Source organism: Paenibacillus sp. JJ-223 (assembly GCF_927798175.1).
Taxonomy (GTDB): domain Bacteria; phylum Bacillota; class Bacilli; order Paenibacillales; family Paenibacillaceae; genus Paenibacillus; species Paenibacillus hubeiensis.
Genome location: NZ_CAKMMP010000009.1, coordinates 230,687 through 272,402 on the forward strand (window position 1 = coordinate 230,687; position 41,716 = coordinate 272,402).

General features: G+C 49.1%; 36 protein-coding genes and 2 pseudogenes (1 of these 38 only partly in view). 26 read left to right on the forward strand and 12 right to left on the reverse strand.

The window, feature by feature from the left end; genetic code table 11:
• Positions 1–1,210 carry the 5' portion of a PLP-dependent aminotransferase family protein gene (locus L6H98_RS17395; protein WP_236416986.1) on the reverse strand. 197 nt of this gene lie to the left of the window's left edge, so only the first 1,210 of its 1,407 coding nucleotides appear in the window; it begins with the start codon at positions 1,208–1,210; its stop codon lies off the left edge, out of view.
• A 108-nt stretch (positions 1,211–1,318) separates the two neighbouring features.
• Between L6H98_RS17395 and azlC the strand changes: the two genes are divergently transcribed.
• The 9 genes from azlC to L6H98_RS17440 all read left to right on the forward strand — a co-directional run bounded on the left by azlC (position 1,319) and on the right by L6H98_RS17440 (position 10,225).
• Positions 1,319–2,038: an azaleucine resistance protein AzlC gene (gene azlC, locus L6H98_RS17400; protein WP_236416988.1), complete on the forward strand. Its 720-nt coding sequence runs from the start codon at positions 1,319–1,321 to the stop codon at positions 2,036–2,038.
• Positions 2,029–2,361: a branched-chain amino acid transporter permease gene (locus tag L6H98_RS17405; protein WP_236416990.1), complete on the forward strand. Its 333-nt coding sequence runs from the start codon at positions 2,029–2,031 to the stop codon at positions 2,359–2,361. Before azlC ends, L6H98_RS17405 begins: the two co-directional genes overlap by 10 nt.
• A 225-nt stretch (positions 2,362–2,586) precedes the next feature.
• Positions 2,587–3,465, forward strand: a complete 879-nt coding sequence (locus L6H98_RS17410; RefSeq protein ID WP_236416992.1) for an AraC family transcriptional regulator — start codon at positions 2,587–2,589, stop codon at positions 3,463–3,465.
• Positions 3,466–3,554: 89 nt separating this feature from the next.
• The gene (locus L6H98_RS17415) at positions 3,555–4,832 is read left to right on the forward strand and encodes an extracellular solute-binding protein (protein WP_236416993.1); all 1,278 of its coding nucleotides are present in this window, start codon (positions 3,555–3,557) and stop codon (positions 4,830–4,832) included.
• Between the two features lie 271 nt (positions 4,833–5,103).
• Entirely contained in the window at positions 5,104–5,994 is an 891-nt protein-coding gene (locus L6H98_RS17420) for a sugar ABC transporter permease (RefSeq protein WP_236416994.1), read from the forward strand.
• Between the two features lie 16 nt (positions 5,995–6,010).
• Positions 6,011–6,892, forward strand: a complete 882-nt coding sequence (locus L6H98_RS17425) for a carbohydrate ABC transporter permease (protein WP_236416995.1) — start codon at positions 6,011–6,013, stop codon at positions 6,890–6,892.
• 882 nt (positions 6,893–7,774) lie between these two features.
• Positions 7,775–9,148, forward strand: coding sequence for a S1 family peptidase (locus tag L6H98_RS17430; protein WP_236416996.1), 1,374 nt, complete (start codon positions 7,775–7,777; stop codon positions 9,146–9,148).
• Positions 9,149–9,269: 121 nt separating this feature from the next.
• Entirely contained in the window at positions 9,270–9,653 is a 384-nt protein-coding gene (locus tag L6H98_RS17435) for a DUF3221 domain-containing protein (RefSeq protein ID WP_236416997.1), read from the forward strand.
• A 359-nt stretch (positions 9,654–10,012) separates the two neighbouring features.
• Positions 10,013–10,225 (forward strand): hypothetical protein, encoded by a 213-nt coding sequence (locus L6H98_RS17440; protein WP_236416998.1) that lies wholly within the window; start codon positions 10,013–10,015, stop codon positions 10,223–10,225.
• Between the two features lie 196 nt (positions 10,226–10,421).
• On the opposite strand, the pseudogene L6H98_RS17445 reads toward L6H98_RS17440, so the two are convergent.
• A pseudogene (locus tag L6H98_RS17445) lies at positions 10,422–11,056 on the reverse strand (LysE family transporter).
• 246 nt (positions 11,057–11,302) lie between these two features.
• Here L6H98_RS17445 and L6H98_RS17450 point away from each other — a divergent pair.
• From L6H98_RS17450 to L6H98_RS17480, 7 genes are all read left to right on the forward strand, one after another.
• Positions 11,303–12,307 (forward strand): Gfo/Idh/MocA family oxidoreductase, encoded by a 1,005-nt coding sequence (locus L6H98_RS17450; protein ID WP_236416999.1) that lies wholly within the window; start codon positions 11,303–11,305, stop codon positions 12,305–12,307.
• A gap of 22 nt (positions 12,308–12,329) precedes the next feature.
• Positions 12,330–13,250 carry a helix-turn-helix domain-containing protein gene (locus tag L6H98_RS17455; RefSeq protein WP_236417000.1) on the forward strand — a complete coding sequence of 307 codons (921 nt, stop codon included), beginning with the start codon at positions 12,330–12,332 and terminating at the stop codon, positions 13,248–13,250.
• A 32-nt stretch (positions 13,251–13,282) separates the two neighbouring features.
• Positions 13,283–14,374: a Gfo/Idh/MocA family oxidoreductase gene (locus L6H98_RS17460; protein WP_236417002.1), complete on the forward strand. Its 1,092-nt coding sequence runs from the start codon at positions 13,283–13,285 to the stop codon at positions 14,372–14,374.
• Between the two features lie 250 nt (positions 14,375–14,624).
• The gene (locus L6H98_RS17465) at positions 14,625–18,698 is read left to right on the forward strand and encodes an S-layer homology domain-containing protein (RefSeq protein ID WP_236417004.1); all 4,074 of its coding nucleotides are present in this window, start codon (positions 14,625–14,627) and stop codon (positions 18,696–18,698) included.
• Positions 18,699–19,004: 306 nt separating this feature from the next.
• A complete protein-coding gene (locus L6H98_RS17470) occupies positions 19,005–19,490 on the forward strand; it encodes a DedA family protein (protein ID WP_236417006.1) in 486 nt (161 codons plus the stop codon).
• Positions 19,491–19,535: 45 nt separating this feature from the next.
• Positions 19,536–20,120: a sigma-70 family RNA polymerase sigma factor gene (locus tag L6H98_RS17475; RefSeq protein ID WP_236417008.1), complete on the forward strand. Its 585-nt coding sequence runs from the start codon at positions 19,536–19,538 to the stop codon at positions 20,118–20,120.
• Between the two features lie 34 nt (positions 20,121–20,154).
• Positions 20,155–21,930 (forward strand): HAMP domain-containing sensor histidine kinase, encoded by a 1,776-nt coding sequence (locus tag L6H98_RS17480; RefSeq protein ID WP_236417010.1) that lies wholly within the window; start codon positions 20,155–20,157, stop codon positions 21,928–21,930.
• 4 nt (positions 21,931–21,934) lie between these two features.
• On the opposite strand, the gene L6H98_RS17485 is transcribed toward L6H98_RS17480, so the two are convergent.
• Complete coding sequence (locus tag L6H98_RS17485) at positions 21,935–22,285, reverse strand: MmcQ/YjbR family DNA-binding protein (RefSeq protein ID WP_236417012.1); 351 nt, start codon at positions 22,283–22,285, stop codon at positions 21,935–21,937.
• A 143-nt stretch (positions 22,286–22,428) separates the two neighbouring features.
• Entirely contained in the window at positions 22,429–26,634 is a 4,206-nt protein-coding gene (locus L6H98_RS17490; protein WP_356723378.1) for a sulfite reductase subunit alpha, read from the reverse strand.
• Positions 26,635–27,128: 494 nt separating this feature from the next.
• Between L6H98_RS17490 and L6H98_RS17495 the strand changes: the two genes are divergently transcribed.
• On the forward strand, positions 27,129–27,527 hold the full coding sequence (locus L6H98_RS17495; protein WP_236417017.1) for a MarR family transcriptional regulator: 399 nt from the start codon (positions 27,129–27,131) through the stop codon (positions 27,525–27,527).
• 121 nt (positions 27,528–27,648) lie between these two features.
• Here L6H98_RS17495 and L6H98_RS17500 read toward each other — a convergent pair whose 3' ends face one another.
• Both L6H98_RS17500 and L6H98_RS17505 read right to left on the reverse strand, forming a co-directional pair.
• The gene (locus tag L6H98_RS17500) at positions 27,649–28,998 is read right to left on the reverse strand and encodes a HAMP domain-containing sensor histidine kinase (RefSeq protein WP_236417019.1); all 1,350 of its coding nucleotides are present in this window, start codon (positions 28,996–28,998) and stop codon (positions 27,649–27,651) included.
• Complete coding sequence (locus L6H98_RS17505) at positions 28,976–29,689, reverse strand: response regulator transcription factor (protein WP_236417021.1); 714 nt, start codon at positions 29,687–29,689, stop codon at positions 28,976–28,978. The genes L6H98_RS17500 and L6H98_RS17505 overlap by 23 nt, the downstream gene beginning before the upstream one ends.
• Positions 29,690–29,887: 198 nt before the next feature.
• On the opposite strand from L6H98_RS17505, the gene L6H98_RS17510 reads away from it, so the two are divergent.
• Entirely contained in the window at positions 29,888–30,907 is a 1,020-nt protein-coding gene (locus L6H98_RS17510) for a DJ-1/PfpI family protein (protein WP_236417023.1), read from the forward strand.
• 53 nt (positions 30,908–30,960) lie between these two features.
• Entirely contained in the window at positions 30,961–31,620 is a 660-nt protein-coding gene (locus L6H98_RS17515; RefSeq protein ID WP_236417025.1) for a DUF2306 domain-containing protein, read from the forward strand.
• A gap of 35 nt (positions 31,621–31,655) precedes the next feature.
• Here the strand turns inward: L6H98_RS17515 and L6H98_RS17520 are convergent, their stop codons facing one another.
• From L6H98_RS17520 to L6H98_RS17530, 3 genes are all read right to left on the reverse strand, one after another.
• Positions 31,656–32,549: an AraC family transcriptional regulator gene (locus L6H98_RS17520; protein WP_236417026.1), complete on the reverse strand. Its 894-nt coding sequence runs from the start codon at positions 32,547–32,549 to the stop codon at positions 31,656–31,658.
• A 172-nt stretch (positions 32,550–32,721) separates the two neighbouring features.
• Positions 32,722–33,606, reverse strand: a complete 885-nt coding sequence (locus L6H98_RS17525) for a DMT family transporter (RefSeq protein ID WP_236417027.1) — start codon at positions 33,604–33,606, stop codon at positions 32,722–32,724.
• A 233-nt stretch (positions 33,607–33,839) separates the two neighbouring features.
• Positions 33,840–34,712, reverse strand: coding sequence for an SDR family NAD(P)-dependent oxidoreductase (locus L6H98_RS17530; RefSeq protein ID WP_236417028.1), 873 nt, complete (start codon positions 34,710–34,712; stop codon positions 33,840–33,842).
• Between the two features lie 173 nt (positions 34,713–34,885).
• On the opposite strand from L6H98_RS17530, the gene L6H98_RS17535 reads away from it, so the two are divergent.
• From L6H98_RS17535 to L6H98_RS17550, 4 genes are all read left to right on the forward strand, one after another.
• Positions 34,886–35,377, forward strand: a complete 492-nt coding sequence (locus L6H98_RS17535; protein ID WP_236417029.1) for a MerR family transcriptional regulator — start codon at positions 34,886–34,888, stop codon at positions 35,375–35,377.
• A 73-nt stretch (positions 35,378–35,450) separates the two neighbouring features.
• Entirely contained in the window at positions 35,451–36,500 is a 1,050-nt protein-coding gene (locus tag L6H98_RS17540) for a DUF1835 domain-containing protein (RefSeq protein ID WP_236417030.1), read from the forward strand.
• A gap of 113 nt (positions 36,501–36,613) precedes the next feature.
• Entirely contained in the window at positions 36,614–36,931 is a 318-nt protein-coding gene (trxA, locus tag L6H98_RS17545) for a thioredoxin (RefSeq protein ID WP_236417031.1), read from the forward strand.
• Between the two features lie 6 nt (positions 36,932–36,937).
• Complete coding sequence (locus tag L6H98_RS17550; protein WP_236417032.1) at positions 36,938–37,267, forward strand: thioredoxin family protein; 330 nt, start codon at positions 36,938–36,940, stop codon at positions 37,265–37,267.
• 148 nt (positions 37,268–37,415) lie between these two features.
• Here the strand turns inward: L6H98_RS17550 and L6H98_RS17555 are convergent, their stop codons facing one another.
• A complete protein-coding gene (locus L6H98_RS17555; RefSeq protein ID WP_236417034.1) occupies positions 37,416–38,084 on the reverse strand; it encodes a metalloregulator ArsR/SmtB family transcription factor in 669 nt (222 codons plus the stop codon).
• Between the two features lie 216 nt (positions 38,085–38,300).
• Here L6H98_RS17555 and L6H98_RS17560 point away from each other — a divergent pair, with 216 nt between their 5' ends.
• Positions 38,301–38,642, forward strand: coding sequence for a thioredoxin family protein (locus tag L6H98_RS17560; RefSeq protein WP_236417036.1), 342 nt, complete (start codon positions 38,301–38,303; stop codon positions 38,640–38,642).
• 234 nt (positions 38,643–38,876) lie between these two features.
• Here L6H98_RS17560 and L6H98_RS17565 read toward each other — a convergent pair whose 3' ends face one another.
• Positions 38,877–39,254 carry a MerR family transcriptional regulator gene (locus L6H98_RS17565; protein WP_236417037.1) on the reverse strand — a complete coding sequence of 126 codons (378 nt, stop codon included), beginning with the start codon at positions 39,252–39,254 and terminating at the stop codon, positions 38,877–38,879.
• A 144-nt stretch (positions 39,255–39,398) separates the two neighbouring features.
• Here L6H98_RS17565 and L6H98_RS17570 point away from each other — a divergent pair, with 144 nt between their 5' ends.
• Both L6H98_RS17570 and L6H98_RS17575 read left to right on the forward strand, forming a co-directional pair.
• Complete coding sequence (locus L6H98_RS17570) at positions 39,399–40,370, forward strand: aldo/keto reductase family protein (protein WP_236417038.1); 972 nt, start codon at positions 39,399–39,401, stop codon at positions 40,368–40,370.
• Positions 40,371–40,755: 385 nt separating this feature from the next.
• Positions 40,756–41,172 (forward strand): hypothetical protein, encoded by a 417-nt coding sequence (locus L6H98_RS17575; RefSeq protein WP_236417039.1) that lies wholly within the window; start codon positions 40,756–40,758, stop codon positions 41,170–41,172.
• Between the two features lie 9 nt (positions 41,173–41,181).
• On the opposite strand, the pseudogene L6H98_RS17580 reads toward L6H98_RS17575, so the two are convergent.
• A pseudogene (locus L6H98_RS17580) lies at positions 41,182–41,716 on the reverse strand (IS4 family transposase); the annotation flags it as partial.

Consider the following 41,716-nt stretch of genomic DNA (forward strand, 5'->3'; position numbering starts at 1 on the left):
GACCGGGAGCGGGCAGCCAGCGGTAGAAGCTGAGCGGATGGCCCTGACTGAAAGCTTGGGGAAAATACGTATCAAACAACTGGTTGGCCTGCCGGGCCAGCCTTTTTTTGTGCTGAACGATGGCGCTCGCTTTCCCCGACAGAATCAGCTCGGTAATAATTTCGGCGTCCAGTGAGGACGTTTTGACGTTGACGTTGAAAATCGCTTTCATGATACGGTCCTTGTACATCTCGTGAAACACAAGATAGGCGACGCGCAGCCCCGAACAGATGGATTTGGTCGTACTGCATACATAGATCGTCCGTTCCGGAAGAAGCTGATACATCGGCTGACCGTAGTGTTCAATCACACCTGCAGACAGAAAAGCATGGATGTCATCTTCGATCAGGATCAATTGATGTTTGCGGATGACGCGGGCCAGTTCCTTTTTGCGTTCCTCCGGCATCATGATGGTCGTTGGGTTTGCACAAGAGGGCATCAGAAAAACGCCATGCACGTCGGCCTGACGGCAGTGCTCGTCCAGTGCTTCCGGTCGCATGCCGTGCAGGTCGCCCGGAATGGGGACAAGCCTGATGCGAAGCATGTTGGAAAATTCGATGAAATTCGAAAAGGTATACTGGTCCACGGCAATGCGATTCCCGGGTTCAAATAGAGCCAGCAGCGTGATGGCGAGCGCGTTTTGTGCGCCTGAAACGATGGCAACCTGCTCCGGATCGGCATGGATGCCCAGCGTGCTCATCCAATTCAGTGCAGCAAGCTTTTGATGGGGGATACCCGCAGGATCATTGTAATTCAACAGCTGCTCGAGATAGGTTTTTTGCATCACGTTTTTGGCAGCTTCGGCAACGAGGTCGTTGGTCTGCTCAAAGGATGCCACCAAACCCAATTCGATATAGGTGTTCATCCCCGGTTCCTTCGCGATGGCAATCGAGCGTGCTGCGTTGGCCGACACAAACGTGCCGCTGCCCGTTACGCCATAGATCAAACCTTTAAGCTCGCATTGTTTGTAAGCACGTGTAATCGTGGTGAAATTAACGTCCAGAAAATCGGCCAACTCACGCTGAGGTGGGAGCTTGGTTCCTGGCGCAAGCAATCCATGCGTGATGTCATGCTCCAGCATTTTGGCGAGCGACTGGTACAGCGGGCGTGACAATTTGTTTTTGTCCGGCTTCCATGACATGGGATATTCGTCGAACGAATTGAATGGCATACACTCACCTCACAACATTGTAATCCATACAATTATAACATTGATTGTATGGAAATGTGTTGCTACACTAACGTAGAACCGTATTATAGCAAGGAGATGCAGCAAACGATGACAGACAGAATGAAGCTTCAAACGGCTTTTCGGGCCGCCTTTCCGACCACGCTTCCGATTTTGGCCGGATTTTTATTTTTGGGGATTGCGTACGGCATTTTGATGAATGCCTCGGGTTTTGGAGCGAGTTATGCCATCCTGATGGCGCTGCTCGTTTTTGCCGGATCGATGGAGTTTGTGGCGGTAAACCTGCTGCTTGGCGCATTAAACCCGATCGGTGCGCTAATGATGACCTTAATGGTGAATGCGCGGCATTTATTTTACGGCATTTCAATGCTGGATAAGTATAGAGGAACCGGCTGGAAGAAGCCGTACCTGATCTTCGGATTATGCGATGAATCGTTTTCCATCAATTATACGGCCGACATTCCCGAAGAAGTGGATCGGGGATGGTACATGTTTTTCGTCACCTTGCTCAACCATAGCTATTGGGTCATTGGCGCTGCCATCGGAGGCTTCTTCGGATCACTCGTCAGCTTCAATCTGGAAGGGCTGGAATTCGTCATGACAGCGTTGTTCGTCGTCATTTTCATGGAGCAATGGAGCAAGGAACGGTCGCATCACAGCGCCTTGCTTGGCTTGGGCATTTCGATCCTGTGCCTCATCATCTTCAAAGGCGGCAGCTTTATCATTCCCTCCATGGCCGGACTGCTGATCGTGCTTACGCTGATCAGACCCAAACTGGATCAGAGAGCGGGGGAAACGACATGTCCATGACGGTAACCGAACAACTCATTACGATCGGCATGGTTGTGCTTGGCACGATGATGACGCGCTTTCTTCCATTTCTGTTGTTCCCGCCTGGTCGTACTACGCCTAAGTACGTGCAATATTTAGGGAGGGTTCTGCCGGCAGCGGCGATCGGCATGCTGGTGATCTATAGCGTCAAAGACATTCATCTGTTGTCCGGGAACCACGGCGTGCCTGAACTGGTGTCGATCCTGGCTGTTGTGCTGCTTCATTATTGGAAGAAAAACATGTTATTGTCCATTGCTGGCGGAACGCTGCTTTACATGGCCTTGGTGCAGTTCGTCTTTTAGCACCACGTTGGTGTGCGGCTGATGGATCTGGCCTATTTTAAACATCTCTCGGACGGAAGGCAAGCCTACCTTTGCTAACCGGTTGGGGGATTTTTTTGTGCCAGCATCAAGTGATTTGAAGGAGTGTTATGAATATGAACCCATATTTTGAAGATGACGGAAACTTCATGCATAATATGGATAGGAAAAGGATTCTTAATCGGGAACTGAGAAAGGGTGGATCAGATGGGAGCACCTACATTTCTGGAAACAGGTCACATGAAGGAAGGCTTTCCGATTCGGGTCATTCATACCGGTCCGCAGTTTAATTTTGCCGCACATTGGCATGAAGAAGTAGAGATGGTCGTTGTCAGGGGAACGCGGGCGCGAATTGGCCTCAACAGCCGGGTCGTAGAGTTGGGGCAGGGCGACATCATGGTGATCAAACCGGGGGACGTGCACTGTTTTCTGCCCGGTACCGAGCATCTGACGATCATTCTTTTCCGCTTGGAGCTGTTCACAGAGAGCTTGGTCGTCGACAAAGCCACCCAGCCGCTGCGGGAGTTATTCGGCAAATCGACGCATTTACCCGCGATGACGCTCAAAGAAATCGACATCAACCGCTATCTTGACGTCATTTCCAATGAAAACAGAAACGAGCAGATCGGTTATCAGTGGGTGATGATTGCCAGGTTTTACGATCTTGTCGTTCATCTGCTGCGCACGCAAAAGCCTGCCGCGGAGGAATGCAGTGGCGAATGGCCGTGTACCTTATCCAAAAAGTTCGAATTCGTCGAGTCGGTCTGCGAATACCTTGAAGCGCACTACGAAGAACCGATCAAGCTGGATCAGGTCGCGGAGCATATCAAATTCAGCAAATTTTACGTGTGCAAGCTGTTCAAGGAGATCAAAGGAATTACGCTCATGGAGTATTTGAATCACTTCAGGATCGTGAAGTCAGAGTGGGCGCTGCTGTTCAGCCAAGCGACCATTTTGGATATCGCGATCCATCATGGATTCAATAACCTGACTTCCTACAATCGGCTGTTCAAAAAATATAATGACTGCACGCCTTCCGAATTTCGGAAGCGGCATCGCACAAAGATCACAACATATGAAGGTTGATGAACAATATTTGTGGAGAAAGCCCTCCTCCGAAATCACTATACTCAAGTAAATTGAAAGCGTTTACTTTTCTCTGGAGGAGGGCCCTCATGAAGAGCTTTAAACGATATGCCGTTTCAATGATCGCATTATTAAGCGCAACGCTAATGTTGTCCGGCTGTCAAACCGGCATGGGAAACGCGTCCAAACAGCAGGAAATTACCGTCTGGAGCTTTACGGATGAAGCGGGTTATGCCGTCGAGAAATTCGAGGAAACGTATCCGGACATCAAAGTGAATTTCGTCAACATTCCAGGGAACTTTTATATGACCAAATTGAAGTCGGCTTTGCAGACCACGTCCAAGGCTCCCGACGTGTTCATGATCGAAAACGGCGGCATTCGGGAACTGATCGATGTTCCGTATCTCGAAAATCTGTCGGCCCCGCCGTATAACGCCGATGATTTGCTGCAAGAGCAGTATGCTTTTGTGCAGGCCAATGAAAAGGATAGCGAGGGCAGCGTCAAAGCGATTGGATACCAGGGTACGCCGGGTGGCATTTATTATCGGAGGGATCTGGCCAAAACGTATTTGGGGACGGACGACCCGGTGAAAGTCGGTGCGCAGATCGATACCTGGGACAAAATTTTCGAGATCGGGGAGCGGGTGCAGCGGGAGAGCGGCAATCAGGTTCATGCCCTGGCCAACTGGAATGCGATTTCCAACTCGTATGACGGCATTCCTTGGGTAGAGGACGGAAAGCTTGTGATCAACCCCGTCTACATGCAGATTCTGGACCTTGTCCGCGAAGCGCGCCAGCGTCATGTGCTGGCAGAGTTCGAAGAAGGCAGTGCCGGTTATGCCGCATCCATGCAAAAGGGGCAGGTCATGTTCTATCCCGGGGCAACTTGGGCGCTCCAGTACACGTTCAAAGCGAATGCGCCGGACACCTCCGGTTTGTGGGGACTGGCGGCAGGCCCGACCGATTTCAGTGCCGGCGGGACGTATATTGCGATGTACAGCAAAAGCGACAAAAAGGATCTCGCCTGGAAATTCATCGAGTTTTATAACTTTAACCATGATTTCTTGAAAGAGCTGGCGACCGAGCAGGATTATTTTACGAGCAATATGGTCGTGAACGACGAGCTTGCGCAAACGGCCACATCAGACTATCTCGGCGGACAGAAGCATTTCGAATTTTTTTCCGAGGCGGCCAAACGCGTTCCCGTGTATGAGAGAACCCGTTATGACACCACGATCAACAACGACATTTTCAAAAACGTGCTCCAGCTGTATCTCAACAACGACATTAACACCAAAGAGGAAGCCGTGGAGAGGATCAAGCGCGATGTTCGGTTAAGGTTCCCGGAACTATATGTACCGCACTAATCAACCACACAAGGCCACTGCGAGTGCAGTACCATCTTCCGATCGCCGTTATCCCCAGATTTTTTGATTCCCCTTCTACAAGGGGGAAATCCGGTGATAAATGCCTAGCGTATGCTTCCGATGGAGCTTTCTTGCAGAAAGCTTTTAGCTTCGCTTCTCCAGATTGGTTCTGCCTCTCCGTTAACGTGTGTATGTAATTTGCGGTTTATATAGAAGTCAACTAAGCATAGGCCTGAAAGACTCACGAATCCGATGACTGGAGGTTGGAACGATGTTTGCCAAGTCGCTGCGCAAAGACCATTACGGCTACTATTTCATTGCTCCTTTTTTCATCATTTTCACCATTTTTGGGTTGTATCCGATTCTTTACTCCCTATATATCAGCTTCACCAATTACGATGGCATCACTACGCCGGACTTCGTCGGAATCGGCAATTACGTGGCTGTTCTGCAGGACCCCCTGTTCTACAAAACGTTGTTCAACACGCTGTTCATTTGGGGCGTCTCCGTCATTCCGCAGCTTACGGTGTCGCTTGTGCTCGCCTTTATCCTTAATGACAAGCTGCTCAAAGGAAGAGATTTCTTCCGGGCCGTCTATTTTTTCCCGAATATCGTTACGGCAGCCTCGCTGGGTCTGTTGGTGAGTCTCATTTTCGACTGGCAGTCGGGAGGGTTAAACCATTTCCTTGTGCAGACCGGAATCATTAGTGACCCTATTAACTGGAAGAATGATCCTTGGTTTATGCGGCTTATCGTGTCATCGATTCTGTTCTTTCAATATTTCGGGTATTCCATGGTCATTTATTTGGCCGGTTTGCAAGGGATCGACCCCTCGCTGCAGGAAGCGGCCCAGATTGACGGCGCGGAGAAAAGGCATATCTTCATGCATATTATCGTACCGATGCTGCGCCCGATTATCCTGTTTCAGGTCATTACGTCCATCATCGGCGGAATCCAGATTTTTGATCAGCCGTTTACGTTGACCAATGGTAACGGCGGGCCTGACCGGGCTGCGATGACCAGCATCATGTACTTGTACAATGTCGCTTTCCAGAGTACGCGCTTTGGATACGGTGCGGCCATTGCATTCTGTTTGTTCATCATCATCATTTTGTTGTCCGTCGTTTCGTTCATCATGACGACCCGGAGAAGCCGTTCATAGGGAAGGAGGAGATTTCATGCAAACCGCGAAAACGCTGGAGCATTCCAGTGCTGCCGTCCAATCCTATGCCAGAGCCAGAAGGCTGACGGTAGGCAAGGTGTTGGTGTATCTGTTTCTCGTCATTCTTGCTTGCATCTGCATTATCCCGTTTTATTTGATGCTCATCTATTCCACGCATAACAATGCGACGATTGCATCGACGTTTACTTTCCTTCCCGGACCGTTTCTGCTCGACAATTATGTAAACATGGCGTCCAAAATCAATATTTGGCGCGGGTTCGCCAACAGCTTCTTCATTGCGGGCACATCGACCGTATTATCCTTGTATGTGGGAGCGCTTACGGCATACGGTTTTGCCAAGTTCAAATTCAAGGGCCGAACCTGGCTCTTCCTGTTCCTGCTTGCGACGATGATGGTGCCCGGGCAGCTTGCCCTGATCGGGATGTACCGGTTGTTTAGCACGCTGGGCATGCTGGACAGTTATGCGGCCATCATTTTGCCTGCGGCGGCGAATGCCTTCAATGTGTTCTTTATCAAACAGTTCATCGAGGCCAGCATTCCGGACGAAATTGTCGAATCTTCGCGCGTGGATGGCGCTGGCGAATTCCGCACATTCAACCAGATCGTGCTGCCCATCTTGGGACCGGCGGTCTCCGCACTCGGCATTTTTACCTTCATCGGCTCGTGGAACAACTTTTTGACGCCGCTGGTGCTGTTCTTCTCCCTGGATAAATATCCGCTTCCGGTGCTCGTTGCATTAGTACAGGGATATTATGGCATGGATTATGGGTTGCTCTACTTGGGCGTGGCCATTTCCATCGTTCCCATTATTATCGTGTTCGCGGTATTCTCCCGGCAGATCATTGGCAGCGTGGCATTGGGGGCCGTCAAAGGATAATCACTGAGGATGAGCATCTCAAATTCCATAATATCATTCGCTGAGCAGCTGTCCGCAATGGATGGCTGCTTTTTTTAGGATGGGGGTGCTTTGGTACGACGCAAACTGGTTCGAAATCTTAATTGTACCGGTACAATTGTGTTTTTCCGAGATACAATCATCCGCAGTTCACACCTATAATGAAGCGAGGGCCCGAATCCATGGCAGATCTGATCCTGGCCAACACGACATTGAGGTGATTTAACAAGAAGTTGTCAGAAGTCCTCCATTTCTAAAGTGGCGGGATAAATGACAATGGTGTTCCAACCAGCCTTAATCATGGTCATGACAAGTTGGGTCAACATTATTGCGCTCGGGGTCTAGGCCCACGGGGAGGTACGTTTACTCGGGATACCCTTCATCCTTGAAGTTAACTTGCAAAAAGGATCAACCAGAAAGAATTGGTTATTCTCACAATACGAACGGGCAGATAAGTGGAGCCGCCCCCCTTAAGGTAAGATAAAACAAGTCATCTTTTTTGAGCATCATAGGCTAAAATGTGCTGGCTGTCTAGGATAATGGGTTCGATGATTTTATCATCGTTATATTATACCAGGTATTAAAGAAAGAACTTGGCTCTTCCGAGTTGTTAGAAGAAGACAGTCATTTGAGATCGATCCAGTAATACATATTTAGAGAAATCAGCGTTTTCTTCTGACAATATGGAGAAATATATTATATATAATTGAAACATTTCCCTGTGAATTGTTGTTATTATTAGTATATATTTATAGATTTAACGAATCAGGAGGTGGACAAGGCGTTAATGCAAATTAAAGTACGATGTCTTAAAGGTGTCGTTTGAAAGGTTCTATCATTCATTAAAATTTGGAGGAGAAACTAATGAACAAAAAACTTTTTTCATTCATTATTGCAGTTATTCTTACATCCACCTTTTTAACAGGAGTAGTTTCCGCTAATTCTAGCAATATTCAGCAGTCATCGGTTAATGAAGATATTTTAATCCCTCAGAGTGTTTCGGCATTTGACAAAGCTCTAATAGATCAACGTAAAGTTTTTGGTTTTACAACAGAAAACTCTGTAGTGAGTCCCTTAATAACTAGTCGTAAAATATCAGAGAAATATGGTTTTTATTTATCAGCTAATGAAGAAAAAGCATTGGATGAAAGATTCAATAAACAAGATAAGTTCATTCCAATTCTCAAAGAAACAATACGCTCTCATCAAGAGTTAAAGGAGAACTTCCTTGGAATATATATTGATCAAAACCAGGGTGGGATCATAAACGTTGGATTTAAGAAAGATATTCCCTCAAAACAGCTAAATTTTATATCTAAGAGCCTAGACAACGAGTTACCAATAAGAATTTATACAGCAGAGTATACAGAAGAGGAGCTTGATAAAGCTACCAATCGCATTTCTGAAAGTGTCACAAAAATTAGAGAGAACGGAATTAATATAGAATATGTTAATTTGGATTTTATTAACCAGAAAATTACTGTAGGCATTCGCGACCATATTAGTGAGTCTGCCTTGGATATAATTAGTTCCGTTACAGATGTTGATGCAAGCATCATTAATTTAGAAGTAGTTGATCCAACCTATAAGACCTCCGAAGATGCCCGAACGGATACTCATACGTACATGCTAGGTGGATTAGTTATTGATGGTAAAGCTGGTGGTGGTGGGAATTGTTCAATCGGATTCTCCGCAATTGATCCCTCATCTAATCCGTACATTGTTACTGCAGAACATTGTTGGCCGAAGGCTTCGGGAACAGGTGTGTATCAAGGGAATAACTATATTGGATACACAAGCAGTAAAGTTAATTATGGAAACGAAGCTGATGCTGCAGCGATTAGACTAAATTCAAGCAACTCAATGAGTAGTAAAGTTTATTCTGAATCGATTAAATTTTCAAGTGTTCAAGTCGCTGGTAACGATGTGTTGGGCGAGAGGGTCTGTAAATCTGGAATGTGGGGGAACAGTTGCGGTACACTTCTTAGTAAAAATAGCAGCCGATATTGGACTAATCCGGTGTATGGAACAGTTTGGTTTAGTTCGATGCGGGTAGCGAATTATATATCAGATGGTGGAGACAGTGGTGGTACGATTTGGAACAACAACAATGGTGAATTAAAAGGTGTGCACAAAGGCGTCTACACAGAGAATGGAACAACCTACCGGGTATATAGCCATGTAACTCATATACAAAATCGACTTGGTATAACACCTGTTACGTGGTTAAATAATTAAATTAATCCTATCCTGCCGTCTGTAAAGGAATATTTTGAAATATTCACTTAAATTTGAAACAAAAACAACCTTGTTTACGTCTTATGGTTAGTCAATTATCAAATAACAAGGTGGGATTGTTGTGAAAACATATATTTCAATATTATTGATTCTGATCATTGTTGTCTTTACTGGTTGCAGTAGCAGTAACAATCACTTAACAAAAACATCCGCGCTAGAAAAATATCAGTATCAAGCAGGTGAAAGAATGGACTTTCAGGGGATTATTGTTGAAAAAAATAATTCAGGAGTTACTGTTATAGTTGGTTTATCCGAAAAAGAAGTAAAAGGTAAAACAACGAATGAAATCATCACTCAGTATGAACCAAAAGCTTATGATGTTTCAACACGTGATATAAAAGCAAATCTTGAAGTTGGCGACCATGTCAAAGTGTGGACAAATGGCATGTATGAAGATAGTAGAATTAGACGAACAACTGCTACAAAAATAGAAATTGTAAGGTAATCCATATACTAACTGTACACATCTGATTTGTTAAGACGACACGAACATACATGCTTAATAGCCGCGTAGCTGCGGCTTTTTTGGTGTTGACTTCAAGTGAGCTTGAAGTAATAGAATCGAAATGTCCATAAACGAAAAGACGATGATCATCAATCTATTTCCATCGTTGGTTTCGTAGCCGTATTCGCAACAAGTGCGAGGCGTGGTTCGAGTGAGCCAACATAGGAGAAATAGGCAACGATTCAGCACGAATGAGATAGAGCCCGAAACGCCAGTTGTAGGATAATCAATATATGGTTTTTCGGTATAGTTTCTTTGTTGCCGAACATTTGCTGTTGAATGGGAGAGAATGTATTATCATGTCTAAATTCATCCGATGGTTTGAAGGATGTATGATCCGTAGGCTGGGCGTGCTAATCGAATACGAGCATCATGCGGTTTTCAGAAGGATGTATGAGGATTATTTGCTGCATCTGTATCACAACCAGTGGAAGGTCGATCTGCGGCAAAACATTGTGCATCGTTTCAACGCGACTGCAAAGAAGGCGGATGGAGCTGAGCGCAGCTCATAACGATGCCTTATCTTACCCTTCATCCTAGACAGGAACAATGCTCAAGCCGGAAACGTGGCTTCACATCCTTCCAGGTGAGGTCCCAAGGTAATGCCGCCAATCATCAGCAGGGCAAGGGAGCAATAGCAGCAGCGATTAGAAAAAGGAGTTCGCCAGCAGCGACCTCCTTTTTTCTTGAGCTTAGATAAAGCAAATGCTATTTAATATAATTCCAGACTCCTACAACAAATTCATAAACGAAATAGATCGAGAATCCGATTAACATGATCCCTGCTATGATCGAAACCCATTGAATCATTCGGCGGCTCATAACCTTTCTGGTCACGGAAACGACCGATAGCAGGCCGATGTCATGAATCAGGATTCCGCTAAGTACGCCGCATGCCGCAAGTGCGAAACTTCCTGCATTGCTGGAACTGTAGGAATCGGACAGGACGGCGCCGAATACAGAGACCAAAAAATAAGATTGCCCGGCGATATCGCTACAAGCAATCCGTTTCTGTAGGTGCTCCAAAACGATTTTTGTGTTTTTTCGTCCGCAGGGGTAATGTCCTTGTCCGCATTTTTGATGGAATCATAACCCAAATAGGCCAGAAAAGCTGCACCTACGAGCCAAAGCGGCAGTTGAATATATGGCAGCGACAGGAGGGAGGCAAATCCTAAATACATCGCTATAATCAAGCTAAGATCAATGGTCATGCCCCCGAGGCCGACAGCCCAGCCATGAATAAATCCGTTTTTCAAACCTTGCTTCGTCATTTCTACGGTAATTGCCCCAACCGGCATGGCGATCGCAAGGCCAATCAGGAAGTACTTCAAGTATATTTCCATGCAATATCCCTTTCATCTTATGTAGAATTCATGCTGCTGGCGAAAAAACAGTAACATCCAGTGTAAACCGTAAAATCATCCAAAACAAGAACTTATTCTCTGTCGGGGTGGGTTCCGATCATATTGCCATTTAAAATGTGTCGTAATTTTATATATGAATTGTCGCAAGATTCGATTTAAATAAGATGAACTCTGTGATAATTTATAGTGGAATGTCAGAATATTATATATCGGAGGTACAACGTCGTGACCATTCGAATTGGCAAAATCAGCTTATGGCATGTGCATGCCTGGGACTACATCCGCCAAGCCGAGCAGCATGAAGAGACCGTGCTGGCTGCCGTGTGGGATGAAAACGCCGAGCGCGGCAAAGAGGCGGCTGAGCGCCTGGATGTACCTTTCTTCCCTGAGCTTGGAACCATGCTCGCGCAGGATGATCTGCAAGCGGTAATCGTGGATGCGCCAACCCGCCTTCACCGTGAAGTCATCGTGGCCGCCGCCAAGGCGGGCAAACATATTTTTACCGAGAAGGTTCTTGCTCCAACGCTGGCGGAAACGAACGAAATTTTGGCGGCCGTTCGGGAACATGGTGTTAAACTGACGGTTTCGCTGCCTCGCTTGAACGAGGGATATACGTTGAAAACACTGGACATCCTCCAGCAAGGTTTGCTGGGCAAGATCACACATGTCAGGGCCAGGTTATCGCATAATGGAGCGATTGGGGAATGGCTGCCAGAGCATTTCTACAGCCTTGAAGATTGCTTGGGAGGCGCGCTGATTGACCTCGGATGTCATCCGATGTACCTGGCCAAACTTTTCCTTGGGGAGGAAGTTACCGGAGTTCAAGCGAATTTCGGATACGTGACCGGTAAAGAAGTCGAAGATAACGCCGTCGTGACCTTGTTTACGGAATCAGGCGCCATCGGCGTGGTCGAGGCTGGATTCGTGAACAGCCATTCCCCATTCACGATCGAGATTCATGGCACGGAAGGATCGCTGCTATACGGTACGCCTGAAGCCAAGCTGCTTATTCGCACCAACAAAGGTCCCGAAGCTTATAGGGAGTGGACGGAAGTCCCATTGCCTGATCGTAAAGAAAGCGCATTCAATCAGTGGGTTTCCCACATTCTTGACGACACCCAGGCGGTGGATAATGTTGACATGGCCGTGGAGCTGACCCGTTTGATGGAGGCATCCAATATTTCAGCTAAAGAAGGGCGAAAAATTTCGCTTCACGAGCTGCAGGCGTAACTAGGGAAGGCGGGTGGAGCTTGTGAGCCGATATCCCTATGGAAAAATGCTTGAACGGCAGGATTTGCTGGAGAGACTGGATGTTTCGATCCTATGGGGGCATTACGAAATTCGGGTCCTCCGATTTCATTTGACTTCGTTTCCCGCAGGAAGGGTCATCGATTTCCACAATCATGCCGAATACGAGTTTCACTTTATCCCCCGCGGCAAAGGAATCGTAATTCTTGGGGAGCAGTCGCATTCCTTGTCTGAAGGCATGCTGTATTTGACCGGACCTGGCGTGGTCCATTATCAGGAAGCGGATGCCGAACAGGACATGGACGAATTATGCCTGCATGTGGACATCGTCCCGCGCCGGAGGGAAGATGTTGATCCTTGGGAAGCGGCCGAAGCGGAAGAAACGGTGCAAAAGCTCGGCGCGCTGCCGCTTGTTCCTGTCCAGGATTACCATCGGGCCATGAGCTGTTTTTTGGAAGCATACGAAGCATGTGATCATAAACGCGTCGGGTATTACACAACGATTAAACAGCTGGTCGTCAGCATTTTGCTGCGGACGGTTCAGGCTTACGACAACGGACCGTACCAAGCGGAAGCGCCCATACGGGACATGACCATGTACAGGTATGAATACGCGCTCCAATACATGGAGGCCAACCATCCCGCAGCCGTGACGCTGGAACATGTGGCAGAAAAGCTTCATATCAGCACAAGGCAATTGCAGCGGATATTTTACCAGGTTCAGCCGAACATGCCGTTTAGCCGTGTGCTAGAAGATATTCGCCTGCGCAACGTATGTCGCAATCTTGAGGAAAACAGCCTTTCCATTGAAGAGATCGCCGGCGCTTCCGGGTTTGCCAATGCCAATTATTTGCATGCCGTCTTTCGCAAGCGCATGGGTCTGACTCCGGCGGTTTATCGCAAAATGAAACAAAGTTCAAAATAAACATAAACTATTTCGGTGTGAGGAGAATGGATATGGAAAAAGTATACCGCGTAGGAATCATTGGATGTGGCGGCATTGCCAAAGGGAAGCATTTGCCCAGCTTGAGCAAGCTGGATCGGGTTGAGCTTGCAGCTTTCTGCGATATCGTCGAAGAACGTGCCGAAGAAGCGAAACAAAAGTATGGCAGTTCAGATGCCAAGGTATATGCGGATTACCGCGAGCTGCTTCAGGACGAAACGTTGGATATCGTGCATGTGCTCACCCCCAACAATTCGCATGCGGAGATTTCCATTGCGGCCCTGGAGGCAGGCAAACACGTCATGTGCGAAAAACCGATGGCCAAAACGGCTGCCGAGGCCAAACTCATGCTTGAAGCTGCGGAGCGTACCGGCAAAAAGCTGACGATCGGATACAACAACCGTTTCCGGGAAGACAGCCTTTACCTGAAACAGCTGTGCGATGCCGGGGAACTGGGTTCGATCTATTTTGCCAAAGCCCATGCCATTCGCCGGAGAGCCGTTCCGACTTGGGGCGTATTTCTCGATGAGGAAAAGCAAGGCGGCGGTCCGTTGATCGATATCGGCACCCATGCCCTGGACTTGACGCTTTGGATGATGAACAACTATAAGCCGAAAGTGGTCCTGGGTACGACCCATCACCAGCTTTCGCAAAGGGAAAATGCCGCAAACGCATGGGGACCGTGGGATCCCAAACAGTTTTCCGTCGAAGATTCCGCCTTTGGCATGATTGTCATGGAAAATGGCGCAACCATTATGCTGGAATCCAGCTGGGCGCTCAACTCGATGGATATCGATGAGGCCAAATGCAGCTTGAGCGGTACCGAGGCAGGCGCGGACATGAAGAACGGACTGCGGATCAACGGGGAAAAACTGGGCCGCCTCTATACCCAGGACGTGGAGTTAAGCGCCAATGGCGTCGCGTTCTATGAAGGAAAAAGCGAAAGCGCTCCGGACGTCGAGATGCGCAAATGGATCGAAGCGATCGACAAAGACGAAGATCCGGTCGTTACGCCAAGGCAGGCATTGGTCGTGTCGCAAATTTTGGAAGCGATCTATGAATCGGCACGTACCGGCAAGGCCGTGTATTTGAACGAATCCAACTAATCAAGCCATGTGAATTGCAGCTTAGCGGAATCGAAAATGACCCCCGTTCTAAACGAATGCGGCAGTTGAGAGAGGTGTGTACACTCTTGGCTGTCGTATTTTTGATGAGAAGTCCAATGTGACTTCATATAAAATGTAAAGCTTTACATATTGTTTACGTTCGGATAACGATCACATGATCTCTCCCTGATATGCTTTATCTGTTTGAGGTTACATAAAAAAACAAATGTTGACGCAAAAGGAGAGAATCATGAAATTTCAAATGTTCCGAAAATTAGCACTCATGTTGTTGTGCATTCCCCTCATGTTTGGATGGTCTGCGGGCTTTAATGGGGCACATGCCGCTGAAGATGCGTCGGATTCACTGCCGAATTTCCTGCTGGATCGCAACGCACAGTGGAAGTTCAACGATCGCGGCGACGATCTATCGTCCGTTTGGCGAGTTACATATGATGACACTTCCTGGAGTTCAGGGAACGCACCGTTTGGTTTCAAGGCCGATGGAAGCGGCATAAGCACGAGCTACTTTGGCCCACTCAAAACCGAGGTAAGCTACGGCGAAGATCCTGAAATGAAGCACCCCACGACCTATTTCCGCACAAATCTGCCGATTTCCGAAGGTGAATTGGAGGGATATGGTCAGATTCTGGGCACTTTCGGCATTGATGACGGTGCGGTACTCTACGTAAACGGAGAGGAAATCCGCAGATTTGGCATGCCTGAAGGTGAAATTGAGTACTCCACGAAGGCGATCTCCGGCAATGATTTGCCTGTCATGTATGAGGATGTGGACCTGACAGAATCGTTGAAAGCCCAACTGCACGAAGGCAACAATGAAATTGCCGTCGAGGTGCATCAGCAGAGCGATCGCAGTTCCGATCTCTATTTTGATATGGAGCTTAAGGCATTCAAGGATGCTCCCCCGATCGATATCAGCAAAGTCACGGTCACTTTTTATGGTGATGCGACAAGTACAAAAGGATTTACCTGGTATACGCCGCTGGCTTCCGCACAAAGCGATGTGCAAGTTGTCGAGAATACAGGCAGCGGCCCCGACTTTGAACAGGCTGCGCATTATGTTGGACAAGCCTCAACAGCTGCCAACTCGCCTGGTGAAATGGTGCATAAGGCCGTAGCGAGCAATTTGAAGCCGAATACTTCTTATTATTTCCGGGTTGGGGACGCAAGTCTTGGCATTTGGAGCAAAGTGGGCTCGTTCAAGACCGCTCCCGTAGATGGAGCATTTACCTTTATCGACTTGTCGGATACGCAAGCCAAAGATGAGGAAGAGGCGCTGCTCTCCGCTTCAACGTTATCCAAAGCACTGCAAACGGTTCCGAATGCGGAATTCGTAGTGCATAACGGTGATGTCGTTGAGCATGGAACGACGGAACAAGAGTGGAACTGGCTGCTTGGACATTCTCAGGAAAGTTTGCTGCACACAACTATCGTGCCTTCCGCCGGCAATCATGAAAACAAAAATTACGCCTTCTACGAGCATTTCAACGTAAATACGCCCGAAACAGCGGATACGCAAACAGGTGCGTATTATTCCTACGACTATAGCAATGCACATTTTATCGTACTCAATTCCAATGAAAACTCTGCAGAGTATGCCGATTTCTCGAATGAACAGGTGGAATGGATGAAGCAGGATGCCGCTCAGGCCCGGGCAAACGGGGCGGACTGGTTGATCGTGAACATTCATAAAGGTCCTTACACTACCGCCAATCATGCTACCGATAGCGATATCATCGGTGCGAACGGGGTAAGAAACAAAATCGCTCCGCTCATGAACGAGCTGGGCATTGATTTGGTACTGCAAGGACATGATCATATTTATGCACGCACCAAGCCGATCAAGCAGGATGGAACGGCGGAAGAAGCGTCCAAAATTACGGAAAGCTTCAATGGCGAGACCATTGAATATACGGTTGAACCGGATGGCACGATCTATTTGATTCCAGCCACGGCAGGTGCCAAAGTATATTTCAAAAATCAAAAACCTGCTCTGGGGGAAGCGTACTTCAGCTTGTTCGAGCGGGCCGAAGAGAACCATGCCCGTGAAGAGGGCGACACAACGAGTACCGCGAGAGGAAAGGTTCAAAACTTTGTGTCGTTTACGGTGGACGGGAACAAACTTTCCGCATTGACGTATGAAATTAATCAAAATAGCAATAACGCTCTGCCGACGATCATCGATCGATTCGGAATCATCAAAGAGGCGGAGCCAGCTCCTGCGGAGCAGGTCAGCAAAGTCACGGTTACGTTCCATGGCGACCCTACTGCGAGCAAAGGGTTTGCATGGTATACTTCCGATGCCGTGACGGGAACGGATCTTCAAGTGGTGGAGAAAACGTCCGCTGCACCTGATTTTTCAAAAGGAACATCTTACCAAGGGAATCATGACAAGGCTGTCAATTCTCCTTCGGAGCTGGTCCATAAAGCGGTGGCGACAGGTCTGAAACCGGACACAAGCTACTATTTCCGTGTCGGAGATGCCGCGCAAGGAGTTTGGAGCGAGACAGGCACGTTTGTGACGGCGCCGAAACAGGGCGCGTTTACGTTCATTGATTTGGCGGATACACAGGCGAAAGATGAAGAAGAAGCCATCCTGTCCTCGGAAACGCTTCGTAAGGCACTTGCGACTGTTCCTCATGCAAAGTTCGTTGTACACAATGGCGACATCGTTGACAAAGGCGTGAAAGAAGAACAATGGAACTGGCTGCTCGGCCATTCGCAAGAAAGCTTGCTGAACACAACGCTGGTTCCTTCCGCAGGAAATCACGAAGACGAAAATTATGCATTTATCGATCATTTCAATCTGGATGTACCGGACAATGCTGCCACCGAAACGGGAGCGTATTATTCTTATGATTACAGCAATGCACATTTCGTGGTGCTCAATTCCAATGAAGATTCCGAACAATATGACAATTTCACGCCTGAACAGGTGGAGTGGATGAAGAAAGACGTTGAGGCAGCCCGCAAAAACGGAGCGGAATGGATTATCGTCAATATTCACAAAGGTCCATATACGACCTCGAATCATGCTACGGATTCCGACATCATGGGTCCAAACGGTGTGCGGACGAAGATCGCACCGCTGATGGCAGAACTGGACATCGACTTGGTACTGCAGGGTCACGATCACATTTATGCAAGAACCAAACCGATCCGTGCAGACGGGAAAGCAGGGAAAGCCGAAATCATTTCCGAAATCCGGAATGGCGAAAAGACAGAATACGCCTTGAATCCGGACGGGACGATTTACCTGATTCCGGCCACCGCGGGACCGAAGGTGTATTACAAAAATCCGAGCACTGACTTGGGTGAAGCTTACTACAGTCTCTTTGATCGCGAGGAAGAGAACCATGCGGCCAAGTATGGTCCGGATCCTAAAGACAACCGTCGACCAATGCGCAGCCAGGTTCAGAATTTCGTTGGCATTACGATTGAAGGAAACAAACTGACGGCAGTGACCTATGAGATCGACCAAAACCTGCATGACGCTGCGCCGTTTGTCATTGACCAATTTGGTATCGTAAAGAAATCCGCTGTAACGAATCCTAGCAATCCGGGGAATTCGGGTTCGAATCCGGGAACGGGTTCCGGATCGGGCGGAAACGGTGCAACTACCGGATCTGGTGGAAACGGTACAACCACTCAACCAGGCAGCAGCACGGACAAAGATCAAGATAAAACGAGCACTACGCCGGGCAGTGGAACGAACCAAGGGTCCCAACCTGGGACAGGTTCGAGTTCCGGAGGAAGTTCGGCAAATGCGCCGGCGCTTAAGGATATTTCGAGCCATTGGGCAAAAGCAGCCATCGATAAAGCGGTCAGTGCAGGGTTCGTAAACGGGTACGGCGACGGTACATTCCGTCCGGATCAGCAGGTCACCCGTGCCGAATTTATGGCGATGCTCAGCCGGGCTCTGGGACTCAAAGAGGCAAGCGCAAGCGGCAGCTACGCGGATGCGTCACGGATTCCTGCATGGGCCAAAGCTTATATCGACAGTGCCGTGGAGGCCGGGATCATCCAAGGTTACCCGGATGGGTCCTTTGGTCCGCACAAACCGCTGAGCCGTGCGGAACTCGTGACAATCATCGCGCGCGCAGCGAACTTAAAAGCGGATGGTTCGAAGCAGCTTGCATTCAGGGATGCAAACGAAATTCCTGCATGGGCGCTGCCGTATGTGGAGGCCGCCGTTGAATCCGGATTGGTGAACGGTGTAGGCAATAACCGGTTTGCTCCAGGGAAAATCGCGACCCGTGCCGAAGCGGTAACGATTTTGACCCATTTACTTGATCTTCAAAAATAAAAGATCGCGAGCAATAATAATTAGTGAGGGAAGACACCATACGTGGTGTCTTTCTTTGTGTAATAGAGCTAATATTCCGTTTTCTGGCGATTTGGACACACAAACGACAAACGGAATCAATAAAATAGGTTCATCTACCGTGAAAGTTGAAAGGCGGTCCTGGGGATACTGAAAGGAAAGCGCGTTTATACAGGTTGAACTGCACATTTTATATATTCTAACAGAACGAACATTCAGTATACGACGAAACCTTCAGCACCAGCACGATAACTCGATCATGAAATGCACCATGAAGAGGGGGATCACATGAACTGGGTCATGGAAACCGTTAGCCAATACGGATACGCCGCCATATACATATTGCTCGCTGTAGGTATCGTGGGACTGCCCATTCCTGATGAAATTTTGATGACGACGGTAGGTTACCTGGCTTCGATTCAAACGCTGGATTACATGCCTTCTATTGCGATCAGCTTCTTGGGAGCCATGACCGGCATGATGCTGAGTTACTGGCTTGGCAGAACGTTTGGACATCCATTGTTGGTTCGATATGGAAAATATGTCTTTCTGACACCTGACAAGCTGGATAGGGTTGCCCATTGGTTCAAACGTTACGGGGGATGGACGATTCTGATCGGCTACTTCATTCCGGGATTACGCCACCTGACTTGTTATTTTTCGGGCATTAGCGGCATGCGGTTCAGAAATTACTTCTTCATCGCCAGCCTTGGCGCTTTGCTCTGGTGTTCCATCTTCATCACTATGGGCCACGCGCTTGGCCGAATGACTTAAATGATCATCATCGTTCGATTCGGGAGAGAAATGGGGTTTGACACAATGAGTCGTTTGTTGACATGGCATGCGGGGACCAACGAAGACCTGTTCACCACGCTCATGGAGCGATACCGGAACATGGTTTTTCGTTTGGCTTCCAAATACTTCAAAGAACGTCAGGATTGCGATGACATCGTACAGGAAACGTTTTTGCGGGTTTATAAAAATATGGACAGCATGGACGAGAAAAAAAATATCACGGCATGGATTTATCGAATCGGCAAGAACGTCTGCCTGGACACATTGAAATACCGAAAGGTTCGAAAAACGGTCAGTTCACTTGGCTCGGACCAGTCGGATGTTCTCGAATGGATTCACATCATCCCCTCCGATGAGCAAACGCCGGAAGAGAAATTGGTGCACAAGGAAGAAGCAGGCAAGATCCGTGCGATGATTCAGAATATTCCCTCGAAATGGAGACCCTACATTTATCAGCGTTATGTGCTCGGCATGTCATTGAAAGAAATCAGCGCTGTAAACCAAGTTCCGGAAAATACGGCCAAAACCTATTTGTTCCGGGCACGCAATGATTTGAAGAAACGTTTGGTCATGGAGGCGCCCGTCAACGGCATTCATACCTTTTCATAACTGATTGCAAAGCATCGTAAAGTAAGGAGAATGCATGAAAAATTGGGGAATCACGCGCAAATTATTTTTGGTGACGGCATTGTTTTTTGTTTGCTTTTACGGGATCGTTATTTTTTCCCAGCTGTTTTTCTTTGAACGCTTTTATGAAAATCACAAGCTCGGCAAGGTTGAACAAAATCTGGCTAGACTGGCCGAATATTATAAGGATACGCCGGGTGACAACAAGAGGTTTTCCAACCAGATGCTGCAGTTCATGAATCGAAACAAAAGCCAGGTCACGGTTGTGGATATGAAGGGAAACTTGGTATGGGAGGACCCCTACCACATGATTATAACGGAGGATGACGGTCAAAAAACAAACGTGTCTCTTTCGCTGTTCATGAATCTGTACGGGGAAGAGTTCAAACGTTTGGACATTAAGGTGGGGGATCGTCTAACCGTTTGGAGCGATGAAGACATCGAAGCGATGGAGAGCGCGAATCCCGATCACGTGATGTATCCCGGCCAAATATCCAAGAAAGGCCTGCCGCTCATCGGCGAACAAGGGGATTCGTCCAAAACGGTCACGGGCACCGTAACGGAGCTTACCCTGCCCAAAGTCTGGAACAACCGGCACGGGCTTCTGATGGAGGCGATCTATGAGCAATTCCCGTTGCCTGATACCCTGATCGAAGACCTCCGCAGCATGAAAAGCGTTGAACAGGAATGGGAGGAACCGTGGAGCGGTACCCGCAACATCATTACGATTCAACCTGTACAGCGACCCGATCAGGAGCTGGTGTTGCTGTTTTCGCTCACATCGCTGCAGGAAGTAAGCGACACGAACGAGGCATTCCAATGGTTTTCGATCTATTGGGGAATCGGAGGAGGTGTGCTCATTTTGTTTTTGTCGCTCTTTTTCTCCAAAGTCGTTACCCGCCCGCTCATTACGTTAAATCAGATGGCCAAACGAATGGTCAAGCTTGATTTCAGCATGGAACCGCCGCCTTTGCCGCAGCGTGATGAAATGGGAAGCCTGGCTCAAAGCATGTATACGATGTCCGTCAATCTCGACGCGGCATTGCATGAGGTGACCAAGGCGAACGAGAAGCTGCAAAGGGACATGGAGCAGAAGCAAAAGCTCGAAAAGATGCAGCAAAGTTTTTTCTCAGGAGCATCGCATGAGCTGAAGACACCGTTAAGCATCATTAAAAGCTTTGCCGAAGGATTGCATGACGCCGTGAGCGTGCAAAAGCAGGACCACTATGTATCCGTCATTATCGAAGAGACGGAAAAGATGGAGAAGTTGATCAAAGACATGCTTGACTTGGCCCGGTTTGATTCGGGATCGATTGCGCTTCGAAAGACGACCTTTTTGCTCAGCGAACTGACGGAGCGGGTGGCCAGCAAGCTCATTCATGCCTTGGACGGCAAACGGTTGGCCATCGACGTCGTTCCGGTAAATGAGCTTCCCATCGTGGCCGATCCGGACTGGATCGAGCAAGTGATCCGGAATTTGCTCGTAAACGCGGTTCGGCATGCGGATGAACATAGCATCATTACCGTGGAGATTCGAAGCAGGGCCCTTTCGACGAGGTTGACGGTAGAAAATAAGGGCCAGCCCATACCTCAATCCCAATTGGACCTGATCTGGGAAAGATTTCACCGGATCGATGCATCGCGAAGTGGTTATAACAGCGGCAACGGGTTAGGTTTGTCCATCGTCAAACAAATTTTGGACATGCATGGCAGCGCATATGGCGCAACGAATTTGGCCGATGGGGTTCGATTTTTCGTTGAATTTCCCACGGGCGAGGGAGAAGAGAGCTAATCCCCTAATCCAGCTTTCTCTTCCTGGGCATTTTGGGTCTCGTCAGTTCGAAACTGTGCCGGACCAACTCTTGTATATCGTCATCCGGCAATTCGCCGTCCAGATAGACCGTGTTCCAATGCGCCTTGTTCATGTGATATCCCGGCGTAACGTCCTTGAACATGCCGCGCAGGAAATCCGCGCGTTCAGGTTCGCATTTCAGATTGACGCATGGACGACCGCCCAGCTCCATAATGAGCGCAAACATTTTTTTGTTCCCGGCGTGGCGCATCGTAGTGGATTCAGGGCCAAAAGGATGGTCTTCGTAAGAGCCGAGAAAGGTCAGGCAATATTCGACGAGTTCGTCTTTTGTCATGGGTGATCGCCTCCATATGTATAAGGATGATTGATCATCATTATATCAGAATGCGTGTTCGGTTTGCAGTGAATCAATGACGTTGGAATAAGAAGAGGGAGGGTTTGCGTCGTTCGCAATCCTCCCTTTTTACATATCACGCTCTAATAGACATCTTTGGCGTATCGTTTGGAACGAAGCATGTCTTTGACGTAGGATTCTGCCTCGTCCCTGCTCATTCCACCATGCTTCTGAATAATATTATGCAGCGTGGCATCGACTTCCTTGGCCATTCTGGAAGCATCCCCGCAAACGTAGAAGTGGGCGCCTTCCTCAAGCCATTTCCATAATTCCGCTCCATGCTCCAGCATGCGGTCCTGAACGTAGATTTTTTCCTCCTGATCCCGGGAAAACGCCGTATCCAAACGGTGGAGGTACCCGCTGCGCTTCATCGATTCCAGCTCATCCTCGTAGTAGAAATCGGCCGCTGCCCGCTGCTCGCCAAAGATCAGCCAGTTCCTGCCCGTGGCTTCCTGGGCTTGCCGTTCCTGCAAAAATCCGCGGAACGGACCGATGCCGGTGCCTGGACCGACCATGATCATCGGAGCTTCCGGATTTGCCGGCGGCCTGAAGTGGGTGGATTTTTGCACGAATATGCGAACCTCGCCGCCTTGCTCGGCCCGATCGGCCAAATATGCCGAACATACGCCGTGCCTTCGTGCTTCGTTGCATTCGTAACGAACCGTGGATACCGTAATATGCACCGTATCAGGATCGGCGAGATAACTCGACGAAATAGAGTAGAAACGGGGCTGGAGAGGCTTCAGAATGGATAACAGCTCTTCCGTGTTTAGCCGGATCGGAAATTGCTGTAAGACATCGGCAATCTGGCGGCCCCATAGCCACTGCCTCAATGGTTCCTTGTCATCATCCTGGATAAGGCGCTTCAAGGTCTCATCTCCGGAGCGCTCTTGCACGAATTGCAAAAATCCGGGGGTGATGCGCGCAATTTCAAGATGTTTGAGCAGCGCCTCCGATAGCGGGATTTCCCGATCTTTAATATTCACCAGAGTTGTGGAATCAAGCCCGGTCGCCTGCAAAATTTCTTCGACCAGCGAAGGGCAGTTGACGGGCCAGACGCCGAGCGCATCGCCTGCTTCATAATGAAAGCCCGTGTCGGAAATATCGAATGCATAATGGCGGGTTTCTTTCTCGGAGCCTTCGCCGCTTAACAACCGGTTCGAAACAATGCGTGTATGCAAAGGGTGATTGCGATCGTACGTTTTCAAGGCGCCTTCGTGCAAAGGAGCTTCCTTCACCTTGATTTCGATCTGTCCAATCCATGGTGCGATCTGCTGTTCGAAATCGGTATCGCAATCGACCCGGTCCGTCAGCCTTGAAGCGCCGAGCTGCTCCAGCCTCGCATCCAGGTTCCGGGCGAACCCGCAGAATTCATCGTAGCTGGAGTCGCCCAAGCCCAGGACGGCATAGCGTAAACCGTGTAAACGCGGAGCGTTATCCGACTTCAGCGCATGCCAGAAGGCTTCGCCGTTATCCGGCGGGTCGCCGGCTCCAAAGGTGCTTGAAATGAACACCGCGTTTTGTTCGGAGGCCAAGTCTGCAATCGCGTATTCGTTCATGCATACAAGCCGGGTATCCAGCCCTGCTGCTCGGAATTTGCGGCTGCACTCGTTCGCCACGTCTTCCGCATTGCCGGTTTGGGAAGCCCATAACAGGGTCAATTTGGGTTTAGCGGAATCCGTCTCGCCCGTTTGCTGGGGCATTGTGGCAGTTGCGGAGGCTTCGGCATAAGGACTCATTAAAGGAAGCAGGTTCGTTTCCGGAAGCTGGGTGCGCGAGAACATGCCGGCCAGCAGTCCGTCCAGCCATAACTTTTTGGAAGGCTCGACAGGGGCGGTATGGGGCAATACCGGCACGCCGGAGGGAGCTATGGCTTCATCCGCGCGCAAACTGGCAATGAAACCGGCGAGATAGATTTTCTCATGACCATCCAAGGTCATCTCCGGCGAGGCGGGGATGCCTAATAGATCGGCAAGCGTATCGACCTTAGCCATATACTTTTCCTCCTTTTGCAAATGGTTCATGGTGTCGGCGGCATCGCGAGAGAATTCCCTGCCTCGGGGCGAATCAGGATGACTCGTTGTTTGATCCGCAACAACCGTAAGGGAAACCGCGCTGTATTTGAATTCGGGTTGGAGAGACACCGGATCGATGGCATCGCTCGTCACCGCGTTAATGGCGAGATGTTCGCCGAATGCATCATTCCAATGAAACGGCGCGAAACAGCTGCCGGGCATGACGCGATCCGTAATGACGGCAGGCAGGATCGCATGCCCGCGGCGCGATTGGATGTGGACGCGATCCGATTCGCGGACGCCTAACGCTGCTGCATCTTCGGGATGGATTTCGATGAAAGGGCCGGGATTCAGCTTGTTCAGCTTTGCGATCTTCCCGGTTTTGGTCATGGTGTGCCATTGGTGCTGCAATCGTCCCGTATTTAAGACAAATGGAAATTCGCTGTCCGGCAGCTCTGCGGGCGGGGCATATGGCCGGGCCCAAAACACGGCTTTGCCGCTGTCGGTGGCGAACGAGAGGGAGGGGAGGCTCCCGTCCTCGTTTTCCCGCAGCTTCTGGCTGATTCCATCGTTCAGATACCGTATCGGGTTACGCGTCTGATCCGATTGGGGGGCGCTGGGCCACTGTACGGGCGCCTCGCGCAATCGCTCGTATGAAGCGCCGCGGATATCGTAACCGGTTTTGGGGTTCCAGGCTTGCTGGATTTCGCGGTAAACATCGGCCGAACTTGCATAGGTGAACGCATCCGAAAATCCCATCTCGCACGCGACCTCGGCAATGATCTTCCAATCGGGAAGCGCCTCGCCGGGAGGATCGACCGCTTTCCTCATCAGCGTCACATTGCGCTCGGAATTGATCATCACGCCTTCGGCTTCGGCCCACAGCGCGCCGGGAAGCATAATATCCGCGTACGCGTTGGTTTCGTTGTTCAGGAACGCATCCTGCGTGATGACCAATTCGGCTGCCTGAAGGGCTGCAATGACATTGCTGCGGTTTGCGACCGTGGCGACCGGGTTCGTGCAAATGATCCAGCATGCTTTGATATCGCCCGTTTGCATGCTCTGGAACATGGAAATCGTGCCTGTACCCACTTCCGTACGGATCGTGCCGCGGGGGATGTTCCACAGGTCTTCCATGAAATGGCGTTCTGCTTCAACAAGCACGGATCGCTGGCCTGGAAGACCCGGACCCATGTATCCCATTTCGCGGCCTCCCATGGCATTCGGTTGCCCGGTGAGGGAGAAAGGGCCGCTTCCGGGACGGCATATTTTGCCTGTAGCCAGATGTAAGTTGCATATCGCATTGGTATGCCACGTACCGTGCGTGCTCTGGTTAAGGCCCATCGTCCAACAGCTCATCCATTCGGGGGATTCGCCGATCCATTGGGCTGCCAGGCGAATATCCGCTTCGGGAATGCCGGTGATTGCGGCCACTTTGTCCGGCGTGTAATCGTCAAGGAAATCGGGCATGCTCTCCCAGCCCGCCGTGAATCGGGAGATGAAATCCTGATCGGTGTGCCCGTTGTGCACGAGCAGATACAAGATTCCGTTAAGCAGGGCGAGATCCGTTCCCGGCTTAATTTGCATGTAGAGGTCTGCCTTGTCGGCGGTCGCGTTGCGGCGTGGATCGACGACGATCAGTTTGGCGCCGGCTTTGACGCGATCCATGACTCTCAGAAACAAGATGGGATGGCAGTCGGCCATGTTGGCTCCGATGACGAAAAACAGATTCGTGCGGTCCATATCTTCATAAGAACCCGGAGGACCGTCCGCGCCGAGCGAAAGCTTGTATCCGCTGCCGGCGCTGGCCATGCAAAGACGGGAATTGGACTCGATGTGGTTGGTGCGAATGAAACCTTTGGAAAGTTTGTTGACCAGGTACTGGGCTTCCAGCGACATTTGGCCCGACACGTAGAACGAAATGGCGTCAGGACCATGTTCGTCAAGAATAGCGCGCAACCGTCGCGCCGTTTCTTTAATGGTTTCTTTCACGTCGGCCTGAACGGGAGCTTGCCCGCGGGCAGGGCGTTGGTACGCAAACTCCATTCTGCCCGATTCAACCAAGGCCTCGGCACATGAGTTCCCTTTGGTGCACAAGCGGCCGTAATTGGCGGGATGCTCCTTGTCGCCGGTAACTTTAATGACGCGATTGCCGGATACTTCCATAACGATTCCACAACCTACGCCGCAATAAGGGCAGACACTTTTTATTTTTTCAGTCATCATCGAAATCACCATACTTGACGTGTATATGACACGGATTTTTTGTGGCATGAATGTTGTTTGATTGAAAATCCAATGTATTCGGAACTGTTTAGCTAAAATATATATCGCTTCACGATATAAGTCAATAAATTAATGTTATGTTACATGACATGGTAAATTGTGATTTTTAAAAATGAATGTTTAGAGAGGGTGGATAGGCGGTGTGTAGGTGGAATGACATATCATTATATGTTATGTATAAGTTATGTTTGAGTTGTGTCACTGAAGAAAATGAAATAAACTCTATATAGGTTGAACTAGACATTTACACGATAACGGAGAGGGCAGAAAGAATCTGAAGAAGCGAAGCGGTCTAAAAGCTTTCTGAAAGAAAGCTGCATCGGAAGCATAAGCTTCACCGGATTTTGCCTTTGAAAAAAGGAGATCAAAAAAAATCTGGGGATAACAGTGATCGGAAGATGGTTCTGACCACGTAGTGACTCCGTGTAAAAATCATCGGTTCAACTTATATAGATAATGATCTCGGTTGAAGGAGTTTTTCGATGTCCATGAATCCATTGCCCAAACATATTTATGAGCAGCTTGCCATGTTCCGCTACCGCATTCGCAAGTTCATTCGGTTCAGCGAGGAGGCCGCACGAAGCAAAGGGCTTACCCCGCAGTATCATCAATTAATGCTCTCGATTATGGGATTTCCTGATCGCGAGCATGCTACGCCGACAGAACTGGCCGAACGGCTTCAAATTACGCCGCACGCTTGCGTCGAGTTGGTCAAACGATGCGAGGAACTTGGCCTGGTAAGCCGATTCCCTAACGAACAGGACAAACGCAGCACATTCATTCGGCTGACGGAACACGGAATGGAATTGTTGGCCGAATTGTCGGAGATTCATATGGAAGAGCTGAAACGGGCTGGTTTGCTGGAATTTCAAGGGCTTTAGGCGGTTTCGGTCGCGCGGCTTGAGGCTGGACGGAGAACGAAGAAAAGATGAGGGAGGGACAAGTCGCGGCGCGAATGCCGACCGTTCATGTGTCAGGAGATAAAAAGGGAGCCACTGAATGCTAACGTTCAGTGGCTTTTTCGGCATGCTGCACGGATGGAAGCCGGCCCGATAACAGCGCTCCGCCGCTCGGGTCGTTGCCTGCCGCAAGCTCGCCTCCGTGCCGCCGGATGATGCGCTCGGAAATGGTCATGCCCAGGCCGCTGCCTCCGGTAGCCCGGTTCCGGGACATTTCGCCCCGAAACAAAGGCTCGAAGAGCCGACCTAGTTCCTCCGGGGCAAACCCCGGTCCGGTATCCCGGATCGTAAACCAGACCTGATCGTTCGCGGAGCCGCACTCCACGCTGACCTTTCCATGATCAGGCGTGTATCTCACGGCATTATCCAGCAAATTGCTTATCGCACGTTCCAGCAGATGAGCGTCGCCGCGAACGATGCACGCTTCCGCGGAACGTACCGCGAGCGTTACGTTCTTTTGCCGGGCGAACGGCTCCACGCTATCCGCCGATTGCTGCAGGACCGTGCGCAGGTTGACGATTTCCTTGACAATCGCGCCTTCGCCGTAATCCATTTTGGCAAACGTAAACAAATCCTCGACCAAACGGTGCAGCTGGGACGCTTTTTCCTTGCAGACGGCTATGTACTTCGCCGTTTTCTCGGGCGACTGGGCAATGCCGAGCTGCAGTCCGTCAAGGTACCCGCGCAGCGCGAAGAGGGGGGTTCTAAGATCATGCGCCACGGCGGCAATGACGAACCTGCGCTCTTCTTCCAGCTTCGTTTGCTGGAGATTGGACTTCTTCAGTCCTTGCACCATCTCATCGAAGGCATCCCTGACATCGGCGATTTCTTTAATGCGGGAAGCAGGCATCGGCACGTTCCACTCCCCGCCGGCAAGCAGCCGCACGGATGCGCTAAGCTTCTCAAGGGGTTTGATCAAATAACGCCGCATTTCCATGCCGATCACGAACAATGCCAGCAAAAACCCCGTGAAGATGGACCACACTTGAAGCTGGTTTGTTTTGGGGAGATACAGTTCGACCCTCCCCTTCAATCGGCCGTCTTCCATCAGCGTATACCGTTCAACGGAAGCATATCTTTTGGTTTGGTTGACATCGGAACGATAGATCTCCTGGCCGGATGCCGAGAACAGGGAAACATTCATGTTTGCGTGATCCAACAGGCCTTTCAGCTGGGCTTGCCAATCGGATGCACTCCACCGTTCCGTATTTCTTTCGATCTGTTCAACGATTTCGTTCTGCTGCCTTTGCTGCTCTTCATTCGGCAGCGGAGCGACGGAAAATCTGAACGTCCCGGATTCGATGTAATGGGCGGTCACAAACAGGAGCCAGGGCAGCAGCAGGATGAACAACAGAAAAAGCAGCATGAGTTTACGAATCCGAAGCGTTCTCACGAGATCCTCCTTCAAAGCGATATCCCACGCCCCATACGTTGACCAGAAGCTGCGGATTCGCGGGATCTGCCTCGATTTTCTCGCGCAAACGGCTTAAATGCACCCGTACCGTGTGCCTGTCGCCGATGCCGCCCCAAAACTTGTCCAGCAGTTGATCATACGTAAATACTTGCTTCGGATGCTGAGCGAACAGGAGCAGCAAATCATATTCCTTTGGCGTGAACATGACTTTGCTGCCCTCCACGAATACTTCTCTGGATGCAAGATTCAATTGCAAACGATCATATTCCAGCATAGGTTCGGCCGCGGATGGAGGAGGGGAGAAGGTACGCCTTAATACGGCCTTCACCCTGGCGACGATTTCGCCAGGCGAAGCCGTCTTCACGATATAGTCGTCGCCGCCCAGCGTGAGCCCTCTGATTTTATCCACGTCATCGCTTCTGGCACTAAGGAACAAAATCGGCACACTGCTTTCTTTGCGGATGCGGCGGCACAGATCGAAGCCGTTCTGCCCAGGCATCATGATGTCCAGAACGATGCATTGGATCGCATGCTGCCGGAGCGCGTCCCAGGCTTCGGCAGCGTTGCAAGCGGTGATGACGCGGAATTGTTCATTTTCCAAAAAGTCCTTTAACAATTCGACAATGCTAAGGTCATCGTCGACAACAAGCACGGTGCTTGAATCAGTCATGAATATCCCACCTTCAAAACCTAGTGTAGCATGATCGCAGCGAAAACCGGTGGAAGTTTATCATTTTGTGATGATTCGTTGATGGTTTTGAGGCGGGTTTGCGTCTTCTTTCGAGAGATATCGCTGGTATGATCTTCAAAGGCACAGGGGATCTTGCCCTGCATGACAAATCGAGATATAACAGGGAGGACGTTACTGATGTTACATGTTCAAATCGTGCTGTTCGATGGCTTTGATCTCTTGGATGCCATTGCGCCTTATGAAGTTTTTGCAGCGGCATCCATGTATGCCGAAGATGCGCTGCAAGTCGAGTTGGTTACTGCCGAAGGGCCCAGGCACGTCGCGAGCGGCACACAAGGGTTAAAGATCGAGGCGACCGCGAAACTGGAGCCTGAACGCGGCGGCATCATCCTCGTGCCGGGTGCGTCCGGCAAAGTTTCCGGGGATGGGCCGGATTCCATTCCCGTCATTCTGCATCATGCTGCGAGCACGGATATTTCTGTCCGAATCAGACAAGCATTGGAACGAGAAGACGTCTTGGTTGCCACCGTATGCGGCGGTTCGCTTTTGCTTGCCATGGCAGGTTTGCTTGAAGGCAGACATGCAGTGACACATCATATGGGCATGAAGGTTCTGGAAGCTGCCGGAGCGGTTCCTGTTCAGGCGCGCATCGTGGATGACGGCAACCTGGTGAGTGCGGGCGGTGTGACTTCCGGGCTTGACGTTGCTTTATATTTGGTGGAACGTGCGCTCGGTCCGCGCATCGCGCATGCCGTGGAACAGTTATTTGAATTCGAACGGCGGGGAACGGTATGGAGGATGGAAGGCATGGTGCCAACGGAGGATGTGGACGCGTCCGGGAAAGAAGAGGAAGGAGCGTTCGCGCCAGTTTCTGCCGAGAGCATACTAGACACCTCATCCGCCTATGAAGGAAATTGGGATGTAACCATCGCGACCCCGATCGGGAAACTGGAATCCAGACTTGCGATTCATACGGACAACGGCCGCATTCGGGGGACGGCTGCGCAGGACGGCGAGACTGTGGAGCTCATCGATCCTCGCGCTCGGGAGGGCAAATTGGTATGGGGCCTTCGGGTAAACAAACCGATGAAGCTGCAGCTTCATTTCGAGGTAACTGTGCAGGGGGATGTGATGAGCGGAACCGCCAAGGCCGGTTTTTTGCCGGCATCCAAACTGACAGGCCATCGCTTGGTTTGAGTTGAGCTTCAATAGGGCCATTAGACGATAACTAGAAACGGAAAGGTTCATATATGAAAAAAACAAACATGGCTTACCGCCTTTTGGCCGGTGTCAGCATCACTTTCATTTTGTATTCGTTGGCTAGGCATTATGTGTTCGATCCGGAAGCCACCGCGTTTCTCAGTCACAAAATGGGGCTGGGGCGCGAGTTGAACCTCCCGGCATGGCTAAAAGTCATGTACATTCACGTCGCCTTTGCCTGTTTGGCGATGGCGGCAGGGCTGATCAATTTTTCGCGCCGCATGCTGGAGAAACAGCGGAAGTTTCACCGGATCAACGGGTACATCTATGTCGTTTCCGTGCTGATGGTCGTGCTGACGTCCGGGTACATGGCACCGTATTCCACTGGAGGCAGAATCAACAGCATCGCATTTAATATCATTAATCTGATTTGGCCCATCATGACGGTTACGGCCGTCGTGCAGATCAAAAAGAAACGAATCGTAAAGCACCGGAATTGGATGATCCGCAGTTATGCCTTCTGTTTTACGAACATGCTGATTCACCTGATCACGTGGCTGTTCAATGAAGGCCTCGGCATGGCTTATGCGAGCAGTTATACATACGGTGTGTATGGCAGCCTCGTTCTGTTATTGATCATTCCGGAAACGATCATCCGGATTCTGGATAAGACCGGCAGCGACAAAACCATCGGAACCTACGAATCGTAGGCTTCGATGGTTTTTGTTGTTGAACTCTAGCTGCATCACTTGTCATTGCGATATTGCAGCGGTGATGCCCCCGTCCAGCGCTTGAATTGGCGGCTGAAGTGGGACGCGTTTTTGTAGCCCAGCCGCTTGCTGATCATCTGGATCGACATTTGCGTATCTTTGATGAGCGCCTTGGCTTCTTTCAGCTTTAATTGGGATAAATACTCGCGCGGCGAAATGCCATATACATTTTTGAACACCTCATATCCATAACCGGAACTAAGTCCAATGGAGTGCATCACCTTTTCAATGCGCAGTGTTTCGCTAAGCTCGTAGTATTCGGGTTGAAGGCTCTGTTTTTTGAACGCGGATTTGATCCGTTCGGCAATTTCCTTGGCGTAGAGCGATGCGTTTACATTGGCGCCCGATGCTGCTTCATTGGTTCGGTTCGTGATCGAGTGAAGCATGAGCAGCAGCTCCGAAAGCACGATCTGGATTTGCATTTTGGTGTAAAATCCAGTCTTGCTGCTGCCGGCATCAATGATGCCGATCCACTTCAGCACAATGTCCTGCAACCCTCGATTTTCCGGGGAACCGTTCTTGTAATGGATTTCGCAGTGCTGAATCATGTCCCTGACGAATTCGGGATCGTCAATTTTGAAGTGGGCGCAAAAGTATGTCATGCCATTCTCGTCATCACACGAAATTTCGTGGACGAAGCCTGGAGGAATGATGAGCACGTCGCCAGTCTGCACATGGTACATATCATGATCGAAGGTCGTATATTGACTGCCTGCCAAAACGTAAATGATCTCGAAAGCGGCATGGGAGTCGGGGGGCACGTGCCATCCGGGATCGACCTGTTGGGAGTGGGCGCCAAAAAAATTGAGGTTCCAGTCGAGCACCGGAAGCCGATGGGCCTGCGCCAAAAAATGCTTCGTATTTGACATGTCATCACCTTTGATTGGGGTAAATGTTCCTTTTGGCACTCATAACTTGAAAACATTATACCGTTGATAATGCACAATGTCAGCAGAGCGCTTACATGCGCATGCAGCAAAGCAGCCTCCCAGGAGGCTGCTTTGTGGCCGATGGATGCCGGAATGTTTCCCGCGCAATCGGTTATTTCGTTTTCCTGGTTTCTGTAATGACGAGCAGAGCACCGAACAGGATCAGGACAGCTCCGATCCAGAACATAACACCGATCGTTTCTCCCAATAGAAGCCACCCGAGCAGCGTTCCGACAAGAGGCTGGAAGAAGAAAAACAGGCCTCCGCCCGAAACGTTCAACAACTGTAATCCCCGATTCCAAAGCAGGAATCCGCCTGCGGTCGAAACAATCCCCAAGTACAATATGCCGCCCCATATGGTCGGATGGGCCATTTGGGATACATCCAGCTCATGCAATCGTGGAATGACAAACGGAGTCAGAATAATAATGGCCACCAGTATGGCGTAGGTAATCACCACGATCTGGGAATAATCCGTCGGAACACGTTTCACCAATACGGACATAAGCGCCCAAGTCACAGCCGCAGCGAGCAGGAAAATTCCGCCGAGTTGGCTGGAATACTCCAATGCGCCTACCCCGATAATCAGTATGACTCCAACGGTCGCAAGCAAAATGGACAACCCTTGTCGCAAAGACATGCGTTCTTTCAGGATGAGCCAAGCGAAAATAACCATAAATGCCGGCGTTGATGAGGTGATGATGGCGCCCATTTGGGCCGATGACAGCATTGTGCCGGCTTCTTGAGTCACAATCGAAATGGCATGTCCAATGACTCCAATGGCCATAATGGGCAGGAAATCACGCGGATGAATCCGCCAGTTCTGTTTGGTGGCCACGCCGGCAATGATAAGCGCAACGATTGCTACCAAGTACCGCAGCCAAACCAGTTCAAGCGGTGGCACAACGGATACGACCACTTTGACCACAACGTACATGCCGCCCCAGATGCTGGCAGCCAAAGCCAAATAAATAGAACCCCATAAGGTTTTGTTCATTTCAATTTTCCCTCCGTATGATTAAGGTCTATGAAGGCCTTAACGGAGAGGAGGATCACCTTCGCTCCATTAAGGACGGAAGGATCCTGCAGGCACGTCATTCTCGAACAAAGGAGCTAGAAACATTCGCTTTCACCTCTGGATATAAAATAGTGTGACATCTATAGTAGCAAAGATCACTGCTAATGAACAGCAGCGACGTTAGCATTGCGCGACAAGATCTCTCTGGTACCTTATGCCGTGGGCACACCGAGGTACTCCGTTTCGTAGATTTCCTGCACCCGGTCCAAAACGCTCTGTGCTTGATCTTCGAATTTTAAGTCGGCAATGCGTCCTTTAAGCAAAAATACGCCGCTCTCACCGCGATGTTGGCCCATCGCGCCGTCATAGAGCAAGCCGGCCCCATGGCTTGGCGGCGAGAAAAAGAGCTTCATCAGCGGTTTAACCAATAAAGGCAATCCGGAATCTTTATCTTTTCGGAGCGTGTTGTTGCTTCCGGGATCGACGCTGCGAATGGAAATGCCTTCTTTCGCCAGCTGCGGCGCAATATTTTTGGTCCAAAGGGAAAGAGCCAACTTGGATGCTGCGTATGGACCGAGCAATTTTTTGAACGTTTGCGGCCGCTCCAGAATGTCGACATGGATCGCCTTCACGTATTTTAAGGCGGAAGACGACGTATTGATCACCGTTTTTAAATCCCCGTTCGCCAAAAGCGCTTTGAGCTCCATCATGATGATATACGGAACGACGGTCATTAGCTCATAGTGTTTTTCCCGTCCTTGCGGAGAATATGCCAGTTCGGGGAAGGAGCCGCCTGCATTGTTGAACAGTACATCGATTCGTTCTTCTTTGGTCTTGATCTCGTTCAACGTCGTTCTTAAGCTGCGATAATCGGACAGATCGGCGGTTTTGTAGATGCGCAGCGATCCGTTTGCGATGGCCTTGTGAAGCTCAGTTTCTTTTAGAGGGATGTTTGAACGGTTTATGGCAATGACTTGCCATTGGTCGGAAATCAGTTTGCGTGCCAACTCCAATCCAATTCCGGCACTTGCGCCGGTAATCAAGGCAATATGTTGTCGGTCTTTAGCGTTTGTCGTTTGTTTCATGTATGTTTCCTCCTAGTGTAGGGATTGCTCCCTCTGATAGCGCCGATTGTATAAGTTGGTGTCGACTCCAAGTCAAGCGTGTGGCAAATTATTTTTTAAAAGGGTTCAATACTTGACTTGGAGTCAGCTCCAAGATATATAATGCACTCAGGCAAGGATTGGGAGGTAACGGAATGATAACGAGAGAGACCTATACGATCAAACAAACGGCGGAGCTAACGGGTATCACGCAAGATACGATCCGATATTATGAAAAAATCGGGCTGCTTCCCCGCGCGGAACGCAAAGAAAACGGGCACCGCGAATACCGGCAGGAGGCCATAAGCACCATCCAGCTTATATCCTGCCTCAAAAAAACAGGCATGCCGCTCGAAGAAATGAAGCCGTTTTTGACGGTGAACGCCGACGCCGATCCGGCGGACTATCCTGAACTCGTGGAGCGGCTGGTCCAGCACAGGGAAAATATCGTCAGCCAAATGGCTGCGCTGCAGCAGGTCGTCGATTTTATCGACATGAAGCTTGACCAGGGAAAGATGCGGAAGGACTGCACCGCGGTTCAAGGGGATGGCTTTACCGGGGAGTCGGGGGGAGAGAGCGCCGGACCCAAGGTCTCGCCCACTGAGATGCGTTATTTTACGGGAACGGCCGGGATACCCAAAGTTTAAGCGGATGATATGATGTTTTGGATACGAGATAATTTTGCTGCAAAAAACATTCAATATCCGGGGAGGTTTTTCCGTGGACGAGCTCTACCAAAAAACAAGAAAGTTTAACGTTTCCGACTATCGTTCTCTGTTGCATCGACTGGTGGATGAGGCGCAGCAGCATGTGGAACAAGGCAGTTCGGAACATAAAGTATTTGGTGAGAAACTATATCGATGCATCGAAGCACAAGTGAATGCGATTGAACAAGAACGACTTCAAGCCGAACAGCTGCAAACGACGGTTCACATCATTTTCAGCCTCTCGGATGCCGGTTCTTTGAAAGTGACGCTGAGCAAGCTGGGAAAACGGCTGGAAAACCGCGTGCTCGCATTCAATGACATGTTTTCCGTTGGCCCCATCAAGGATTTGCATACCCTAAGAGGGCAGCAGGCTCGGCAAGCCTGGATCACGGAGAATGATCCGGAGCATCTTTTCTCGGTCCGACATAATGCCGCTAACGAAATCGGGGCGATGATGGATACGTTGCGAAATATTCCCGAAAGCAAGAAGGTAATCATTTGGTGCGCGGATAACGCCCATGATCAGACCGGACTCCGTTTTGCATTGTATGTGCTTAGGGAGCGCAAAAACGTAATCCATATCGCGAATGTGACACATGCTTGCAAGGAAATGGGAACGAATTGGGGTGAGGAAGCAGCTCCCTATGCGGCAGCACATATCGAACGTGATACATATGTTGAAATGGTGAAAAATTATGGGGAGGGGTACGCTCTGAACCGTGCCGAAAGGATCGCATTGGAAGCGGAGTGGGAAGAATTGGCCGGTCAGGATCATATCCTGCGTTTATGGAAAAATGGGTCGATCATAGGTTGCGAGGAAGAAGACCTTGATGATGTTATTGTATCTTCCATGGTTGAACTGCAGCGCCACCAGGAAAATTCGGGCGCATTTGTTGAGGCTGCTGATCTGGTCATTCATGTTTTGAATTCGATCCGGCAAAGGGTAACCCTTACGTTCATAACCCATCGAATTTGGAAATTAGTCAGCGAGGGCGTGTTTGTTTTCCGGGGAATGCCAGGACAGCTGCATCAATTTTCATTACGTTTAATGGGAGAGAAGTGAGGAGGGGATACAATAGACACAATATAAGAGGAGATGTTGACAGAAGTTGCTCTTAATTCTATAATTCAATTAATCAATTGAATATATAATGATGGTTAAGGGGGATTTATTTTATGGGAGCAACAGCGCTGAATAAAGATACATTTGAACCAACGATCCAGAGCGGGGTAACCCTGGTCGATTTTTGGGCACCTTGGTGCGGACCATGCCAGGTTCAACTGCCGATCGTGCATGAACTGGCTGACGAATTGGCCGAGCAAGCGACGATGGCTACGGTGAACATTGACGAGGAATTGGATCTGGCCTCCAAATACGGCGTTCGAAGCATTCCCACCTTGCTGTTGTTCAAGGATGGCAAGCTGATGAAAACGATGGTAGGCATTACTTCCAAACAGGTGCTCAAAGACCGAATTAAAGAATTGGGAGCATAATTCAGTATGGGCCATGTTCTGGAACTGGGCTCCATTGGTGAAGTGCATGAATTCGTTCAAAACCACCGTTTGAGCATATTATATGTGACCCAGGAAGATTGCTCGGTGTGCCATGCCATTTACCCGAAACTGTTGAAATTGACCGATGAATTTCCCGAAGCCAAGCTGGGGCGGGTCGATGCTGGCAAAGTAAAGGAGGTTGCGGGGGGATTTTTGATTTTCTCGGCGCCTGCCATATTGGTATTTCTTGATGGGAAAGAGTATATTCGTGAAGGACGTTTTGTTCAATTCGATGGTTTGGCAAGCCGGCTGGAGCTGCTATCCCGCACCGAATAACACGCTTTAGCCGGATGATACACAAAAAGACTTCAAGCTATTCACTGGGATAGTCTTGAAGTCTTTTTATGCTGCGATCGATGAAATTCCCCGGTTTGTTCGTCTGCGCCGCTTGGTTGTAATCTGTTCCCGGGTTAACGTTTCATTTTCAATGTACTTCAAAATGCTCCTGCCATTCATTGAATCCTTCTTCCATACGAAAAGCTCTGAAGCCTTCGGATTGCAATTTTTGCGCCGCTAACGCAGAATACACGCACAAAGGTCCGCGGCAATAGGCAACGATCTCCGTATGTTTGGGCAATTCGTTCATTAGAACGTCCAAATTCTCCATAGGCATGGAGATGGCCCCTTGAATATGTCCCATGTCGTACTCTTCTTGAGGACGCAGGTCAACCAGTACAATATCCTCGGATCGCAGTTTCTCCATGACTTCGTCCATCGTCAACGTATGAATGTCGTCGAGATTGTTCAGGAAATCCTCTTTCATCTTCCCGATATCAGGCAGCTGTTTTTCGCTGATTTTCCATAATGAACCGAGAAAATCGATAATTTCGGGATCGGCCAAAGAATAAATGGCGTAGGTTCCTTTTTTCGTGAACTTAACCAGCTTGGCATCAAGCAATATCTGAAGGTGACGGGAAACGTTCGCCATGTTCATGTCCGTGCAGCCAGCCAATTTTTCGACGGTTTTGGGTCCTTGGGACAATACGTTTAACATTTCCAGCCGCTTGTCGCTGGATAAAGCTTTTCCGATTCTGGCCAATTGTTTATAGAGGTCTTCTTTGAAAAGTCGCGCGCATTTCAGCATGTCTTCCATATGATCAGCCTCGATTCTTATCGTATCGTGAACTATGGGGGATGTCCCATAAGTTGATCAATCCATTGATTATTAGAATTTTAAACATGAAACGGAAGAGAGTCAAGCAAAGCGGGGGAGATGCGGATTGACGAATGGTCATTCACATGGTAATATTCAATTATATAATTGAATATTTGATAGATGACGATCACACGAAAACAGGGAGGCATTCCTATGAAAAAAATAAGTTCGAAAACCGAATTCGATACAGCGATCCAGTCGTCCAAACTTACGGTTGCGGTTTTTAAAGCAGACTGGTGCAGTGATTGCAAATTTATCGATCCGTTTATGCCGGAAGTGGAGCAAAAATTCGCCGATGCGCTGAATTTGATCGAGGTGGATGTGGATCAGGTTGGTTCAGTGAGCGAAGAGCAGCGCATTATGGGCATTCCCAGCTTTGTTGCCTATGCAGACGGTGCCGAGTTGAACCGGTTCGTCAACAAATTGCGCAAATCGCGGGAGGAAATCGAGACGTTTTTGCAAAGCGCGGTGGAGGCAGGGCAAGCTCGTTCCTGAGACAAAGGGGACGGCTCGGCTCGCGGCCTAATTTAATATATCTTGACATGCTTAAACGACCGTTTCTTCGATATAAGGAAACGGTCGTTTCTATATGATGCATTCCATGTAATCCACAAAAAACATCCACACGTTAACGGAGAGATAGAGCCAATCTGGGGATAACGGCGATCGGAAGATGGTACTGCGCTCGCAGTGCCCTGATGGGATTTATTATTACGGTTTATATATGTACTAATTTGTATCGATATGAAAAATGCCAATCTCATTGTAATGCTCCAGCTTATATTCGATCGTGCCAAGACTGCAGTTCAGCATGTCCATTTGCTTCAAAATGTGCAGCCGATGCTGCTCCAGCATCTCCTTTCGCTGTTCGCTGGTGGAGGAACCCTCCAGGCATAACAGCATGAATGCTTTGATGTCCTCCAGAGACATGCCGCTGTCCTTCAGGCAGCGGACCAATTCCAGCCAGCATATATCCATCTCGGAATATTTGCGGGTGCCGTATTCCGTCTTTTTCAATAAAGGCATCAATCCTGCCCGGTCGTAGAAGCGCAATGTGGAAGGCGGCAGTTGGGTGCGTTCCGCGGCTTGTTTGATCGTATATTCCACGCAAATCTTCCTTTCGAAATAAATCGGTTGAATGGGCTTGACTTAAACATAAGTTTAACCACTATCCTAAGATTGTTCAATAGAGCGTTTTCACCAGAAAGAGGCTCTGGACTAACCAAACCATTCAATAGAGGAGTGATTCTGTTGAAATACAGAAGACTGGGCAGAAGCGGACTGAAAGTGAGCGAAATCGGATTGGGGAGCTGGCTGACCTATGGTTCGGCCACATCGGAGGAAGCGGCGCGCGCCTGTATGCATAAGGCATATGAGCTGGGCATCAACTTTTTCGACACATCCAATTCCTATCCGGGAGCCGAGGCGGTTATGGGCAGCACCCTGAAGGAGTATCCGCGCAGCAGTTACGTGTTGGCGACGAAGTTGTTTTTTCCGCAAGGTCCGGGGCCGAACGATCGCGGGTTATCCCGCAAACACATCATGGAGCAGTGCGAGGCGAGCTTAAAGCGACTGGGCACGGATTACATCGATTTGTATCAATGCCATCGTTTTGATGCGGAGACTCCCGTTGACGAGACGCTTCGGGCACTGGATGACCTGCAGGCGCAAGGCAAAATTTTGTATGCAGGCGTCAGCGAATGGACGGCAGCACAGATCGCGGAAGCTTCCGGCATCGGCAGACGCCTGAATCTGCGGCCGCTTATTTCCAATCAGCCCATTTACAACATGTTTGAGCGGTACATCGAAAGAGAGGGTGTTGTTGAACGATGCGAGCAGGAAGGGCTGGGGCTGATCGTGTTTTCTCCGCTGGCGCAAGGCGTGTTGACCGGCAAATACAAACCTGGACAGCAGATTCCCGAGGGCACGCGGGCCGCGAATGATCAAACGAATGGCGTAATCAACAGCTATTTGCGCGACGACGTGCTCCAGTGCACCGCACAGCTTTCCGAACTGGCTGAAGAAATCGGGGCGTCGTTGTCCCAATTCGCTTTGGCATGGATTCTGCGTCAGCCTGCCGTGAGTTCGGCCATCATTGGCTCCAGCAGACCCGCGCAAATCGAAGAGAACATCAAAGCGACGGAGCTGGAGCTAACGCCGGATATCATTTCGCGTACGGAGGAAATTTTGTCCCAAGTCAGTCATTTCGCACCAATGAGATAAGAGAAGTCGATCACAGGTGCCAGCGAGCTTAAGGCTGAAATGTTTCCCCTCAGAAAATTGAGAATTTTGAATTTTTCCACAAGAACCGAAGGGTTGGGCTACCAGCACTTCGGTTTTTGGCATGTAAAGAGAATATTGTTGGCAACAACATTCCCTTCCTATAACTTATGGAGGCCAACATAGTGGATTAGTCGTCTTCCTTCTAATTACGGATTCAATCGTATATTTTGAAATTAGTTTTGGATATTTTCAAACAAATGGAAAGAATGAGGTATACTGAATTAAAGGGAATATCAGTAAAATGATATGGACATATCAAATTTATATTTAAGGATGTTAATTCTATGATAATGATACTAAGTGATTAAATGAATAATGGAGGAGAATGATGAAAAATAATAAGGTGTTATGGATGTTTATATCAACTATTATTTTAATAGTCGCCATGTCTCTTACTGGTTGTTCAAAATTGCAAACAAGGATTATTCTCATGGGAGAGAGCGAACATTGGAGAGGCGAGTTCGATACTACAGTAACAAGTGGAAGAGAAGAAAATGGAGAGTATACTATATTATACACAAAGGATAATTGGGGAGATATTAGAGGATATAAAATTGATATAAATGAAGGGAGAAATAAAAGACAGGAAGAAGGCGGTTTAGCTTCAAATGTTATAAAGTTCCCTATAACGCGAACAAAAGGTTCCCAAGTCAGTAGTAATGAAGACCAAACTATTGTCATCGAGTGGAAAGATCTCAATGGTAACAACTTTGAAGAAAAACTGACTTTAAAAGAAAAATAACTTATTATCTCAACTTTCGCAGCTCAAATCTCCAAACAAACCCTTGATATAGCTGGGTAAACCAGAGATCCATTCTTGTCGTTGACAAAAAATGTCCGTTTTGTTCTGTTTTGTTTTTGCTTGAGACATGTCGAGAAATAAACTCATCAGTTGCAGAAGCGCCGTCTGGAAGTCCAGATCACGAACCTCATCGGCGAAGAGAAAAAAGAGTCCTCCCAGTGTGCGGTCATCACTGGTTTCGCGCCGTTCATATTCCATCGCCAAATAACGGCTGAATACCACCGTCGTGTGGCTAATCAGTTGGTCAAAGGAGCGTCCTTGAAATTCGGTTCCCAGTTTCAAATAGCTCTTCGTAACTTAAAAAAGGTCTCAATACTCCAACGCATCCCATAGATTCGTACAATTTCAGCGGCGTCCAGCGTAACATCTGTACTCAAAATGGTAAAGCCATTCTCGTCTCTTATTTCGGTTGCGCACAAATACAAGCTTCACGGGCAGACCACACGAAGTATGCACAACCACAGAACCTTTGATGTCGTTTGTA

What these genes read in the sequence shown, in the direction of transcription:
- azlC (WP_236416988.1), top strand. Translation starts at nt 1,319, where the DNA reads ATGACAGACAGAATGAAGCTTCAAACGGCTTTTCGGGCCGCCTTTCCG.
- L6H98_RS17405 (WP_236416990.1), top strand. Translation starts at nt 2,029, where the DNA reads ATGTCCATGACGGTAACCGAACAACTCATTACGATCGGCATGGTTGTG.
- L6H98_RS17410 (WP_236416992.1), top strand. Translation starts at nt 2,587, where the DNA reads ATGGGAGCACCTACATTTCTGGAAACAGGTCACATGAAGGAAGGCTTT.
- L6H98_RS17415 (WP_236416993.1), top strand. Translation starts at nt 3,555, where the DNA reads ATGAAGAGCTTTAAACGATATGCCGTTTCAATGATCGCATTATTAAGC.
- L6H98_RS17420 (WP_236416994.1), top strand. Translation starts at nt 5,104, where the DNA reads ATGTTTGCCAAGTCGCTGCGCAAAGACCATTACGGCTACTATTTCATT.
- L6H98_RS17425 (WP_236416995.1), top strand. Translation starts at nt 6,011, where the DNA reads ATGCAAACCGCGAAAACGCTGGAGCATTCCAGTGCTGCCGTCCAATCC.
- L6H98_RS17430 (WP_236416996.1), top strand. Translation starts at nt 7,775, where the DNA reads ATGAACAAAAAACTTTTTTCATTCATTATTGCAGTTATTCTTACATCC.
- L6H98_RS17440 (WP_236416998.1), top strand. Translation starts at nt 10,013, where the DNA reads ATGTCTAAATTCATCCGATGGTTTGAAGGATGTATGATCCGTAGGCTG.
- L6H98_RS17460 (WP_236417002.1), top strand. Translation starts at nt 13,283, where the DNA reads ATGGAAAAAGTATACCGCGTAGGAATCATTGGATGTGGCGGCATTGCC.
- L6H98_RS17465 (WP_236417004.1), top strand. Translation starts at nt 14,625, where the DNA reads ATGAAATTTCAAATGTTCCGAAAATTAGCACTCATGTTGTTGTGCATT.
- L6H98_RS17470 (WP_236417006.1), top strand. Translation starts at nt 19,005, where the DNA reads ATGAACTGGGTCATGGAAACCGTTAGCCAATACGGATACGCCGCCATA.
- L6H98_RS17475 (WP_236417008.1), top strand. Translation starts at nt 19,536, where the DNA reads ATGAGTCGTTTGTTGACATGGCATGCGGGGACCAACGAAGACCTGTTC.
- L6H98_RS17480 (WP_236417010.1), top strand. Translation starts at nt 20,155, where the DNA reads ATGAAAAATTGGGGAATCACGCGCAAATTATTTTTGGTGACGGCATTG.
- L6H98_RS17485 (WP_236417012.1), bottom strand. Translation starts at nt 22,285, where the DNA reads ATGACAAAAGACGAACTCGTCGAATATTGCCTGACCTTTCTCGGCTCT.
- L6H98_RS17490 (WP_356723378.1), bottom strand. Translation starts at nt 26,634, where the DNA reads ATGCCACAAAAAATCCGTGTCATATACACGTCAAGTATGGTGATTTCG.
- L6H98_RS17495 (WP_236417017.1), top strand. Translation starts at nt 27,129, where the DNA reads ATGTCCATGAATCCATTGCCCAAACATATTTATGAGCAGCTTGCCATG.
- L6H98_RS17505 (WP_236417021.1), bottom strand. Translation starts at nt 29,689, where the DNA reads ATGACTGATTCAAGCACCGTGCTTGTTGTCGACGATGACCTTAGCATT.
- L6H98_RS17510 (WP_236417023.1), top strand. Translation starts at nt 29,888, where the DNA reads ATGTTACATGTTCAAATCGTGCTGTTCGATGGCTTTGATCTCTTGGAT.
- L6H98_RS17515 (WP_236417025.1), top strand. Translation starts at nt 30,961, where the DNA reads ATGAAAAAAACAAACATGGCTTACCGCCTTTTGGCCGGTGTCAGCATC.
- L6H98_RS17520 (WP_236417026.1), bottom strand. Translation starts at nt 32,549, where the DNA reads ATGTCAAATACGAAGCATTTTTTGGCGCAGGCCCATCGGCTTCCGGTG.
- L6H98_RS17525 (WP_236417027.1), bottom strand. Translation starts at nt 33,606, where the DNA reads ATGAACAAAACCTTATGGGGTTCTATTTATTTGGCTTTGGCTGCCAGC.
- L6H98_RS17530 (WP_236417028.1), bottom strand. Translation starts at nt 34,712, where the DNA reads ATGAAACAAACGACAAACGCTAAAGACCGACAACATATTGCCTTGATT.
- L6H98_RS17535 (WP_236417029.1), top strand. Translation starts at nt 34,886, where the DNA reads ATGATAACGAGAGAGACCTATACGATCAAACAAACGGCGGAGCTAACG.
- trxA (WP_236417031.1), top strand. Translation starts at nt 36,614, where the DNA reads ATGGGAGCAACAGCGCTGAATAAAGATACATTTGAACCAACGATCCAG.
- L6H98_RS17550 (WP_236417032.1), top strand. Translation starts at nt 36,938, where the DNA reads ATGGGCCATGTTCTGGAACTGGGCTCCATTGGTGAAGTGCATGAATTC.
- L6H98_RS17555 (WP_236417034.1), bottom strand. Translation starts at nt 38,084, where the DNA reads ATGGAAGACATGCTGAAATGCGCGCGACTTTTCAAAGAAGACCTCTAT.
- L6H98_RS17560 (WP_236417036.1), top strand. Translation starts at nt 38,301, where the DNA reads ATGAAAAAAATAAGTTCGAAAACCGAATTCGATACAGCGATCCAGTCG.
- L6H98_RS17575 (WP_236417039.1), top strand. Translation starts at nt 40,756, where the DNA reads ATGATGAAAAATAATAAGGTGTTATGGATGTTTATATCAACTATTATT.